The organism is Paenibacillus sp. UNC217MF, assembly GCF_000686865.1.
GTDB lineage: Bacteria > Bacillota > Bacilli > Paenibacillales > Paenibacillaceae > Paenibacillus_B > Paenibacillus_B suaedae.
The window spans coordinates 126,068-183,738 of the sequence record NZ_KK366031.1 but is presented as its reverse complement, the minus strand read 5'-3'; the positions used below and the strand labels follow the sequence as shown (position 1 = coordinate 183,738).

Annotated in this window: 51 protein-coding genes, 2 tRNA genes and 1 other RNA gene (1 of these 54 cut by a window edge); 19 read left to right on the top strand and 35 right to left on the bottom strand. The window is 46.9% G+C overall.

Annotation, left to right across the window (positions count from 1 at the left end; translation table 11 throughout):
- The first annotated feature begins 234 nt into the window (after window positions 1-234).
- A complete protein-coding gene (locus BP95_RS0129225) occupies window positions 235-471 on the top strand; it encodes a DUF6953 family protein (RefSeq protein ID WP_021253185.1) in 237 nt (78 codons plus the stop codon).
- Window positions 472-533: 62 nt separating this feature from the next.
- Here the strand turns inward: BP95_RS0129225 and BP95_RS0129220 are convergent, their stop codons facing one another.
- Complete coding sequence (locus BP95_RS0129220) at window positions 534-1,559, bottom strand: hypothetical protein (RefSeq protein WP_028533878.1); 1,026 nt, start codon at window positions 1,557-1,559, stop codon at window positions 534-536.
- A gap of 746 nt (window positions 1,560-2,305) precedes the next feature.
- Window positions 2,306-3,754: an amidase gene (locus tag BP95_RS0129215; RefSeq protein ID WP_028533877.1), complete on the bottom strand. Its 1,449-nt coding sequence runs from the start codon at window positions 3,752-3,754 to the stop codon at window positions 2,306-2,308.
- Between the two features lie 154 nt (window positions 3,755-3,908).
- Between BP95_RS0129215 and BP95_RS31675 the strand changes: the two genes are divergently transcribed.
- Window positions 3,909-5,177 (top strand): MerR family transcriptional regulator, encoded by a 1,269-nt coding sequence (locus tag BP95_RS31675; RefSeq protein WP_051614225.1) that lies wholly within the window; start codon window positions 3,909-3,911, stop codon window positions 5,175-5,177.
- A 367-nt stretch (window positions 5,178-5,544) separates the two neighbouring features.
- On the top strand, window positions 5,545-6,408 hold the full coding sequence (locus tag BP95_RS0129205; protein ID WP_028533876.1) for an EamA family transporter: 864 nt from the start codon (window positions 5,545-5,547) through the stop codon (window positions 6,406-6,408).
- 311 nt (window positions 6,409-6,719) lie between these two features.
- On the opposite strand, the gene BP95_RS0129200 is transcribed toward BP95_RS0129205, so the two are convergent.
- The 4 genes from BP95_RS0129200 to BP95_RS0129185 all read right to left on the bottom strand — a co-directional run bounded on the left by BP95_RS0129200 (window position 6,720) and on the right by BP95_RS0129185 (window position 7,958).
- Window positions 6,720-6,806: transfer RNA gene (locus tag BP95_RS0129200), tRNA-Leu, on the bottom strand.
- A gap of 259 nt (window positions 6,807-7,065) precedes the next feature.
- Window positions 7,066-7,152 (bottom strand) — tRNA-Leu (locus tag BP95_RS0129195).
- Between the two features lie 183 nt (window positions 7,153-7,335).
- Window positions 7,336-7,551 carry a hypothetical protein gene (locus BP95_RS0129190; RefSeq protein ID WP_072729734.1) on the bottom strand — a complete coding sequence of 72 codons (216 nt, stop codon included), beginning with the start codon at window positions 7,549-7,551 and terminating at the stop codon, window positions 7,336-7,338.
- 80 nt (window positions 7,552-7,631) lie between these two features.
- Window positions 7,632-7,958 (bottom strand): hypothetical protein, encoded by a 327-nt coding sequence (locus BP95_RS0129185; protein WP_021253191.1) that lies wholly within the window; start codon window positions 7,956-7,958, stop codon window positions 7,632-7,634.
- Between the two features lie 259 nt (window positions 7,959-8,217).
- On the opposite strand from BP95_RS0129185, the gene BP95_RS0129180 reads away from it, so the two are divergent.
- Complete coding sequence (locus tag BP95_RS0129180) at window positions 8,218-8,865, top strand: hypothetical protein (RefSeq protein ID WP_021253192.1); 648 nt, start codon at window positions 8,218-8,220, stop codon at window positions 8,863-8,865.
- 41 nt (window positions 8,866-8,906) lie between these two features.
- Here BP95_RS0129180 and BP95_RS0129175 read toward each other — a convergent pair whose 3' ends face one another.
- Window positions 8,907-9,521 (bottom strand): DedA family protein, encoded by a 615-nt coding sequence (locus BP95_RS0129175; RefSeq protein ID WP_021253193.1) that lies wholly within the window; start codon window positions 9,519-9,521, stop codon window positions 8,907-8,909.
- Between the two features lie 123 nt (window positions 9,522-9,644).
- On the opposite strand from BP95_RS0129175, the gene BP95_RS31670 reads away from it, so the two are divergent.
- On the top strand, window positions 9,645-10,778 hold the full coding sequence (locus BP95_RS31670; RefSeq protein WP_021253194.1) for a YkvI family membrane protein: 1,134 nt from the start codon (window positions 9,645-9,647) through the stop codon (window positions 10,776-10,778).
- 44 nt (window positions 10,779-10,822) lie between these two features.
- On the opposite strand, the gene BP95_RS0129165 is transcribed toward BP95_RS31670, so the two are convergent.
- Genes BP95_RS0129165 through BP95_RS0129155 form a run of 3 tightly spaced genes read right to left on the bottom strand, consistent with a single transcriptional unit; the run spans window position 10,823 to window position 16,702 of the window.
- Entirely contained in the window at window positions 10,823-14,167 is a 3,345-nt protein-coding gene (locus tag BP95_RS0129165; protein WP_028533875.1) for an AAA family ATPase, read from the bottom strand.
- On the bottom strand, window positions 14,164-15,564 hold the full coding sequence (locus BP95_RS0129160) for a metallophosphoesterase family protein (RefSeq protein WP_028533874.1): 1,401 nt from the start codon (window positions 15,562-15,564) through the stop codon (window positions 14,164-14,166). Before BP95_RS0129160 ends, BP95_RS0129165 begins: the two co-directional genes overlap by 4 nt.
- A 4-nt stretch (window positions 15,565-15,568) precedes the next feature.
- The gene (locus BP95_RS0129155; protein ID WP_021253197.1) at window positions 15,569-16,702 is read right to left on the bottom strand and encodes a glycosyltransferase family 4 protein; all 1,134 of its coding nucleotides are present in this window, start codon (window positions 16,700-16,702) and stop codon (window positions 15,569-15,571) included.
- A gap of 100 nt (window positions 16,703-16,802) precedes the next feature.
- Between BP95_RS0129155 and BP95_RS0129150 the strand changes: the two genes are divergently transcribed.
- Complete coding sequence (locus BP95_RS0129150; protein WP_021253198.1) at window positions 16,803-17,969, top strand: GGDEF domain-containing protein; 1,167 nt, start codon at window positions 16,803-16,805, stop codon at window positions 17,967-17,969.
- A gap of 73 nt (window positions 17,970-18,042) precedes the next feature.
- Here BP95_RS0129150 and BP95_RS0129145 read toward each other — a convergent pair whose 3' ends face one another.
- Together BP95_RS0129145 and BP95_RS0129140 are read right to left on the bottom strand one after the other, a co-directional pair.
- Window positions 18,043-18,804, bottom strand: a complete 762-nt coding sequence (locus BP95_RS0129145) for an ABC transporter permease (protein WP_028533873.1) — start codon at window positions 18,802-18,804, stop codon at window positions 18,043-18,045.
- Window positions 18,801-19,730: an ABC transporter ATP-binding protein gene (locus BP95_RS0129140; RefSeq protein WP_028533872.1), complete on the bottom strand. Its 930-nt coding sequence runs from the start codon at window positions 19,728-19,730 to the stop codon at window positions 18,801-18,803. The genes BP95_RS0129145 and BP95_RS0129140 overlap by 4 nt, the downstream gene beginning before the upstream one ends.
- A gap of 327 nt (window positions 19,731-20,057) precedes the next feature.
- On the opposite strand from BP95_RS0129140, the gene BP95_RS0129135 reads away from it, so the two are divergent.
- Window positions 20,058-21,473 carry an RsmB/NOP family class I SAM-dependent RNA methyltransferase gene (locus tag BP95_RS0129135; RefSeq protein WP_028533871.1) on the top strand — a complete coding sequence of 472 codons (1,416 nt, stop codon included), beginning with the start codon at window positions 20,058-20,060 and terminating at the stop codon, window positions 21,471-21,473.
- 197 nt (window positions 21,474-21,670) lie between these two features.
- Here the strand turns inward: BP95_RS0129135 and BP95_RS31665 are convergent, their stop codons facing one another.
- The 3 genes from BP95_RS31665 to BP95_RS0129120 form a co-directional block, all read right to left on the bottom strand.
- A complete protein-coding gene (locus BP95_RS31665; protein WP_051614224.1) occupies window positions 21,671-22,531 on the bottom strand; it encodes a cyclase family protein in 861 nt (286 codons plus the stop codon).
- Between the two features lie 42 nt (window positions 22,532-22,573).
- Complete coding sequence (locus BP95_RS0129125) at window positions 22,574-23,371, bottom strand: Cof-type HAD-IIB family hydrolase (RefSeq protein WP_021253202.1); 798 nt, start codon at window positions 23,369-23,371, stop codon at window positions 22,574-22,576.
- Window positions 23,372-23,485: 114 nt separating this feature from the next.
- Window positions 23,486-24,232, bottom strand: coding sequence for a pseudouridine synthase (locus BP95_RS0129120; RefSeq protein ID WP_036590710.1), 747 nt, complete (start codon window positions 24,230-24,232; stop codon window positions 23,486-23,488).
- Between the two features lie 299 nt (window positions 24,233-24,531).
- Here BP95_RS0129120 and BP95_RS31660 point away from each other — a divergent pair, with 299 nt between their 5' ends.
- From BP95_RS31660 to BP95_RS0129105, 3 genes are all read left to right on the top strand, one after another.
- Window positions 24,532-25,287 (top strand): ABC transporter ATP-binding protein, encoded by a 756-nt coding sequence (locus tag BP95_RS31660; protein WP_051614223.1) that lies wholly within the window; start codon window positions 24,532-24,534, stop codon window positions 25,285-25,287.
- Window positions 25,284-26,672, top strand: coding sequence for an ABC transporter permease (locus tag BP95_RS0129110; RefSeq protein WP_028533869.1), 1,389 nt, complete (start codon window positions 25,284-25,286; stop codon window positions 26,670-26,672). Before BP95_RS31660 ends, BP95_RS0129110 begins: the two co-directional genes overlap by 4 nt.
- A 71-nt stretch (window positions 26,673-26,743) precedes the next feature.
- On the top strand, window positions 26,744-27,829 hold the full coding sequence (locus tag BP95_RS0129105) for an efflux RND transporter periplasmic adaptor subunit (RefSeq protein WP_414813093.1): 1,086 nt from the start codon (window positions 26,744-26,746) through the stop codon (window positions 27,827-27,829).
- Window positions 27,830-27,951: 122 nt separating this feature from the next.
- On the opposite strand, the gene BP95_RS0129100 is transcribed toward BP95_RS0129105, so the two are convergent.
- Window positions 27,952-29,298, bottom strand: a complete 1,347-nt coding sequence (locus tag BP95_RS0129100; RefSeq protein WP_021253207.1) for a hemolysin family protein — start codon at window positions 29,296-29,298, stop codon at window positions 27,952-27,954.
- A 290-nt stretch (window positions 29,299-29,588) separates the two neighbouring features.
- Between BP95_RS0129100 and BP95_RS0129095 the strand changes: the two genes are divergently transcribed.
- Entirely contained in the window at window positions 29,589-29,969 is a 381-nt protein-coding gene (locus BP95_RS0129095; protein ID WP_139170672.1) for a hypothetical protein, read from the top strand.
- Window positions 29,970-30,077: 108 nt separating this feature from the next.
- On the opposite strand, the gene BP95_RS0129090 is transcribed toward BP95_RS0129095, so the two are convergent.
- From BP95_RS0129090 to BP95_RS0129080, 3 genes are all read right to left on the bottom strand, one after another.
- Entirely contained in the window at window positions 30,078-30,500 is a 423-nt protein-coding gene (locus BP95_RS0129090) for a DUF309 domain-containing protein (protein ID WP_021253209.1), read from the bottom strand.
- Window positions 30,497-31,306, bottom strand: a complete 810-nt coding sequence (locus BP95_RS0129085) for a GTP diphosphokinase (protein WP_021253210.1) — start codon at window positions 31,304-31,306, stop codon at window positions 30,497-30,499. The genes BP95_RS0129090 and BP95_RS0129085 overlap by 4 nt, the downstream gene beginning before the upstream one ends.
- 68 nt (window positions 31,307-31,374) lie before the next feature.
- Window positions 31,375-32,469 carry a quinone-dependent dihydroorotate dehydrogenase gene (locus BP95_RS0129080; protein WP_028533868.1) on the bottom strand — a complete coding sequence of 365 codons (1,095 nt, stop codon included), beginning with the start codon at window positions 32,467-32,469 and terminating at the stop codon, window positions 31,375-31,377.
- A gap of 269 nt (window positions 32,470-32,738) precedes the next feature.
- Here BP95_RS0129080 and BP95_RS33675 point away from each other — a divergent pair, with 269 nt between their 5' ends.
- A complete protein-coding gene (locus tag BP95_RS33675) occupies window positions 32,739-32,876 on the top strand; it encodes a hypothetical protein (RefSeq protein WP_175460785.1) in 138 nt (45 codons plus the stop codon).
- Between the two features lie 99 nt (window positions 32,877-32,975).
- Here BP95_RS33675 and BP95_RS0129070 read toward each other — a convergent pair whose 3' ends face one another.
- The 6 genes from BP95_RS0129070 to BP95_RS0129045 form a co-directional block, all read right to left on the bottom strand.
- Window positions 32,976-34,427 (bottom strand): L,D-transpeptidase, encoded by a 1,452-nt coding sequence (locus BP95_RS0129070; RefSeq protein ID WP_028533867.1) that lies wholly within the window; start codon window positions 34,425-34,427, stop codon window positions 32,976-32,978.
- Window positions 34,428-34,449: 22 nt separating this feature from the next.
- A complete protein-coding gene (locus BP95_RS0129065) occupies window positions 34,450-36,162 on the bottom strand; it encodes a stalk domain-containing protein (protein ID WP_028533866.1) in 1,713 nt (570 codons plus the stop codon).
- 21 nt (window positions 36,163-36,183) lie between these two features.
- Complete coding sequence (locus BP95_RS31655) at window positions 36,184-38,253, bottom strand: FecR family protein (RefSeq protein ID WP_197035323.1); 2,070 nt, start codon at window positions 38,251-38,253, stop codon at window positions 36,184-36,186.
- Window positions 38,254-38,345: 92 nt separating this feature from the next.
- Window positions 38,346-40,202 (bottom strand): CHASE2 domain-containing protein, encoded by a 1,857-nt coding sequence (locus tag BP95_RS0129055; RefSeq protein ID WP_021253215.1) that lies wholly within the window; start codon window positions 40,200-40,202, stop codon window positions 38,346-38,348.
- 263 nt (window positions 40,203-40,465) lie between these two features.
- Complete coding sequence (locus BP95_RS0129050; RefSeq protein WP_021253216.1) at window positions 40,466-40,699, bottom strand: ferredoxin; 234 nt, start codon at window positions 40,697-40,699, stop codon at window positions 40,466-40,468.
- A gap of 115 nt (window positions 40,700-40,814) precedes the next feature.
- Window positions 40,815-42,122: a DNA polymerase IV gene (locus tag BP95_RS0129045; RefSeq protein ID WP_021253217.1), complete on the bottom strand. Its 1,308-nt coding sequence runs from the start codon at window positions 42,120-42,122 to the stop codon at window positions 40,815-40,817.
- Between the two features lie 289 nt (window positions 42,123-42,411).
- On the opposite strand from BP95_RS0129045, the gene cimA reads away from it, so the two are divergent.
- On the top strand, window positions 42,412-44,025 hold the full coding sequence (gene cimA / locus BP95_RS0129040; RefSeq protein ID WP_028533865.1) for a citramalate synthase: 1,614 nt from the start codon (window positions 42,412-42,414) through the stop codon (window positions 44,023-44,025).
- Between the two features lie 82 nt (window positions 44,026-44,107).
- On the opposite strand, the gene BP95_RS0129035 is transcribed toward cimA, so the two are convergent.
- Window positions 44,108-44,656: a TlpA family protein disulfide reductase gene (locus tag BP95_RS0129035; RefSeq protein ID WP_028533864.1), complete on the bottom strand. Its 549-nt coding sequence runs from the start codon at window positions 44,654-44,656 to the stop codon at window positions 44,108-44,110.
- A gap of 171 nt (window positions 44,657-44,827) precedes the next feature.
- On the opposite strand from BP95_RS0129035, the gene BP95_RS0129025 reads away from it, so the two are divergent.
- The 3 genes from BP95_RS0129025 (at window position 44,828) to BP95_RS0129015 (ending at window position 47,440) form a co-directional block, all read left to right on the top strand.
- The gene (locus BP95_RS0129025; protein WP_028533863.1) at window positions 44,828-46,036 is read left to right on the top strand and encodes an MFS transporter; all 1,209 of its coding nucleotides are present in this window, start codon (window positions 44,828-44,830) and stop codon (window positions 46,034-46,036) included.
- Between the two features lie 220 nt (window positions 46,037-46,256).
- Window positions 46,257-46,709: a helix-turn-helix domain-containing protein gene (locus BP95_RS0129020; RefSeq protein WP_021253221.1), complete on the top strand. Its 453-nt coding sequence runs from the start codon at window positions 46,257-46,259 to the stop codon at window positions 46,707-46,709.
- A gap of 47 nt (window positions 46,710-46,756) precedes the next feature.
- Window positions 46,757-47,440, top strand: a complete 684-nt coding sequence (locus BP95_RS0129015; protein ID WP_021253222.1) for a zinc metallopeptidase — start codon at window positions 46,757-46,759, stop codon at window positions 47,438-47,440.
- 94 nt (window positions 47,441-47,534) lie between these two features.
- Here BP95_RS0129015 and BP95_RS0129010 read toward each other — a convergent pair whose 3' ends face one another.
- Entirely contained in the window at window positions 47,535-48,479 is a 945-nt protein-coding gene (locus BP95_RS0129010) for a glutamate biosynthesis transcriptional regulator GltC (RefSeq protein ID WP_021253223.1), read from the bottom strand.
- Window positions 48,480-48,596: 117 nt separating this feature from the next.
- Window positions 48,597-49,190, bottom strand: coding sequence for a rhomboid family intramembrane serine protease (locus BP95_RS0129005; RefSeq protein WP_021253224.1), 594 nt, complete (start codon window positions 49,188-49,190; stop codon window positions 48,597-48,599).
- A gap of 201 nt (window positions 49,191-49,391) precedes the next feature.
- Between BP95_RS0129005 and tpx the strand changes: the two genes are divergently transcribed.
- The gene (gene tpx / locus BP95_RS0129000; RefSeq protein WP_021253225.1) at window positions 49,392-49,910 is read left to right on the top strand and encodes a thiol peroxidase; all 519 of its coding nucleotides are present in this window, start codon (window positions 49,392-49,394) and stop codon (window positions 49,908-49,910) included.
- 128 nt (window positions 49,911-50,038) lie between these two features.
- Here tpx and BP95_RS0128995 read toward each other — a convergent pair whose 3' ends face one another.
- From BP95_RS0128995 to BP95_RS31650, 3 genes are all read right to left on the bottom strand, one after another.
- The gene (locus BP95_RS0128995; RefSeq protein ID WP_005546086.1) at window positions 50,039-50,431 is read right to left on the bottom strand and encodes a DUF1499 domain-containing protein; all 393 of its coding nucleotides are present in this window, start codon (window positions 50,429-50,431) and stop codon (window positions 50,039-50,041) included.
- Between the two features lie 146 nt (window positions 50,432-50,577).
- Window positions 50,578-50,760: non-coding RNA, 6S RNA (gene ssrS, locus BP95_RS32835), on the bottom strand.
- 166 nt (window positions 50,761-50,926) lie between these two features.
- Window positions 50,927-51,748, bottom strand: coding sequence for a YesL family protein (locus BP95_RS31650; protein ID WP_051614221.1), 822 nt, complete (start codon window positions 51,746-51,748; stop codon window positions 50,927-50,929).
- Window positions 51,749-51,918: 170 nt separating this feature from the next.
- On the opposite strand from BP95_RS31650, the gene BP95_RS32830 reads away from it, so the two are divergent.
- Complete coding sequence (locus tag BP95_RS32830) at window positions 51,919-52,032, top strand: sporulation protein YjcZ (RefSeq protein ID WP_081676828.1); 114 nt, start codon at window positions 51,919-51,921, stop codon at window positions 52,030-52,032.
- Between the two features lie 119 nt (window positions 52,033-52,151).
- Here BP95_RS32830 and BP95_RS0128985 read toward each other — a convergent pair whose 3' ends face one another.
- Window positions 52,152-53,738, bottom strand: a complete 1,587-nt coding sequence (locus BP95_RS0128985; protein WP_021253227.1) for a degradosome RNA helicase CshA — start codon at window positions 53,736-53,738, stop codon at window positions 52,152-52,154.
- A gap of 295 nt (window positions 53,739-54,033) precedes the next feature.
- On the opposite strand from BP95_RS0128985, the gene BP95_RS0128980 reads away from it, so the two are divergent.
- On the top strand, window positions 54,034-54,837 hold the full coding sequence (locus tag BP95_RS0128980; protein ID WP_036590722.1) for a YitT family protein: 804 nt from the start codon (window positions 54,034-54,036) through the stop codon (window positions 54,835-54,837).
- 172 nt (window positions 54,838-55,009) lie between these two features.
- Here the strand turns inward: BP95_RS0128980 and BP95_RS0128975 are convergent, their stop codons facing one another.
- The 3 genes in view from BP95_RS0128975 to BP95_RS0128965 are tightly spaced (at most 19 nt apart) and all read right to left on the bottom strand, a layout consistent with a single transcriptional unit that may run on beyond the window.
- A complete protein-coding gene (locus BP95_RS0128975) occupies window positions 55,010-55,954 on the bottom strand; it encodes an ABC transporter ATP-binding protein (protein ID WP_028533861.1) in 945 nt (314 codons plus the stop codon).
- 13 nt (window positions 55,955-55,967) lie between these two features.
- Complete coding sequence (locus BP95_RS0128970; protein ID WP_021253230.1) at window positions 55,968-57,017, bottom strand: ABC transporter ATP-binding protein; 1,050 nt, start codon at window positions 57,015-57,017, stop codon at window positions 55,968-55,970.
- Between the two features lie 19 nt (window positions 57,018-57,036).
- A protein-coding gene (locus tag BP95_RS0128965) for an ABC transporter permease (protein ID WP_021253231.1) crosses the window boundary here: on the bottom strand, window positions 57,037-57,671 show its 3' portion. Its footprint extends 505 nt past the window's final position; only the last 635 of its 1,140 coding nucleotides appear in the window; the start codon falls outside the window, past its right edge — the gene reads right to left on this strand; its stop codon occupies window positions 57,037-57,039.

Sequence of the window (57,671 nt, the reverse complement as noted above, 5' to 3'; positions counted from 1 at the left end):
TATGATTATTTAAGAAGTAGATTCTACTCAACTGTGTGCTCCATTTATTTTTTATCACAGTAAAGCAACTATGCACTCAAGCATATAAGCGTTAAATGACAAAAGATCTTCACATTTACATAGCAGGATTGGGTAGGATCTTGTAGTAATATAAAGATACGGGATCAGACTTTAGGACGGAGAAGCCCAAAACTGTCAGCCGTGAATATAGGAATTATGAAGGGAGCAAGTAAAATGAACGAACAACACGTTGCACTGTGGTTGTACAACAAGATTAAAAGAGATATCGTCGTAAACTTGGCTGATGCAGTTCAAAGCATTGAAGAAACATTCGGCAATCGTTTCACTTTTGCCTTTGACAATGGGATGAAAGCAGTCAACAAAACAGTTGCTATGGAATTTGGAAAATTGAACAAGGATGGAAAGATCGAATGGAATCCTTCAGAATATAAATGGGTTTTTAAAATGTAAATAGCATCTATAGAAAATGACGAGCCGCTGGCCATTAAGCCAAGCGGCTCTTTTGTATTACATCATTCCGACGACATTCCGATTCTCGACAATAGAACCTCCGCTTGGGTATATCCAGCAGGCATACTGAGATATATGCCATAATCATAGTAGGAAGCATCATAGCTTTGAACCGATTTTGTCGTTCCATCAGCCTTCATTCCCTTAACACCCAAGATATGCGCATTCCTCTTGTTCCAGGTTGAATTCGGATAAAATACGTCAGCTGCTTGATTTTGATTTAAACTAACGGTTATGGCTTGAGTTAGCGGGACATCATAACCGTGGACTTTTGCGTTCCCGCTGCTCGTTATTTGCACAAGATATTCCCAATTTTCGATCTGAGCAGATTTCCCACCTGGCAATTTCATGACGACCACTTCCGCTTTGTCCATGTTCGCCTTGTTGGAATCCGGGTTGAACGAGCCATCAGCCTTATCATTGTAGTGGATTGGTGCTGCCAAGCCATAGAAGAGGCCGCTCTGTTCCCCAATATCTTTGTTCCACAGCCCATGTTGAACATTCCAACACATTCCGTTATAGGCAAACACATAATCTTGAATAGGACGCTGCGGGACTAAGCTTCCACCGCTGAATTTACCCAGTGAAAGCCTACTGAGCGGGGATATGCCTGAGCCGTCAATTTCAATGCCTGATCCTCCGATCGTCACTCCCCCATATGAGTCACACATAAACAGATTGTTCCATCCCAGCATGATTCCGAACTCACGCCAGCTTCCATCCGGTTGCAGAGCCCCGATATCTTCACCGGTTTGGTCACGTGCAGGCTCCCCTACACTGTATGCCTTTTTCCCGTTAGCCTTCCATAAATTCATTCCCTGATTGTCTAAATCTCCGATGTTTTCTTCACCTGGATACGTGCCACAAGCCTGCATTTGCCAACCGAAGCTAAAATTGTCGACATTGATCCGCTTGAATCGCTTGGCGGTCTCATCGTAGCGTGCGTTAATAAGCAGCCACAACTCATGTACTTCGACTCCGTTGCGAATCGTATGGATCGTGGCTGTATTAAAAAATGGATCCTGCATTCGCATCCCCTCCTAAACCATAGTATCGATTGAGGTGGCCGATTGTTACGGATGCTTATTATTGAATACCCTTGTTTGTCTTGCATTCGATTAAAAGGATACATGTGGAAGATGTCGAAATTATATTGAAGAACAGGAGGAAGCTTGATGGCAAGTATAACAACTGCAACAACTCAATCTAATATCGTAAAAACCAATCACAACTTAAAAATTAAACCGTAGCAGCATAACAACGAAGCGGGTTAGGATAGCAAAAACAAGCCTTGTATTGAACGGGTTTAACATTTTATGTTAAGCAAGAAAGGCCAGGCTAGGAAAATTAGTTTTTTCCAAGCCTAGCCTTTTCTAATACATTAACGCTTATCTTACTTATTTGGGACTGTCTTTCCTTGCCCCCCACTTGGATCATTTGGCTGATCAACATACCGAGGAGGCGTTTTGTAACACCTCGTGCGATTCCAGACTATGCAAGCCCTTCCGATTCTCTTCCTCAGTTATGATGAGTTTGAGTCGTTTGCCCCTCCAGTTTCATTAAGTTCTCCGAGTACACATCTCTATTTCATAGAATCATTTGCATTGCATATACTTCTGCTAATCTATCCACATCTGTTTTATTCCGCATATGCTCTCCTTTTTGTGATTTTCCATCCCTATCATAAGGAACGTAATAATAAAACTACATGCTATCGCTATCTTTAAACTAAGTCGACCTGGGCTTCTGTTCGTCTGATTAGAAAATGAGTCGCTTATTGGCTGCTAGCTGCATGAATGACGGGACGCTTATGATTCCATGGTCGGGCGGCTTCCAATTGGGCGGAGAGCCGCAGCAGTGTAGCTTCGTCGGCGAATCGCCCAGCAAATTGCATCCCGATCGGCAGACCGTCCGCGCTCCAACCGAGCGGAAGTGATACAGCAGGCTGGCCTGTCGTATTAAAGAGACTAGTGAACGGAGCACGGGTGAATACTTGTTCTGTCCAGCTTCTTAGATCGATATCCGGATTGTTGGCATTCAGCTCGCCCAACGGAAAAGGCACAGACGCGATCGTTGGGGAAAGCAGCACGTCGTACTGTTCAAAGAAACGACCGACGGATCGAGACGCTTGCGCACTGATATCGAGGGCATTAAGCAGATCATGGGCGGTTAAGGTAGCGCCGTATTGGTAAGCTTTCAGTATCGTTGCTTCCAGATTATGTTCCGAGGGCTTCCTATTCAGGGCCTTCGCAAGCCGCTCAATTCCATGATACGTGTTGGCCGCCCATATGTGCATCGTCGCTACAAACAATGCTTCATAATCCACTTCTGGCAATACCTCCACTAATTCATGCCCTAGTTCCTCACATAAGCCGACGGTCTCATGCAAGACACGCAAGCATTCCGCATCAACGGGGGTGCCTGAAAACGGCTTGCCCGTCCAGGCTATCCGCAGTCTCCCCGGCTCCTCAGCAAGTTCTGCTGAGAAGGGACGGTTCGGCCGTTCGGCCCAAGCATAAGCCCCCGGGTCTGGCCCCGCAACCGCATCCAGCAGTGCAGCCGTATCACGCACCGTCTTGGTCACGGCAAATTGTATACCGAGTCCGCTCAGTACTTCTCCGTTGTCAGGACCGTTGGGTGTTCGTCCACGCGTCGGCTTCAAGCCGACCAGACCGCTGCAAGCCGCAGGAATGCGGATAGAGCCGCCACCGTCATTGGCATGTGCAATTGGCACAATACCTGCCGCGACCGCCGCAGCAGAGCCGCCGCTTGAGCCGCCTGGACTCCTATCCGGATTCCAAGGGTTTCTCGTCGGCCCATACAGAACCGCTTCCGTTGTTACATTGAAGCCAAATTCGGGCGCTGTGGTGGATCCGAGTGTTACCAGACCTGCCTGTCGGAACCGCCTCATCATCTCGGAGTCGTAAGGGTAAATCATTCCTTCCCCCAGTCGGCTCCCGCTATTTAGAGGCACTCCAGCCGCATGCAAAGTTGAATCCTTGACCAAGAATGGAATTCCAGTAAATGGGCCATTCGGCAAAGCAGACTTGCTTTCTTTTTCTGCTAGCTCCTGCATCGAGACGGCCATCACATTTAGTTGCGGATTCAGCAGCCGGATAGCTTCGCAAGCTAATGCCGTCAGTTCCTCTGGCGTAACTTCGCCGCGCTTGACCAGCTCAGCAAGCCCCAGACCGTCATAACTAGCATATTCGGATAACTTCATTACATCTCACCTCTTTCTTCGTTATACGCTTATCTTAAGAGATGGAGCGTACTTGAGATCAAGCCTGCAATACATCTCATTTTCCAAAAAAATCTGGAGTGCTCCCGCAATTTTAGTTTATTATTAGATTAAGGAAAATATGGGAGGTACTTACATGAAGATTGGGGCATTCGCCAAGCGTTTTGACGTGTCCGTAGATACGGTACGCTACTACATTGAAATCGAGCTGCTGCTTCCGGATAAAAAAGCAAGCGCCCAATATGAATTTACTCCTTCATGCGTTGAGGATATGGCCTTTATCAGTGAAATGAAGCAGTTTCATTTTACACTTCAGGAAATCCGCCAAATGCTTTTGAGGAAGCGAATCTCTGATTTTACCGTCTTCGAAGACATTCGCTGGCATTATCTACGTATGATGAACGAAAAGAAACAGCGGCTAATGAAGGATAAAGAGCAACTGGAAAACGCTCTTCATCAGCTTGAAAATAAATTAATCACTTTACAGGACGAGCCTAGGACTGAAGCAGAGACCGGAGTGCCTTACTCCTTTTTGCCCCTGCTTTACTGCCCCTCCTGCCGCATTCCACTGCAAATACGAAACGCCTTCCTTCAGGGAAAATATATGCTTAGCGCACGATTACACTGCTCCTGCTCTTATCGGGCGGAAATCAAGGATGGCATTCTGCTTACCTCGGATAAAGAAAACGCTCGTTCCGCATATACCTATGGCTATGAGCACGAGCGTTTTCAATTGCTTTCATCTGCTTTTATCAACTTGACGGAAAAGGGCAACCAATGGTTGGCCGACCGACTTAGAAGCGAACCTGCCAAGCATCAGCTGATCGTGGAAGCCAACGCTGATGTGTACACGGTTCTACCTAGGTACATCTCATCTCTCCCACCGGAGACGATGTACATCTTTTGCGGTACGTCGAGCGAACTGCTGATCAGGCTTAAAGAGAAGCTTTCACAGAACCATACTGATTTGCAGGCGCTTTATATCGTGAGCAGTGATTGGCAGCTTCCTCTAGCTCCCGTTACCGTTGATTTGATCGTCGACAGCTTTTCGTTCAACGACTTTTCGTTGCACAATCGGATCTTCCCGCTTCTCCCGATGCTGACTTATCTCAAGCCGGGCGCCCGTGTGCTGGGGCACTATTTGTATTATCAGCCCCCCGCCGCTTCACTTTCGCGAATTTGTCATCTGTTTCCGCAAGCTCATGAGCGAACCTATCATCCAGATTATTTGGATGAAAACTTCTCCCGTGTCGGCATGAAAATAACAGCGCGCGAACAGCTTGGTTACACAAAGGAACCAGGAAACTATCTACGCTATCATGTCCATAACGAAAAGCTTCATCTGTTGGCTTACTTGGCTGAGCATCGTGGCAGCGGTGATCGTCCAAATCTTTTTGTGCAGTGATGTGGATGACGGATTCCTAACCTCTTTCCAATTCCCTGTTCTTCCACTATAATGATAATCATTATCAATTATAGATAGAATCAATAAAACTACCATCCCTGAAATCTGGGATTTAATATACGGAAAACGGAGAAGTTAGAGGCTTGAGGAGAACAAATACATATGAGCATCCAGCCGCAGAGAGCTTATCTGGGATTTGTTATCAAGATTCAGCATCGCATGACTGGGAAATCGTGAGAGTATCGATAGGCTAGCTGAAGAAATATAGTAAAATGAAGGATATGCTGTCTTCCCTAAACGAAGATGATCATAAGTTCCCTGTTACCTGGGTACATAGTGTTTTACATAGAGTTTGGAGGATACCTACATGTGGATGATTTATGCTTTTGGTGCGGCGCTATTTGCAGGTTTAACTTCTATTCTTGCTAAAATCGGAATTCAGCGTACGGATTCCAATCTAGCTACCGCCCTTAGAACCGGAATTGTTGTCATTTTTGCGTGGACTATCGTGTTTGCAGGGAACTTACATACGAACCTGTTCGACATCAGCTCGCAGTCTCTCTTCTATCTCGTATTATCAGGACTGACGACCGGTGCTTCTTGGATCTTCTATTTCAGAGCGCTGCAGCTAGGCAATGTGAATGTCGTCGTTCCCATTGATAAATCAAGCACGATTATGACAATGCTTTTTGCAATTATCTTACTGGGGGAACCAGTTACCTTACTGAAAATCATCAGTATGGCGTTGATTGGAATTGGAACGTATATGATGATACAAAGAAAACAAGATGCTAGACAATCCTCTGACAAAAGCGGGAATTGGGTTTGGTATGCCGTACTATCCGCTCTTTTTGCAGCAATCACAGCAATCCTAGGCAAAGTCGGCATTGAAGATGTTGATTCCAATCTAGGCACCGCCATCCGAACAATCGTTGTACTGATCATGGCGTGGTTGATTGTATTCGCAACTAAGAAACAGGGCGGCATCAAAGAAATCGACAAAAAGAGTTGGATTTTCCTTGCCTTATCGGGTTTGGCCACCGGCATGTCCTGGCTGCTCTACTTCAAGGCACTGCAAGAAGGGCCCGCAAGTATCGTAGTCCCTATCGATAAATTAAGCATACTCGTGACGATTATCTTCGCTTACATTGTGTTTAAGGAAAAATTGTCTATGAAAGCTTTTGTCGGTCTCCTCCTGCTTGTTGGCGGAACCTTTATGCTTCTGTTATAACTACCACTTTCTGCGCACATGGTTAATTTGAATAATGGTAAGATGATTCAAGACTCCGGCTGTTTTTAGCCTGGAGTCTTTTCTCCTGTATCTAACTAGATATTGGATGACTGTCGACCTTGTACTAACGATCTCACTCGGATAGCCAAGATCGTGACTTCACCTATAATGGGGACACAAAAAAGGCCCGTAAATCATCATGCATCCGATTTACGAGCCTGTTCAAAGCTGCTATGATAAAACATCTTATCGAAGAATTACAGACAAATAAAAAAATCCTTAATGACGTAAGGATTCTGCTAATTAGAGTATGGTGCGGTCAAGAGGACTCGAACCTCCACGATATTGCTACCACTAGAACCTGAATCTAGCGCGTCTGCCAATTCCGCCATGACCGCATATAAGATGTTGCGTTTGAAACCGATAATAATTCGGAATCAGTAATCATTACTATACACGGTTGGAACCATTGTGTCAAGCACCGTCATAGCAAAAATGAAACGATTGTGATTAACGCATACAATCTGATGGGAAATTGATGATTATTAAAGGGTGAAACGTAAAAAAAACCCGCTGCCGAAAATCATCGACGACGGGTTATTAGATCATGTAAATATAAAAAAACCTCATAAGCATGAGGATTCACTGATGAAAGTATGGTGCGGTCGAGAGGACTCGAACCTCCACGATATTGCTACCACTAGAACCTGAATCTAGCGCGTCTGCCAATTCCGCCACGACCGCATATTTGATTACTTCCGATTGAGTCGCTAAGTTGCTTTCCTGGCGACAAGGAATATAATATCACGTCATTATAGGATCGTCAACACTTTTATAAACTTTTTGCAATGATATCTTCTTATTTCTGCTGCAAGGCAGCTGGCAGGTTTCCCTCCCCGCTGCCATGCAGTATTCCAGTATATCCGATCAAGTCTCAGGGACTGTTCTTGGCTCATCTGCAGGTTGAATCATATAGCTGCGACTCAGCTTCACAACACGCCGATTTCGCTTGCGAATCATGACATACTCATCATCCCATGCAACCACGAATCCTCGAACATCGTTCATCTCCAGTATGTCCCTAATGACTCTGACAAATGTTCCTTCCACTCGATAACGATCAAGCTCCGCTTCCTCCATCATCATGTACTTCACACCTCCGCTATGTACAACATGCAAGGCCTGCCATCATCAGCAGGCCCCACACATACGCATGCTTCATCTCAATAGCCCACATGTTCCTTCGTATCGTTCGTTTCAAACCAATAGTCCAATACCTTGGCAGACATGACACGCTTGTTAATATACGCAACTTGTTGCGCGGTAAATTTCCCTGTCCAGCCCACCTGCATCTGATCGCACAGCTTTACGATCGTCAGCAATTCTGACCAAGCGACATACCTTTTGTACCAGAAAAATTGAGGGTGTTCGATCATATACGGGTACAAATCATCGAATTCCGTGTGTTTGCATGCTAGTGCCCGTTCAAAATGGTTTTTAGCCTCCGTCACTTTTTCTTCCAAAAAGCGAGCCGTTCGTTCATCCACCATCTGCGTTGCCCCCTCTCACCATCTTATCTTTTATTATATGTCAAAGTGGTGAATGGAGAAAAGCAGACAATTCTTTTCATCAACTGAAACTAAATGGAGCTTTGAAGCGTCTAACTATATAAGAGGGTTATTTTTGCTTATTTTTTATTATTTACTGTTGATAACTAGTTCATAACGTCCAAATTGGAAATTGATTCAAATTCCGTATATAGGGTAATATGTTCTAGGCCCGTCGCGAGGCGGTAGAGGAGGATTTACGATGTGGCGATCTACTCGGCAACGCAGTATAACCATTGTACTGGCCGCAGTCATGATGACGTGGCTGCTTCAAGGATGCACCTCACAGGAGCACAGCATCCCCCCAATTGAAACGGATACACCTTATTCGCACCAGAAAGATTCTCAGGTGAAGCCAGATGAACGCAAGCCTGTAGGGAAACAAAACGAGAAAACCGAAATTGCATCACCAAAGAGCCAATCCTCTCATAACGGTGATTCTACATATACGGATCAAGCTTTTGATCGTGCACACCCTCAATTGAAAGGCATTGTGCTTGCTTCGAACAATGCCGCAGTTAAGGAGCTATGGGGAGAACCTGAGGAGCATTATGTCATGGATGATACCGATCCAATTGACGTGTATCAATACGAAGGCTTCTCTTACGGATGCAAGCAGGATGGGCGAGTCATATTTGTTGAAGTATCTGGTGAGGATACCTCGACAGGAATCCAGGGCTTAACAATTGGAGACAGTGAAGCTACCGCCTCCAAGGTGCTCGGACGTCCAGATCATGATACAGATTATGTGTGGAGCTATGAATTAAAGAACTGCTTGTTGAGACTTGATCTGGATCCGACGACAAACAAGATCCAAGCAGTTAAGCTATTTTCCAACGAGCGCGTATAATGGACTCTATAATAAATGAAACGCCTTGATTCCACGTGGAGTCAAGGCGTTTTATTGGTTCGCATCCGATAACGAATAATAAAGTATGTGATAGTGCCTCCTACCGCAAGCACTACAAGACCACCAAACAGAATCGGGTTCCCCTTCGAGTGAAGCCATCGCACCGCATCACGCCAATGATTTCCCACAATATGTCCAATCGTTAGAAATGTAGCCACCCACAATAATGCACCTGATCCAGCCGCAAAAAGATAAGTTGTCCATTTCATTCTGGACATCCCCGCCAAATAACAAGTCAAATGACGAAGTCCCGGCACGAAATAGCCGAACACAATACTCCAACTTCCATATTTCTGAAACCAGCGCTCTGTTCGTTCAACTCGCTTCGGCGTCAACTTCAACTTCTTCCCGTACCGATCCAGCAAGGGCTTCCCCACCCGACGACCGACTATATAACTGATGAACATCCCGGTCATACTCCCCGCAAGACAGACAGCGAAGGCAAGTGTGTATTGAAATGGGCCATTTACAGTCAAGCTGCCTACAAAGACCATCAGCGTCTCATCCGGTACAGGGATGCCGATGATGCCTAGCGCAAGCAACATAAATAAAGCTATGTATCCATAATTGGACAGCGCCCACATGACTGTCTGCACCGTAAGCCCCCCTCCCGTAATTCGATATCTATTTTATCATAACCATGCAGTCATGTCCGAACCTACTTGCTCATATTTTATAGTAATGCGTACAAGCCTGGCTGGCAAGGAGGCGTCTTAACGTTGAGAAAAGCAGTGTTAGTTATGCAAATTGCATTCACGTATATTGGAACCGTCGTGGGGGCAGGGTTTGCGACCGGACAAGAAATATTGCAATTTTTCACAGCTTATGGGTGGTGGGCTCCCTTTACCATCGCATTGTCGACAGTGCTGTTCATCTGGCTGGGCACGAAGCTGATGCTCCTGTCTCATGACATCAAGGCTCGATCCTATGAGGACATTAATCGCATGCTGTTCGGAGATCGGATTGGCGGAGCAGTCAGTCTATTCACGATGGTCATTATTATTTGCGTCAATAGTGTAATGCTGGCAGGAGCAGGATCCGTGTTCGTGGAGTATCTGCATTTGAACTACCAGATTGGTCTGCTGCTTACATTGGTTGGTTCCTATTGGTTCGTTAGCCGAGGAATGGGCGCCATCTTGAAGCTGAACTCCATCGTCGCACCTACAATGCTTACGTTTACCTTGTTCATTATCATTCATACCATCCAAATGCCAAATGCTGCGCAAGCACTAACGCTGAGCACGGACAAGGCCTTCTATGCAGCATGGAGTGCGCCGCTCTTGTATGGCGCCTTTAATTTAGCAATGGCGCAAGCTGTTCTCGTCCCGCTTGGAGCTTCGATGCCGAACAAAAAAGTGATTCAACTTGGGGGCATTATCGGAGGCGTACTAATTGGATTAATGCTGCTTTCCGGACATTTTGCGTTGGCTGTGTACATGCCTGGTATTACGCAATTCGATATTCCCATGGGTCATATTGCATCCGGACTTGGCGTATTCATTCAATTGATTTATGTCATGCTTATTTTTTCCGAGATCTTTACAACCTACGTTGCCGATGTGTATGGGATTACCCTGCAGATGCATCAACGTACAGGAATTCATCCGAAGCTCCTTATTATCATGATCATGCTATTTTGCTTTCTGTTCAGTCAATTCGGCTTCAAGCCGCTGGTATCTCACTTGTATCCAATATTTGGAGTGTTCAGCCTTGCATGGATATACCTGCTAATTCGTTCATCTGGACAGCGTCCGACTCATACTCATCGTCCGCCGACCGACGCTCCATTTCCTGCAGCGCTGCCACTGCAGCCTGCACGTCAGAAGCATCCAACTTCTCCGCCTGAGAGCTAACAACAGTGAACCTTATATCTAGGTGCAAATAAGGCGCAGTCCCTCTACTGAAGGGAACCGCGCCTATGCTTAAGAGCTATATGCAATCGTTGCATTTCAATCAACCGCACTTCTTCCGGCAATTCACGCTTTATCAAATCAACGACATGAGGATGGCAAGTCGTCATCATGACATGATGCGAATCGGAGAGCGCAATAAGCGCCTTCGCTGCCAATCCTAGCCGTTCCTGATCGAAGTTGACTAGAATATCATCCAGCACGAATGGCACGGATGCCCGGTTCGTTAGCGCTTCTGCAAGCGCAAATCGAATAGCCAGATATACCTGCTCTGCAGTTCCTCTACTGAAATGGTGACTCCATACTACCTGACCATCCGGCCTTGCCAGCGCGATCGTCTTCTCACCGAAGGGAATCAGCACGCGAGTATATCGCCCAGCACTCATCTGCTCCATATAATGGGCAGCACGTTTCAGTACAGCAGGCTGCTTCTCCTCCTCATACAATCTGCGAGTACGTTGCAAGAGTGTCTTGGCAAGCGCCAGAACTGCATAACGGGACGCTTGCTCGTCCAGCTTCGATTCCTGCAGCGCAATTTCCTGATGATGGGAAGCCCCCTCCACCTCTTGCTTCAACCTCTCCCGCTCCTGCTCCAATCTTCCCTTGCGTCCTTCCAGCTCTCGAATCCGTGTATCCAGCTGTTCCATTTGACGTGCGATGGAAATGCATCGCTGCTCGAGCTCACGTCCATCATACTGAATCAGCAGTTCCTCCATTGGTCGAAATGCCGTGCGTTCTCCTCCGCGATACAGCACTGCTTCCAGCTCCCGAACCTGCCGCTCCAGCTCAAGCTTATAGTTGTACGCATCAGCACAATGCAGCAATTCAAAACCAGTGTTCACACCGGCTTCCAGGAGAAGCTTATTCATCGTCTCCTGCATCTGACTGGCATGAATGTGCTTCTCCTTCCACTCATCATCTAAGGAACTGCTGTGAAGCATCAATTGCTGATATTCCTGCTCGACAGCCTGTTCACGCTCGATTCGCTCCAGCAGACGGAATAATCCACCTATCATTGATCCAGACAGAAGCTCCACTCCATCATCATGAGCAGCGGCTCCGTAATGGAACACAGCTTCAGTTCCTTCTTCCCCCAAACCTGCGTCATTCGCCTTCATCGCTTGTTGAGATCGAGTTGTGATCAGATGCTGTGCGGTATGCAGCAAGCTGTTGCAATCCTGCTCGAACAATTCCAGCTGGCCAAGCAGGCGCGCATGCTTCACAGCCGCGCGATGGCGCTGCTGCTCCACTTCTTCGGCTTGTTCCCACCTTCTGCAATGTTCCTTTACACCCGCAGGGGTGAGTCGTTCTGGAAGATTCTCTTGATCGAGCCATGCATGCCAATCGCGTAGACGCCCTTCTTCTTTCTTATGCGCAGCATCCAGTTCCGCTGTAAGCAGTCGACAGCGTCGTTCAGTCACAATCACCGTCTCATACAGAGAACGACAGCGTTCTTGTACATGTAATCGTTCACGATGCCAGGCTCCAACCTCTTGTGCAGTCCTTCTTAGTTCATCGATGCCAGCATCGGGTATACTGCGTGCTGTGCTAGAGAGATAGGGCTGCAATAATTGACGGAGCGCCTCAGCATGCACACGGATTGCATGTTCCAATCCATCTTGCGCACTCTCGCTACGCGCCATCACATCCGCTTTGTCTGAAGAATGCGGTGGAGATTGTGAAGATACATATGCCATTACAACGGTAGCTGCTAGGCCTACCAAGGCAATGACGAGAGCCATTAGCCATTGCTGTGCCATCCACCCGAGCCCGGCAGCCAGCAGCACTACACCTAATCCAAATCCATAGATAATGCGGGAGTGCGCAAACTTCTGCGGACGCGGTGCATTGCGGTTCCTTCGAGAATAGGATTCGTTATGTACTCGTTCCGGTGTAGGAACATGCTCCTTGCCATCACTCGAAGCATTCCACACCCGCATCGCATCTGCTAATGATTGCTCTGCGCGTGCGATATCTGCTGCGCTTCCCTCGTTTGGGGCAAAGCCACTGCCATTCACTCCAGCCGTCTCACAGCGTTCGAGCTGCATCTTGGCATCGTCGTACTCTTTGGCCGCAAGCTGTGCCTCACGGACTGCATGTTCCATCCCGGCTTCTGATTGCGCGATTGCGAGACGACACGCATCCGCACGTCTCTCTGCCAACTGCGCCTGCTCCAAGTATAAGGAAGTTTTGCTCGCCAGCAGCATCTCCGGTGTCCATGATGAATCTGTCTGACGAGAGAGCCGCCATAATTCAGCTTCGGCAGCATTGCATTCCACTTCTGCCTCTCCCGCTGCTTCTCGCCAATGTTGGACGGTATCCGTCAACTGCGCAAGCCGGCGTGTCTCCGACTCCAGATCTAGAAGCTGTTTGAACGGCTCCTTCCCTTTCTTACGGTCAGCTGCTGCTTGCCGCTTCTCTTCGATTCCTCTACAAGCAGCTTCCGTATCAGCAAGCTTCCGATCAAGCTCCCGCCACTGGGCAGCAAGCTCAGGCAGCCTTATTGACAGATCTGTCGGCTGTTCATCCAGCTCTTGCTTGGCGGCTATATAGCGAATCCACGTATCGGCCACGTCGCTTGCGCGTTCAGCCTTAGCCAGTTCCTCCCGTTGTACAATCCGCTGCTCTACACACTGATTCAGTTCTAGCTCTATTCGAGTCAACTGATCTTCTAACTCACTTAGCTTTCCCGCATGACGATGCGCTTCTCGCTGAACTCGTTCTAGCTTGTCCATCGTATGAAGGGTCTGGTTGATCAACTGATTGCGGCCCCTCGGCCGAAACAGTCCATCCATCGATTGCTGCAGCCAACGCTCCGCCTCAGTTATCCCTCTGCCGCCATACAGCCCTGTATCATATAAATAGGCCCCAACCTCGTCATCCTGTAGCGTTTGCAGCTCCTGCAGCTCATCGAGTGTTATGCCAAATAAGCGGCAGAAGAGTCCCGCATTCAATCCCCCTAACAGTTCATCCTCCAATTGAGATTGGCTGATATCTATCAGAACTCCTGTTGCAGACACCTTACGGATACTCGTATGGAGCGAACCATCCCGCTCCCACCGCTCAATCGTCCATTCGGCACCACTTCGATCGAGCACGCTCATCCGTCCCCCATATATAGCCCCTTCGATCGGCACATATCGGGTATGACTGCTTCTCCGCTTCGGCAATCCATACAGCATGTCCCGAATAAAATAGGTAATCGTACTCTTCCCTGCCTCATTAGGTCCATAGAGCAGCGTAATCCCCATATTCGAACCGCGTTCCGCAAGCGGGATTACCGCATCACGGAATCCTCCATACCCCATAAGGTGAATCTGTAATATTTTCATGGACGCTTCACCCCGCTCTGGAGCCACTCAACGGCTAACAGCATCGCTTCTCGCACCCATTCCTCCTGTGTCTCGCTGGATTGGGAGGCAAGCCAATTCCGCAAGCGTGGCTGCTGCAGAAGTGTCTGCAATGCTTCCTGAATCAACGCTTCTCTAGCTGTATCATGCTGTTGTGCCTGACTCGCTATTCGGATCAAGTCTCCTGGGAAGCTATCAGTCGCCTCCCACTGCTCAATATCAATATCAGGTGTACAGCTGATGCGAAGTGCGATTGGCCACAGAATCCCTGACACCTCTTCATAAGAAGCATGGTCAAGCTCTTGTGCTTGCCATGCTTCCCTCCATTGTTCGGTGAAGGATTCCTGCTGCAGCGAGGCATACAAGGGCGTTCGTCCGGTCAGTTCCACACGAATCAGCGTTAATCGCTCCCCCTCTTCACCTTTCCAAGCTGCCATCTTCTCATCAAGCAGCTGCATGATAGATTGAAGTGAACTTATCCCACTAACATCGATCTGCTCCTGACGCCAGCGAACCGTGTCCAATGTTTCGAATTGCAGGTTGACATCACCAAGCTCATTCACATTAACCAGGTAGCAGCCTTTCGCACCTGTTTCTTTTACATGCCTGCCTTGTGTATTGCCGGGATATACAATATAAGGAGACTCGTGCAGCACTTCTCTCTTATGAATATGGCCTAGCGCCCAATAATCATATCCCTTTTCCACAAGCTCTCTCTTGGAGCATGGTGCGTAGGGATCGTGTTCTGCACTTCCATCAACCGTTCCATGAAGCAGACCGATGCGGAACAGTTCATTAGCTGCAACTGACTGTTGACTCCTATGAGTGTTCTCCTCTACTCTATCTGCATGCACCGTACAATCCTCATCCGGGGAAAGGCCATTCCTCGCTTGCACAGCATTCCTTTCAGGACGGCTGGGATACATCGCTGCCAAATTCTCGTATACTGCCATGTCTCCATAAGACATGCCGCATATAACCGCTACCGGCGAGGCATTCTTATTCGGAACAATAACGGCTTGTGGTTTATCCGTGGGGAAAACGGTCACATTGCTTGGCCACTCCCACTTCACCTCGCGATGAAGTGGATCGTGATTCCCATGAATGATATACACGGGAATCTGCTTATCCTGAAGCTGCTCCATCCCCCGCTGAAGCCTCCACTGCGCCTTAAGCGAGCGATCTCTGCCATCGTATAAATCACCGCTAATGACAACAAAGTCTACCTTCGCACGAATTGCTAACCGTACGAGATTGTCCCAGGCAGCGAACGTTGATTCCTGAACTTCTCCCTTCAGCTTATCCGGCAGAACTTGTAGACCGCGGAAGGGGCTATCAACATGCAAATCCGCCGCATGTAGAAAACGAAACGGAATCAATGCCTCACCCCCGCTTCAATTGATAATGTAAATATTTGCGCTTCAATTCATTCACGATACGTGTTAGCGAATAGGTTTGCTTCGCCTTTGCCCACGCAGCCCGCGCAAGTTCATAGCGGAATGATCCATCCATCATCGCTCTCTCCAGCGCATTACAGAGCGCAGTCGGATCATCAGGCGGTACAAGCAGTCCATTCACCCCGTCTTCAATCTGCTCTGCTATCCCGCCAACATTCGTTCCAATAAGAGAAAGCCAGCATAGCGCCGCCTCAGCGAATACAGAACCGAATGCTTCTGCCCGCGACGGTAATACGAAAATATCGAAGAACGGCATAAACTCCTCGGGATGAAGCATATAGCCGTAAAATATCGTCTCATCATATATAGACAGCTCCTGTGCGAGCTGCTCTAGATCCTCCCGAATCGGCCCATCGCCGATAATATGAAGTACATAAGCATGACCCCGCCGCTTTAGCTCTGCACATGCCTGCAGCAGTACATCGAGCCCTTTGGCAGGAACTAAGCGGCACATCGTGATGAGTTGAGGCACCGCATTATCATGGGCGATCGGTTTGAATCGCTTCTCATCAAATCCATTCGGCAGAACCTCTATTCGATCCGCATCATGAACATAAGCCCTCAGATACGTCCGGAAAGAAGCGGACACCGTCATCATCTCATCCACTTGAGACTCCAACTCACGGTATAAGGATGTTAGAAATTGATGCTCCGGTCCATTGGGTTCAATCTTTCCATTTAAGATGAGCTCTTGTTCAAAGCTAGAGTGAACGGTCATAATTACAGGTGTATCCGGGTACAACTGCTTCATTACAAGTCCTACAATGGGATGATGTGCATGTATCAGATCATAGCGATTCGTAAGTCGCAGCTTCGACCACCAGACATAGTCGCGATACGTTTGAACATATTTCTGCACAATCGAACTATCCCCGTACTGCTTCCAATCGAAAGTATGAAAATGGACTTCTTCCTGCCCTTTGCCCCGTATTCGCTTCGGCAGCGAAAAGATCTCCATCTCCCAGTGGGGCGATTGAAATCGATCAAGTATATATGGAATCATGGAGGATACCCCTCCAGGCTGTTCAGGCGGAAAAAACAATGCTTGCAAAATATTCATGCGAGCGCCTCCTTCTTGTTCGCGCTTTTCGCCATTCAACCTTTATGATATATTAGAACATATGTTTCAGTAAAGAACCTTCCCAATGGAGCTGTCATTCATGACTCATTTGGCTAATTCCCTTTCTGAAGTGAACAATGTGATGGGATCAGTGTCTTCCTGTATCCTTTACATTACATTTATTATGATTCTGATGGCGATTCGTCTTTATATCCGTCAGCGATCACCAGCATATATTTTGCTCGTTATCTCCTTATTCCTTATGGCGGCGGAACGTCTGATTGATGTGATTCGTCTGCCATTGCTGGAGTGGAACCCTCATATTTATAACTGGTTTGTCGGTGGCGCGACCTTGCAAGCGTTTTCCTTTGTTCTCGTGAACATGGCGATATACCGGCTCTACAAGAGGCCTACTCGAGGATATCGTGTTCGCTTCTCAGCAATGCTGCTGGTCATCCCAATTGCGACGATGCTGTCTATTCCTTTTGACACGAACATCACACCTACCATCGCTAACGCATGGCCACTGCTTCTATATCTTATGTTCGCAACGCTGTTTTGTTATGTGTGGGTAGCACCCAGAATCGGACAGCGTATCACTTATATATGCAGCTTAGCAGCTTACTTTGCCACGATTTTGCTTACATCTATGAATGCCTTGCTGTTTACATACAATAACAATCAGCTGTTCCTGTTGGAACGGCTACTCCCACTCGCCTATTACTCCCTATTGTTCTTCATCTTGTTCGAGCGCGTGGTCGAACTGCTTCATATGACTTATCGCACTTCTATTACGGATGGGTTGACAGGTCTATTCAATCGAAGACATATTATGAAAGTGATGCAGCAATATATCCGCAACGAGTACAAAATTTCATTTATTTTTTGCGATATCGACAATTTCAAGAAAGTCAACGATACATATGGTCATGATCAAGCAGACGAAATCTTGAAGCAAGTGTCTCTGATTATTCGGGAAGAGGTGGAGGACTATGGCGTACCTGGCCGATTCGGAGGCGAGGAACTAGTGGCGCTGATTACGCATCGCAATGCCCGTACCGAGCAAATCGCTGAGTCAATCCGGCATCGCGTAGAACAGGAGACAACGGTAACCCTTAGCATCGGTCATAGTACGCTGCGCAAATATATGACTTCAGATGATATTGTACGAGAAGCGGATCAGGCGATGTACTATTCCAAAACTCATGGCAAAAATCTAGTCACAAATTATCTCCATATCCAGAAAGCCTCGGGCAATATGTCCTAACAATAAACAACGCCTTCTCCTGCATCTCCATGCAAGGGAAGGCGTTGTCCGTTGTTCCAGATTGAGCGCTATTCTATTGTACGTCTCTTTTGTTGAAAATGATGAGGGACAAGCCAAGAAGCACGATCATATACACGGCAAAAATCGTAACACTGAAACCGAAGCTCGCTTCTTTAAATGGAAGATTGTCTCCACCGTTGAAATACGGCTGCCAGTTCAAATTCGGGAAAATTAAATACTTGTACCACGGCTTGCCAGAGAAGAAGTATATCCCCGCTCCAACGACTGACTTCATCACAATCGGCACGGTAATTGCCAGACCCAAGCTGCGTGTCAGCACAGCTGCTGTCATCGCAAGCAGTGCATAGAACAGTACATCTGGAATTTGGAAGACGATATCTTTCAATATGGACGCCAGTGTAACATCTGCTGACATGAAGCTGAAGAAGATCATTCCGATCACAACACTGCAAATGACCGTGAATACATACACCGACAACAAGATGAGTACTACAGTAACCATCTTAGAGGTAAGTACCGTTGTGCGGCTTGCCGGTCTTATCAACAACTGCTTAATCGTTCCATCTCGATACTCGTCGGTAACGATTTGTGCAGCGACGACCATGATAAAGATGCCAATGAGGGAACTGAACAAGAAGTTGACGTCGCTCACAAAAGCCATATATGGATATGGATCACTTTTGAAAATAAAGAACCGCATTGCAGCAGCTACAATTAACGTAATAACCGCGATAAACGCGTAAAAATAAGGCACTTGGCGCTTGCTGTTCGCCTTCATCCATTCATTTTGCACAAGGGATACGAAGTATCTCATTCAATACGTCCCCCTTTCGTCATGGACAAGAACGTCTCCTCTAATGTAGGCGCCACTGTGCGCACCTCATAAATGAGAACACCCGCTTGAACGAACTTCTGTACGGCTGTAGGAACCTCGTCATGCATCAGTTCAACTTTAACTGCACTGTCATCCTCTACACTTGCCTTCCAAGCTGTAGATGCCAGCACTTCCATCGCTTTCGCGGCATCGTCGACCACGAAGCGAATTGCCATTGCTTGTGATTGTTCGCCCTCTTCATTCGGATCAAGCGATCGTTCCCCGACAAACTTACCGTTCTGAATGATGAGCACTCGATCACACATGAGTTCAATCTCAGACAATAAGTGACTGGATACGAGAATCGAGATATTTTCCTTCTTCGCGAGATGGCGCAAATAATCACGCAGTTCACGTATACCGGCTGGATCTAGACCATTCGTAGGTTCATCCAATATCAAAATGGATGGGTTATGAAGCAGAGCCTGCGCAACACCCAGCCTTTGGCGCATCCCTAGGGAGTACGTCTTAACTTTCTTGTCCAGCGCATTTTCCAAATCTACCAGCTTCACAATTTCCTTAATGCGCTCCTCCGTAATCGGCTTCCCGCTCATACGTACGAAGTGCTGCAAATTTTTGCGTCCGGTCATAAATTTGTAAAGCTCTGGGTTTTCGACAATCGCGCCAACATGAGCCATCGCCTTCGCGCGGTCGGTTCGAATATTATGCCCCTCTATTACAATATTTCCAGAAGTCATCGACATCAGGCCGACCATCATCCGGATCGTCGTCGTCTTCCCTGCTCCGTTCGGGCCAAGGAATCCATATACTTCACCGCGACGTACACTGAATGACAAATCATCGATAATCGTTTTTCCTTTTATCTTTTTCGTGACGTTTTGTAGTTCAACAACGACATCATTCACCATTCATCCGCTCCTTTCTCCTGTCTTACCTGGTTGTTCTCGTAGATGCGTATCTCTAGCTTCCCCTAGTCAAATTGTATCCATGAGTTGATCTTTCCAACCCCGAATCCTACCACATACTCCATACGTACAAGCTTACTATGACGTTTCGCAAAAGTGTCTTACATTATTGTAACCTGTACCTCCAATCACTACTAGAAAATCACAATGATGAATAAGAGATTTCATGCGGTTATTCCCTAAAGATTCAACGTTGCATCGAAGGCCAGCAGTCCGGTAAACTATACAATGCTGATTACTTATACCCATTCGGAAAGGAGCTGTAACATGTCCCTAGAAAAAACAAACTACTCATTACCTCAAGCTTATATTGAGCAGATGAAGCAGATGCTCCCTAAGGATGGGGATGCATTTTTGCAAAGCTATACAGAGCCGCGAACCTTCGGACTGCGTGCCAATCCCGTGAAGTGGCTGACACATCCTGACGCTCGCTCGCGCTCAGAGAAGCTATTCCAGCTGCGCCCCGTGCCTTGGTGCGAAGAAGGATACTATTACGAAGAGAGCTCGCGTCCTGGCAAGCACCCGTATCATGCAGCAGGCTTCTATTATATTCAAGAGCCCTCTGCAATGTCTGCAGTAAGCCTGCTTGATCCACAGCCAGGCGAATTCATCTTGGATTTGGCCGCTGCGCCTGGAGGGAAATCTACCCACATTGCAGGACGGATGCGAGGTGAAGGTGTCCTCATCTCCAATGAGATTCATCCACAGCGCGCCAAAATATTAGCCGAAAATATTGAGCGAATGGGGATCCCCAACACGATCGTCACCCAATCCGATCCACATGCGTTAGCCGCTAAGTTCCCGCAAGCCTTCGATCGGATTATGCTCGATGCCCCATGCTCGGGTGAAGGCATGTTTCGTAAAGATAACGATGCTATCAAGGAGTGGTCTCCTGAGCATGTTGCCATGTGCGCAGCACGGCAATGGGATATTATTCAGGCAGCAGTTACGATGTTGAAGCCCGGCGGGACGATTGCCTATTCCACCTGCACTTTCAACCATCAGGAAAATGAAGGGATCATTGAAAAATGGCTTCAGCATTACGACCAGTTCAAGTTGATTCGCATGGAGCGAATTTGGCCTCATCACTCTGAAGGAGAAGGACATTTTGTAGCCGTGTTGCAGCTACAGGAGGGCGACTCGGAATCAATTGCTTCCACTAGCTCTACTAGCCGTCGCGGCAAGACTGCCCGCAAGGGAGGTGGAACCCGCTCCAACGAAGCGCAGACGGCATTTACACAGTTTGAGGCTTGGATGAAAGAGTTCCTACCTGGGATTCACTTGCCGCAAGGAATGCCCTTGCTGTTCGGGGAAGAACTCTATTGGCTGCCGCAGGGCAATGAATCAGCTGTTCAAGCACTACGAAGTGGAGAGACACTCCAAGGGCTCCGCATCCCTCGTGCCGGTCTGCATCTCGCTCATATACGCAAGAATCGTATTGAGCCCGCCCATGCACTCGCGATGTTCTGCAGTTCTTCAGAGTTAGCTGCTCAATCCATCTCATATGATGTGGAAGATCCGGCCGTGGAAGCCTATTTGCGAGGTGAAGCTCTGCTTCTTGAAGGAGAAAATGCGAATCTGAAGGGATGGACACTTGTCGCAATAGACGGATTGCCAATTGGCTTCGGCAAAGCATCAGGCGGCCAGTTAAAGAATCATTATCCAAAAGGATTGCGCAAATAAAGTAGACTACCTTACAAGAACAGCTTCATGCAAATAAAAAAACCACTGATCTTGCACAATAGAATGCTCCTGAGAGAAGCTTCGATTGTGCAAGGACAGTGGTTCACATGAGTGAATCATTGCATGGGTACTCGCACGGAACCAATTCCAGCATAGCTCCAGTACAATTTCCTCTAGTGTATATCAACATTCCTCGCTTACCCGATTCCAATTGGGTGAATGATGGAGCCGGTAGCTCCCTTCAACTTAAGCGGTGTTACGATAATGACGAACTCGTATACTTCTTCCCTTGCAAGCTGCTCCATATGTAAGCATTCCATAATCGGAACACCTTGATCTACTAATAAGTAGCTGTGAACTTCATGCGTCGGTGAAGGAAGAACTTCATAGGCGATCGTGTCAGCTCCTACTGCTATGGCCCCCTGTTCAACCAGGTACTGTGCTCCTTCTAGATTGACACCGGCATGTCTTTTTAAGAACCGTTGATTGTCCCTCTTCCAATATCGAGCAAACCCCGTTCGTGTCAAGACACAGGTTCCCGGCGTAACCGCTACTCCCTGCTTCGCCTCACACAGTCTAATATCATCAGCTGTAATCGCATAACTGTCATCCAGCACCTCTACACCCAATGCTCTTGGTATGTCCAATAGAACAGCTCGAGCGATGATAGGAGGCATTTGATCGATGCTCAACTTCGATATTCCTTCATGATTCTCCGCATCGGATACCGTCTCTCCACCGTAGAAGTAACGTTCATCACCAATTCTCTTGCTGAAGTGACAGAGGGCATCGATATGCGTCCCTGTATGCTGACCCATCATCGTAAATTCAGAAGCGAACCCTGCCGCTCCTCGCAATCTGCCTTCTGAATCAGAGTGCCTAATGTAGGGCATGTTCCGAAACGGTGCATGTCCATCAAACACTGGTATTCCAGTCTCCAACACATGCTGGAGACTGTAGACCTTGCCGCTCTTGATCAGAGCAAGCAATTCAGGTGTGAACTGCGGCTCTGGCAGCCTGCCATACGGCTTGGCCGAATGATGAAGTTGTTCGTTCATGCTCAGTACCGCCTCCCCCAATTCAACATTGGCTGGGTGCAGCTATTTACAATACTTAAGCAAAGTTGCCGCCACTCCATCCTCGTTGTTCGACAGTGTGACTTCCTGTGCAGCAGCCTTTACTTCAAGAGGAGAATTGTCCATAGCCACGCCCAAGCCAGCGAATTGAATCATCGTCATATCATTATAATAGTTGCCGATAGCCAATACCTGCTCACGAGGTACGCCGCGCATAGCAGCAAGCTGCTTGAGTGCATTTCCCTTCGTTGCATCCTTGTGCATAATATCGATAAAGTAGTCTCCTGAGCGAATAAAGTTGTGCTCATGTGTCCATTGATTCAATTCATGTTCCACTCGATCCATCTCATCCTTTTGCCCGCTCATCGTCAGCTTCACAGGAGCATCAGTCAAGCCCGTCCAACCTGGGAACTGCTTCGGCTCAATCAGGAATTGACGGTATAGATCCAGCATCTCCGGGGTCAACTCGTTCAGCTTGTCCACATAGAGATCAAAAGCTGTATTGATATCGAAGTGAACTCCGTTCTCACGGCAATATTGAATATAAGGCTCCAAGCCAGCGCTCGGGATATCGAAGCGGTGGAGCACTCTGCGCCCTTCTGAAGCAATGGTAGCTGCACCATTATGGGTAATGACAACACCCTCTAGTCCGATTTGCTCTAAATAAGGAAGCGTACTGATCGGACTTCTTCCCGTACACAGCACAATCTCCATACCTTGTGCCGCAGCCTTGCGAATCGCCTCCGCATTCGCGCTGGACAGCGTATGATCGTCATGAAGCAGAGTTCCATCCATATCTAAAGCCACGATGCGATAATTCATCACTGATTTCTCCCTCTCATCTCTATCTTCTGTATCGTATGAACAGTATGATATTCGTAAGTGTAAAGCAGTCCTAGCCAGTTGTTGCTATGGTTAGTATTGCTGATATTGTTGCTATTGCTGCTGTCGTTGGAGCAAGGTAAGCTCTTCTTCCGTACACTCTCTCCACTGACCGAGCTTAAGAGCCGAATCCAATTCCAGTTCGCCCATTCGAATTCGCTTCAAATAAATGACTTGCTTGCCGACTGACTCGAACATTCGTTTCACCTGATGAAACTTTCCTTCTGTAATCGTCAGTTCGATGAAGGAGTGTACGGTTCCATCGGATTGCTCCTCATGGCCACGTATGACAAGATGAGCTGGCTTCGTCACATATCCATCATCCAGCTCTACTCCTTGTTGAAATGCTTCTCCATCCTTGCTGTCAACCCGTCCTCTAACGGTAGCCACATAGGTCTTCGGGACGTGCTTCTTCGGAGACAGCAGTTCATGCGCCAGCTTGCCGTCATTTGTAAGCAGCAGCAAGCCCTCTGTATCTTTGTCCAGCCGGCCTACTGGGAAAGGCTCGAAGTGCCGCAGCTCTTCAGGGAGCAGATCAATCACCGTCCGTTCCCGTATATCTTCCGTAGCAGATATTACGCCTTGCGGCTTATTCAACATAATATATACAAATTCACGATAGCGAATCTGTTCGCCATCCAGCAGCACTTCATCTGCATCGGGATCCACCTGCAAGCCGCTGTCCTTAATTACCCGTCCATTGACTTGAATTAGGCCAATCTTCGCCCATTTTTTAATCTCTGAGCGACTGCCGCAGCCCATATGCCCTAATAGTTTGTCCAGCCTTATCTTTTTTGCCACCGCATGCTCACCTCCATGCTGCACGGTGTGCTTGTGTTCATTCTTCGCTCCTATCTTCTCGTATTGCATTGTGCACAAGCTATTCTGAGCCGTGCTCTTACAGCATACCATGCCAGCTGCGCATATCACAACGAATCGACATCTCATCGATTTAGGTGACAGCATTCTCCCTCCCCCTTACAATATTGTCACAATGCAGTCAAGAGAGAAACTTTCCCTTATAATCATCGTATGGAACACTGTTATGCGCTGGATCGATACATATTTAATCGAAGAAGTAGATAGAAAGGAGGAGCCGAATGTTACGTGTCGAAGGCCTATCACACTCATTTAAGAACGGCCCCGAAACCACCCAAGTACTGCATTCCATCAATTTCGAAGTGAAGCGCGGCGAGATGGTTGCACTGCTCGGCAGCTCAGGTTCTGGTAAGTCAACATTGCTTAACTTAATGGCAGGCTTAATGAAGCCAACTGAAGGAAGCATCTATATTGCAGATCAGGACATTGTGAAACTTAACGAGAACTCACTCGCTGAATTTCGACGCAAGCACATCGGATTCATTTTTCAAGCGTATGAGCTAATAGCCAATTTAACTGTACGTGAAAATGTAGAGCTCCCGCTTATTTTTCAAGGAATTCGTCCATCGGAGCGGAAACAAAAATCGCTGCGCCTGCTTGAACAAGTCGGTATTCCTGACAAGGCTGAGCTGTTCCCTTCCCAATTGTCTGGTGGACAGCAGCAGCGTGTCAGTATTGCACGCTCTCTTATTACCGAGCCATCGGTTATTTTTGCGGACGAGCCTACCGGTAATTTGGATACACGTACAGAAGAAGAAATCATTGCAATCCTGAAAAACTTGAACGAAACCGTCGACACCACCTTCATCATCGTTACCCACGAAATGGAAGTGGCTGAACAAACGAAGCGGATTATTACGTTGAAGGACGGCGTACTGATCGAAGATGGATCGCGCACACGCGTGAGTTCGATAACAGCAGAAGAAGCTGTTCCGGAGGAAAAAATCCTTCAGCCCGTTGGAGGTGAGCAGTCGTGAGAGTACGAGACTACCTCCATCTTTCATGGGATCAGTTGAAGAGACGGAAGGTCGTAACCGGATTATGTGCAGCGGGAATATCAATTGGCTGTGCCGCTATTATTATTGCGATGAGTGTCGGAGAATCTGCACAGACGTTTGCAGAGAAACAGTTGAACACGTACTTGAAAATGGACGAGATTACGGTAACACCAAATACCGGGGTCAGCCAAGGTGGAAATCAAGGAAAAAACAGCGGACAGCAGGCAAAAGGTGCGGATGACGAGAGTATTGAGCGCGGAAAGATTACAGCCCAGAAAATTGAGGTCATTCGCAACATCCCTCATGTCAAGGCTGTTGCGCCATTCCAGCAATTCGGCTATTTGGAAATGTATACGATGGATGATCGTCGGACTGGAATTGAGGTATTTGCGACAGAGCTCAATTCGTTAACTGAATTTGACAATAAGTTTATGCAGGGATCCCCTTCAGACCTTGATGGTACCGTCGTATTGAGCTATGGAGCCACTCTCGGACTTATTGACCAAGAGACGATGGATAACCTGATGGAGCAATTGTCGAACAATCCGTACGACGACTCCTTGATGGAGCAGTATAACAACCTAAACCGTATTCCTACAGCGATGTATCAACGTCAACTTCGGCTCAAGACGATGCTGATGAACGGGGATAGCAAGACCTATATGAGCTCCCCGCTTCGCGTGTCTGCTGTATTGAAGAAGCCAAACGGTGTAAGTGAGAATCAGGTAGCTTACGATAAGAAGCTGTACGTATCTCTTGAAACCGGAAAAATGCTGATGCAGGAGTTGCACATGAATGACGGCAGTACAGAACAAGGTACATACAACAATGTCATCGTAAAAGTAGACGACCAAGCAAATGTAGAACAAGTTGAGAAGCAAATTAAAAAGTTAACGTTAAACACGCAAACAAACCTCCATCAAAAGGATCGACTGCAGGAGAACTTCGCAATCGTCAAGACGATTGCACTTGGAATCGGCATTTTCGTTCTGTTCATCGCCTCAATCTCGATTGTGGTGGCAATGACAATGTCCACGTATCAACGCCGCCGCCAAATCGGCATTATGAAGGTGCTCGGTGCGAATCTAAGACAGATTCGCAACATGTTCATCATTGAGGCGGCACTGCTCGGATTGGTTGGTGGATTGATTGGCGTTATGCTGTCCTACTGGATCGTATGGGGCATTAACGGGGTTACAGCAAGTACAATGTCCGAGAGTACGGGGGATGCGATTATCTTCATCTCCTACTCTAATATTCCGATCGGAATTACATTTGCAATCGTAACAGGCATTCTGTCGGGCATTTATCCAGCCGTCAGCGCCTCTCGTACCGATGCTCTTACCGCAATTAAGCGCGACTAACAGCCATCATTTTTGCGTTGTCTGTAGAGCTGTTCCACATAGAGGAGGACATTTACCAAATGAAATCGAAAATAAAACCGATATTGAAATGGGCAATTATCATACTTATTTTAGGCGGCATCAGCTTTGGATTGTATCGTTTCGCTAACCCACCACAACCAGAGCTTCCGATGGACAATGCGGGTGCGATCACCTTCCCGGTTACGAAGGAAACACTTGTGAATCATATTGAAGTAAAGGGTAAATCCACATATGAAAAGGAAACGATCGTGTATGCGCCATTCGGTGCAGAAGTGAAGCAATGGGCTGTAAAGGATGGGCAGCAGGTGAAGAAGGGCGAAACTATCTTCCGTCTCGATCCAAGTGTACTGTTGAATGAAATTGCACAAGCTGAAGCTGTAATTCAAAAGCAGAAGCTTGAAACGCAGCTCGCACAATATCAATCCGCGCTAAGCGAAGAAGATCAAGCGCTCCCTTCCACGGAAGCCGAAGTGAAGAAGAAATTCGTCGAGAAAGAAACGGCGAAGCTTCAGCAAGAGCTGAACAATGTAACCATTGATATTCAACGAAAGGAAATCGCTCAGAAGCAGAAGAAGGTAGATGTAGCCAATTATATCGCACCTTCGCCAGGGATTTTCCTATACGATGATCCGAACAAAATTCCACAAGCACTGAAAGAGAATGAACGTGTCGGCAAAATCGTAGAACTGAAGAAATTGCAGCTCGTTACGCTAGTTGGCGAACAGGATGTATTCCGCATTAAGCCTGACATGGCCGTTGAAGTAAAAATGAACGCCATGAAGAACGTCAAGATTAAAGGGAAAGTGCTGAAAGTGTCCAAATTCGCAAAGGCGGTATCCGAGGAACAACGCAATAACAATCAGCCCGCTCAATTTGAAGTCATCATCGGACTCGATGCCAATGAGAACCTGATTGCCGGTCTCAGCCTTACTGGACAAATTGAGACACAACGGAAAGAAAATGCGATCGTTGTGCCAACTGTTGCCGTTATGCGGGAAAAAGAGAGCGTCTTTGTTAATATCGATAAAGGCAATGGCCAAATCGAACGAAAAGAGATAAAAGTTGGTCTCGAAACAAGTGAGAAAACAGAGGTATTGGAAGGATTGAAGGAAGGCGATACGGTCGTGCTGCAATAATCGATGCCAATAAACCTACAAGTTTGTAATTCACAATGAGATCATTCAATATGAGTTCGATAAAATAAAGGAAGCACCCTGCAGAACCGCAAAGAAAGGTTCCGAAGGGTGCTTCTTCTCTATTACAGTGAAGATTGCTCCGCTTGCACATCTTCTTGTTCAAATAACTGATTCCATTGTCCTGATGCGATCTGGACTTTGCGGATTCGATGCTTCTCTCTCTCCAGCACAGTGAATTGAATACCGTTCCATTCGAGCTTAGAGCCCTTCTTGCAATCCGGCATCCGATCGTACAGCCATCCTCCGATAGTATCGATATCCTCGTGCTCAAGCTCAGTGGAGAGCAAGCTATTTACATCCGTAAGCAGCACTTTCCCATCAAATATATAGGTATGCTCATCCAATTGTTCAATTTCAGGGCGTTCTTCCTTGTCAAATTCATCACGGATATCGCCAACGATTTCTTCCAATATATCTTCAATCGTGATCATACCGGATGTTCCACCATATTCATCAATTAGGATCGCCATATGCGTGCTTTCTTTCTGCATTCGCTTAAGGAGCTGATTGATCGGAGTAGACTCCGAAACGGTGAGAACGGGCAGCATGATGTCAGATAGCTTCTTATTAGCCGCTTCATCATATTGCAGGAACAACTGCTTCGTGTTGATCATGCCCACAATGAAATCCTTGCTTCCACGAATAATCGGGTATCGGGTATACTGTTCCCGCTTCATGACTGGAATGCTCTCCTCTACAGGCAGTTCCTCCTGCAAGCAAATCATGTCCGTTCGCGGAACCATAATTTCCTTGGCCAGCAATTCGTCAAATGCAAATATGCGGCTCACATAACCGAATTCCGTTTTATTGATTTTACCGCTTTCATAGCTTTCATTCAGAATTATCTGCAGCTCTTCTTCAGAGTGGGCCTCTTCTTGCTCTTTCGCAGGCTTCAGACCGAACATGCGGATAAATCCATTCGCAGAACTGTTCAACAACCAAATGAACGGGTACATCACTTTGTGGAACCAAATGATCGGTCTAGCGAACAACAAGCTGATCTTCTCCGACTTCTGGATCGCAAGCGTCTTCGGCGCAAGCTCACCAACCACAACATGTAGAAATGTAATGACGATGAATGCAATCAAAAAGGAAAGGATCGAAGCAGCTTGCTGTGGAACAGACAACCACTCAAATACCGGATGAAGCACCTTCTCAATCGAAGGTTCACCGAGCCAACCAAGTCCAAGCGCCGTAATCGTAATTCCCAGCTGGCAGGCGGACAGATATCCATCCAGATTGCTCGTCACTTGCTTGACCGCAAGTGCATTCTTGCGCCCTTCCAGAACCAGTTGATCTACACGGCTGGATCGGATTTTAATAATTGCAAACTCTGTGGCTACAAAAAAGCCGGTAAGGATAATCAGTATTGCTACTAGAATAAAGCTGATACTCGGGGGCAAATCCATTATTTGTCTCCTTTATGAACCAAAATATGAAGCTTATTTCCACATATTATACAGGTTAGCAGAACGGAAAACAAAAGTCTCTACAGTCGGAAATCGACTTCTATCGTTATTGTTATTCCAGTCCTCCAGTAAAATAACATCGGCACGCTTCATTACACGAGCGCATGCTCTCCTGTAAGCTGTAGAGCCAATTTTACATGAAAGTCTCGCATACGGTGTATCCATACAAGCCAGCACATGCAGTTTCACATATATTAATTTTGCAGACCGGCAAGATGGGGGGTGAAGAGATGACGATCTTGTTTAACAGAACGCTGATATTCAACGATTTGGATGAATTGCTTTTAGGCAGAAACACATTTCAACTCGTGCTTCAAAATGGCATTAGTCAAAGTTTATGCGACCTCCACATTCAAACTAAAAATAGCCTTGGAATTCCGCCTATGCTTGCATCATTAAAGATTCAAACAACATTCGAAGCTAAACAATTGGTTCTGACTCCGCCTGTAATATCACTTGATTTGGATTTAACAACGTTCTTTAACACCCACCAATGTATTCCAGTGGGTGGTACCTTCTTATTGACATTGACATTCACCAGAACGTTTTTGCCGGAAGATACACTGCTCATTGGCCCGACGAATTCTCAAGGCATTATTGTTATTGGTTAATTCGTAACGGGATCCGTTTATGTAGAGAAGAACACCATTTAAGGCCTTGCCCCAAAATGGTGTTCTTCTCTTCTTCTAACATCAATATGTCACGATATTCAACTTGTCTTATTCATGTAAGGAAGGCAGCTCGCAGCACTCAATAAGCGCACCGAGCTCCTTATCCACGATTCGAATCGTAAGATCTTGAAATGGAGGCAAACTCGCATCGCAATTGCACAATTTGTCCAAAGTCTCTTCAGAATCGTTACGAAGCTGCTGCAAGTCGATCCCCAATATGATATCTGGATAGGCATCCAGCTTCTGAAGCGCTGCGGTCAGCAGCTTAATCGCTCCAGGACGATTGCCATTCTGGAAATGATGCAGCCCCACTGCTACCTGAAGCAGCCCTTGAAGAAGCGGCTTGCGCCCCTCTTCAAGCCATAACTCTTCCATGACATCATGGCATTGATAATAATCCCGTTCTTCATTGAACAGCTTGATGAACTGAATATACAGCCTGTCATAAGGGAGAGCCGACTCGGTATTCATAGCTGAATATTTCCGTTCTTCTTCGCTCTCTCCAGTGCATTCGTGATCTCTTCCTCTAATTGCTTCAACTCTGTAATATCATCCTTCTCCCATACTTCATTGAAGCGGTTCTGGAATTGAATCGCCTCAGAAATACGGTGGGAATAATACAACTCTTGGATAAAGGACAAGCATTTCTGTACAATCTTCGACTTGTCCTCGAAGCTCTGCTGCGCTACGAGAATTTCCTGACGGATGCTGGACATTTCGTTGTCTAGTACGAACGCCGCCTCAGCCGCTGTCTTCAGACGCAGACGAACCTCCTCAGGCAAGCTGTCCTTATATTTATAATTCAATGAATGTTCAATCGTTGCCCAGAAATTCATGGCCAATGTACGGATTTGGATCTCTCCCAAAATCATTTTCTGGCCGAGCGCCGTTTGAACCGGATATTCGATAATCATATGGAAGCTGCGATAGCCGCTTTCCTTATAATTGGTAATGTAGTCCTTTTCATATACGACCTTCATGTCTTGTCGATTCCGAATCAATTGAGCCACGCGATGAATATCATCGACGAACTGGCACATAATTCGAATCCCAGCGATATCTTCAATTCCCTGCTCCAATTGATTAAGAGGCACCTCGAGGCGCTTTGCTTTCTCAAGGATGCTAGAAATTCTCTTCACCCGACCCGTTACGAACTCGATAGGTGAATATTCTTCTCGCTTCTTTAATTCAGTTCGCAACGTTTTGAACTTGACCTTCAGCTCTTCGACGGCCTGTGCATAAGGCAGCAAAAAATTTCCCCAATCTCTTCCGTCCATTTGTACGCCTCCTGTCCATTCCAACCATTCGTTCAGTGAACCTATGCCGTTTCACTATACGACCATTCTTATCGATGATCAGCCCCGATAGCTTCTGAGATATGCTTGAATCCGTCCTGCTTCATCAGTCGCTTCAAGCCCGAAGCTAGCTCACGGTTAATTCCTGGCCCCTTGTAAATGAGTCCCGTATATATTTCCACCAGACTGGCTCCGGCACGTATTTTCCGGTACGCATCTTCGGCAGTGAATACGCCACCCGACCCTACGATTGGGATGGCCCCCTTGGTCATTCGATAGATTTGCGATACGACCTCTGTCGAGCGTTCCGTCAACGGCTTACCGCTCAATCCCCCGTTCTCCAATCGATGGACATGGGTTGCCCCCATCCGTGACAAGGTAGTATTGGTGGCAATTATTCCTGACACTCCACTCTGCACAATCGTCTCGGTCATACTCTCCAATTCACTATCAGATACGTCCGGTGCAATTTTGACGAGAATGGATTTGCTCTGACCATGTGCAGCATTCTGACGATTCATCTCATCAACAACCAGACTGAGCAGTGCCTTCAGCTCATCGCCATGCTGCAGATTCCGCAAGTCAGGCGTGTTCGGCGAGCTGATATTGACGACGAACAAATCCGCAACATTATACATCGTTTGTATGCACTTCAAGTAGTCTTCATGCGCCTTATCATTTGGTGTTGCTTTATTTTTACCGATATTGACCCATACCGGAATTGGTCGATCCTTAATCGCAGCCAATCGCTCGCGCATTGCTTCTGTTCCTTCATTATTGAAGCCCATTCGATTGATTAACGCTTCATCGGGAGGAAGCCGGAACATACGTGGTTTCTCATTGCCAGGCTGTCCCTTCGGCGTGACAGTGCCCACTTCCATAAATCCGAAGCCAATGGATGAGAATCCGCGGACGGCCTCCGCATTTTTATCAAGTCCTGCTGCTAGTCCAATTGGACTGTGGAATGTGAGACCGAACAAAGAGGTCGTCAGGGCCGGATCTGCCTTCACACCATACATCCCACGCATCATGGCAAGTGCACCTGGCACCTTCGTCGCTTTCGCCATGCCACCTATAACCAGGTGATGAGCTTTTTCAGGATCTAATTTGAAAAATACCGGTTTAGCTATGTTGCGATATAACAAAGGTTCCACTCCGTTCATTGTGCCATACATGTAAGCCATGGTTACTGACAACATCGTATAGTTACCGTACCACGCAAGTCTTATTCTCTCAATCACAAGACAATGCGTTGGAGAATTCTTGGCGGGCATAAAAAGGCTCCATGTCCTAGTTTAAAGGTTTCTCGTGCAAAAGAAAAGTACATATGTCAACCAACCTTGACTGGTCAAACCTTACGAAAACGATTACAATAGGCATATAGAAGCTAGAATCGTAAGAAAGGTGATGACCTATGGCAGTGAAACGCAAATCCCCATCTATGCCAGCCAAGCATACTGAAGAAGTAAACAAGAAGGCAATCTATTGGATCGGCGGGGCTATCTTGCTATTTGTCATAATTGTCTCAACGCTGCTTATTGCGAATGGATGAACATGTAATCATAGTTATTTATGGGAAAGAGCCGGATTCCAAGTTATACTTGTGAATTCCGGCTCTTCTTTTTCTTCACAGGTGCGCAAGGATGTTCGATTACAGCCAGCGATATTTCTTGTTCGGATTGTCCTGATGTGGGCTCAATTTGAGCCGGTAGCGGCCCTCCTTATCCGGTACAAGCAGTTCATCGGGCAATATATCAGAGCCGATTACGACCTCTGTCCCCATCGGCACCATATCGAATAATTCTTCAACATCTTCCTTCCCCATCCGTACACAGCCAAGCGACTTATCTCTCCCAATGCTCTCCGGCTCGTTCGTGCCATGGATCGCATATAAGGTATCCGATAAGGTCATTCCCCTGCTGCCAAAATCTCCAGTAGATGACCCGTTTGGATCGACTACCTTTTCAGAAATCCGGAAGGTCCCTAACGGGGTTCGTTTGCCGCCGAGGCCAACTTTATAGTTTCTAACCATTATATTCCCGCTTACAACCGCAAGCCTATGTCGCTTCTTATCTACCAGAATACGCAGGGGCTCTCTGAACGGATCTAACTCATCGCTCCATATCTGATTCAGCGCCTGCTGCTTAGCCTTTTTCGAGGCTGCCTGCTTGGCGTTCTTCATCCGAGCTATAAATGAAGCAGATACTTCTTCATATGCACTTGCAATCTGCGGCGTAATACCGGACACGATATTGTTCGGGTATTTGCCTGCTAGAGCAGCCAATTGCTTCGGCGGTTGATCCTTCGTATGCAAGGCCGCCGTCAGTGCTGACTTCGCCACTAGCCGGTCTACACTCCTAGACATCCATTGCTGAACAAAGGATTGTGCCTGGGAGCGCTCTGCCTCACATTTGCACTGCTTGCCCTGCAGCGGAGTAATCACGATCCGTCTGCCATCCGAATCGGATGTCAATCGATTGTCGGCACGCAAGGGCGGCTCCCACATCCACCAATTCTGCTGAACACGAATATTCAGCAAATAGTGAACATGACCAGTTCCAGAGGCGAAATGCTCTGTATGCCTCAGGGCTTGACCGAAGGCTGCATTGTCATGTTCAGGAACAAGAATGCCTATCTGAGTAGAGAGAGCAGGGGTACCAACTAGGTGATGATTCCCGGCTCTCGAAGAAGACGTATCATCACCCGCTGCTTCTATTCCCTCATCAGTAATGGCTGGGTGCAATCGGGAAGGCGCATTCACCTCTCCCGCAATCGAGCCGAGTAGAAGGAATACCAAAATTGCTGCCTCCACCCGGTTTCTCACCTTCCGCGGCGAGGACGACACGGTCTGCTGCATTTGCGTTTGCGCCAGCAGTTCCTCTATTTGTTCAGAAGGATGTGGTACATTCTCGAATGCATGATAAATATCCCCCGCTTGCTTAAAGCAGTATTTCGCCTTGCCTTGTTCGCCATTTCGCTCATACTGTTTCCCGAGCAAGTACCAGGCCATCCGATTATCTGGATGCGCCTCAATATATTCTTTCATGTAAGCTTGGTCTTTCTTCGATCCGAGTGGATGATTTCCATCTGATGAAGACGTCAATCACATTCCTCCCTTCAGCAACTTACTTAGCTGTAATTCGCTGTGGCGGCAAATACGAGCCTGTTGCCGCATAGCGCAGGAAGATTCGGTCTCTTACTACAACTGCTCGAGCTTCTGCAACCCACTGTACATCGAAGCCGAATTGTTCAGCTACGAATCGGACAGGTACTAGAATCCTGCCATTTTGGATAAATGGAGCTGCTGGCAGCTTCGAGACGGATGATGTGCCATTGTCTGTCACATTGACTTGACTGCTCCCCGGACGCAGATCGAAACTGCTATCTCCAAGCTGAAGAATCACACGCTTGTCTGCACGCCATACCGTCTTATACCCCAAGGTTTCAGATAGAATCCTCAGAGGCAAGTAGGTTCTATCATCTTTAATCATCGGCGCTGTATCCGAGTCCAGACGCAAGCGATTATAGACAAGCTGTACCTGGGATGCCCGCGACTGCCCCGAAGATCCCATAATTCCCTCTGGGAGTTCATAACGGCGAATGAGACGAATTGCATTGTTAAACGCATCCGTCACAGCGATTGACCCGTTCGCAAGTACAGCAACTGCTGTTGGCTCGTGTAGCTTGGCGTACGAGGTAATCCCGTCTACGTCGCCGCTCTTGCCAGCTTGTCCGCTTAGTGTAACGACCTCTCCCTTATATATATATCGGACAACATGGTTCCATCTATCAGCGACTACAATCCCATTTTCCTCCGTAATTGCAATTCCTGAAGGATTGTTGAATAACGATCCTGTAGCAGCGCCGTCGCGATATCCACCAGATGCATACAACACTTGCTGGACGTTCGGTGCTGTATAAGCTGCAGTTGAGCTGCTCCCAGCAATGGTGGATACATTCCCCTGCTTCAAATCAATCACACGAATACGCTGATTTCCAGTATCCGCAACGGCTAACTTGCCATCACGCATCATTGCAATCCCACTTGGTTCATTGAACTTTGCCTCAGCGAGCTTGCCATCCTTATAATCTCCAGCTCCAGTTACAGCTCCGGGGGAATATTCGACGATTCGAGAAGAACGGGCCGTCAATGTCGTGACCGTACCATTGGCATCAATCCGTCGAATGACATGATTTAATGCATCAGCCACATAGATAGACCCGTCATCCGCTACTGCAATTGCACGCGGCGAATAAAAGCGCGCCTGCCCCGCTTCGCCATCCTTCCATCCAGGAATGCCATCGCCGGCTACAGTTGATACATTCCCATTTCGATCAATTTTACGAATAATATGATTGCCTGCATCAGCTACGTACAGATTCCCCTTCTTATCCGCTGCCATTCCAATCGGCTGATCGAATTGAGCTTGAACATCGTTCCCGTCTTTCCATCCCTTCGTATTCCTCATGCCTATTGTCGCCAATATCCGCCCATTTACGTCCAGTCGTCGGATGACCTGATTGCGTGTGTCTGCAACAACAACCGATTTCCCTTCGGATACAATTCCAGAAGGGAATTGCAGGCTCTCTTCTTGTTTTTTGGCCAGCGCGCTGCCTGATAAGTAAACCGTTTCGTACCAATGTGATGCAGTCTTCCATGCGCCCATCTCGATCGCTGGGGAAGTAAAGCGTTCAAATGCTTGCGTCTGATCAGAATTCTTGTTCAACGATGAGGCTGCTGCATAAACCTCGGCAGATGATGCCACCGATGCAGTACTCGCTATCAGCATAAAGGTGACGGCAAGGCGGAATTTCCCCGTTACTAGTCCTACTTTCATCTCCACTATCTCCTTCAATCTTTACGGAGTAACCTTAATCTCAAGTGGTTTCTCCATTTTATTGACTTGCAGCAGCGCACCTTTCTCATCATAGAAACGAACATTGGATAGTTCCAATGTAACTGGGTCTTTGCTGCCATCCTTTTTATAAGGCAGCTTAATGAGCGTGTCGTCACTGCTTAGCGTCACATGTCCAGTTTTAGTCATCATAATACGGTACGTAATGAGGTTGCCTGCCGTCACTACCGAATCCACACTATTGCTCGACTGATAATCTCCAGGGAGGTGTGCAATTCGAAATTTGCCCCCGCCATCACGATATGTATCCGGTTGACTCAGCAATTGAGCTTTGTCTATCTCAGCTCCAGCTACCTTGATTGTAAATTGCAGTGTTGCCGCTGGAATCGGTGATGTAAGTCGCTTCAGTACTGCCGACACAACGAAATCCTCATTTGGCTTGACTTGATCTACATTGGCAGCCAGTTCGAGAACATGCTCCTGTGGTTTTGGATCTGGTTTTGGATCTGGTTTTGGATCTGGTTTTGGATCTGGTTTTGGATCTGGGCCTGGGTCTGGCTTCGGATCCGGTTTTGGATCTGGCTTCGGATCTGGTTTGGTTGGGTCCGGCTTACTTGGATCTGGCGTATTCGGATTAGGATTCATTTTTCCACCCTGGGTATCGCCTTTATTTTTGTCCGCTTCCTGGCAAACTCGGTTTTCGTACGCATTCTGGCATACTTCCAAGCGGGCATTTTTCAGATTTTCTTTAAATTGCTGTTTTGCATGCTCCGAACCAAGAGAGTCCTCGTAGTTCTTTTCTATTTTGGCCAGCTCTTCAAACTCCGCAGCCATCCGCTGCTCTTCAAGCGAGTGATTGCTTCCTTCCTTAGGAAGAGACACATTGTCTTGGAGCACTCCCAGCTTAACCTGTTCTTCAACATGCTTACGTATAAGAGACTGCTGCTGACCTTCCTCCTTTGTCAACATGAGCTTGGCTGTTTTCCATGGCAGTCCAGTCCGATTTGCCTCCTGTTCGGTCAGCTTGCCATGTTCAACCGCAGTACGGACCACATATGCAATAAAATCACTCACATTATGGGCTGCTCGAGTCTCAAACAGAATCGATTCACTCTTGCCGCTGTTCAAAATATCACCGATCATCTGAATGGATCCAATCGGCAGAATCCCACCGTATTTGCCCTGCAGCAAGCCATACGATCGAAGTGCATCACAAGAGCGCAACTGCTTTTGTACTGCTTCACACTTTTCCGCTAACCAATGAGTCCTCATCGCTTTATTCTCATCTTCTGCATCTGACGCACCCGCAATCATCGCCTGAACAATGGCCATGTCCCATTGATCCAGCAATGTTATCGCATCCGCATATCCATATTTCATTCCAATGCCCTGCTCAGATTCCGAGAACGCCGCAGTCTGTGCCGGAAATACATCATGATGGCCTATCGTTACGACCTTGCTTCTGCCGAATGTTGAATCCAGCTTCGCCCCTTGCCGATTGTTAAGAGAACCAGCATCGCTGCTTATCTTGATTGGGTACTCGGTACGTACCGTACCGGCTGTAACATACAACTGGGTCAGTCCATTGAACGGATGCACTTTAACCCCAAATTGTGTTCCGCGCACCGCCATAACAGTCGTCGGCGTCTCAAGGACGAACCGATCATCGATTCCCGCAATCGACTTTACCTTGGCAAATACAGAGCCAGCCCATACACCGATGCGTGTTTTTACACCGCCGTCCTTTTTTAGTTCTGTAAAACTAACATCTGCACTCGCCCCGATGGTCAGCTCATCATCTTTATCCCCACCGGCCAATTGAATAACAATGCGTGATTTATCTCCCGTGAGAAGACGATCACCTTGATTAATGCTCATCTTCTTGAACACTTGGATCGCCTTGTCCCCTCCTGCCTTCGTTACGTATACACTGCCCTTCCATTCCTTCACAACACCTACTCGTACAGCTTTGGCAGGAGCCTCTGCACCGTACACGGTTCCCCATGATCCAGTTCCAAATAGAGTGAAAAATACAACCATACAGGCGAGGCTGCTTTGCAACAAGCGATTCATTTGCATTCCTCCATGCTCTCCTTACATCACATATAATTCAGGTGTCAGACAACGTCAGCATGAACATACTGACGGGTCCCCTTCGTTCTGACTCATTCTCGTTCTGATAACACTTCATATGCCATTACTTCTTCGGACTTCCCCTTTAATTGGAGGGGTCCAATCTTTGCCAGGTCGAAGCGATTGCATATTCGCACGTACGTACCTTCCCCAACCACGATTTGCCCTGGTAAAGCCCTTGATTCTAAGCGTGAAGCCACATTGACGCTATCTCCAATCGCCGTGTAGTCCAAGCGTAGCTTCTCTGAACCAACATTGCCCACAATCGCTTCCCCACTCTGAATGCCAATGCCGATCCCAAATCGATCACTAAGCTCAATACCTTCCGCTAGCCGTGCACGCAATTCCTCAGCACAGCGCTGAAGCTCTAATGCGGCACGCACTGCATGATCCGCATGATTATCAAGGTGATATGGAGCTCCGAAGATCGCCATAACGCCATCACCCATAAATTTATCTAATGTCCCATTGTGCTTAAATATCGTGTCAGCGCACAGATGCAAATATTGATTCAAGAGCTGAAGCGTTGACTCTGGTGCCAATCGTTCTGACAATGGGGTAAATCCTCTAACATCAATGAACATCACTGTAATATCCGTGCGTACCCCACCTGCCTTAACAGGCTCATGTGATTCCAACAGCTTCGTTACTACGGAGGGTGATACATATCTGCCGAATAGATCTTCAACATGCTGTCTTGCTCTCCGTTCCTCCCGACCACGGTAAGCGACAATGAGAATATAAGAAGCCCCCATTCCACACAATTCGGTAAAGTAAGGAATGAAGACAGAGCCGCTCTCGTAAATCCCAATCCATATGAGCGTAAATAGCAAGACGATGCCTATAGTAGCTGCTGCCCCTCGAATTCCCCGAATTCGCGATGCACTCCAGACTACGGCACCAATGCCAATGAACAAGGCAAGAACGTTCCATGCGATTGGCGCTTCCTTATAGAAGCGGCCTTCTACCAGGGATTGAACCATATTCGCGTGAATCTCAACACCATACAATGTCATGGATCGACTAAGCGGTGTCATATGCCGGTCGCTCAAAGACGCAGCATATGGACCTATCAGCACGACAGAATCCTTATAATAAGAAGGATCAACCGTGCCATTCCATACATCAGCGAATGACTGACGGTCATATCCGTCCACGTCCTCCTCACTGCTTCCATATATAGAAGAGAAATAATCAAAAGCAGCTTGCCCACGATCATCAGTTGGAATTCGCTTTGCTCCTCTATACCATGTTCCACTTGTCTCATCCCATGAAATCTGTTCATTTTCCGGCAGCAGCTGATTCGCCGCTAAAATATCAATCGAGGGAATCATACTTCCCCGCTCATCCGGAATGCCAAGACAGATTTTGCGGATAACACCATCTCCATCAGGCAGTACATTCACATGTCCAAGCTGACTTTCACCAATTTGAATGGAGGATGGAGGCCGTTCCACACTTTCCGCCCGGAGAGAATCCGCATGTTCCTGTAAGGGAAGAAGGGATACTTGCACGGGCAAATAAATGGTTGGATATGTATTCAATTGCTCAGATAAGGTTCGGTCGTCCCTCTCATTCTGGGAAGGATCTAGCATAAGTATATCGATGATGACCGCCCTAGCTCCAGCCTTCATCAACTTCGCGCTTAATTCAGCATAATGGGATCGTGGCCATGGGAAAGAGCCCATCTGTGCCAAGGAAGGCTCATCAATCGTAATCATCTTAATTCGATCATCTGGTTGGCGTTCTTCAATACTCTTCGTACGCAAGGCATCACGAAATGCCTGCTCTGCCATATGAAACACGCCGCCTGTCCCATTACTGTACCCATATACCGTAACCATCGTCAGTATCATAACAACCAATGACGGGACGGCAAATTTTTTCATTTCGATATCACCTGCTTCATTTGAAGGCATGAACCCATATATTGAGAATTACAGTTTGATATACTCTGCTATATTTAATCTATCATATTGTATGAGCGTATACGATGATATGGGCAATTTCAAGTTGAATTTTGTCGAATTTTGCGAATTTTTGCTTTGACGCAGTAATTAGATGGGGTGAGCAGATATAATAAAATCCCCGCGGGAGGCGCGGGGATCGTGTAGGTATTCTCTCTCTATGTGAGTATACAGCTTGCAGTAGGTTAGTTAAATGGTGCGTCCGCAATCTTAATAGAATCTGTTGGGCAGCCATCTGCAGCATCTTGCAGATCGTCGAACAGATCGTCAGGGATAGCGGTTACCCCTTGGTTGTTATCACCTTCATAAATAACTTCTGCGATACCTTCATCGTCGTAGTCGTAAATGTCAGGTGCAGTAGCTCCACATGCGCCACAAGCGATGCATGTGTCTTTATCAACCCAAGTATATTTTGCCATTGGTTAGTTCCCTCCTGTAATGTTACAGATCTTCTTGGTTCCTCCGTTATCAATATAATACAAACAAGCTTGGAATTCAAACGATTTCCAACTTTTTTAAATGATTTGGAAATTATTATTCGTCGCCTGATTCATGCAGCGTATCCGTCTGGAGTGAAGTCCCTCGTACACGATGGTTGCGAAGCAATGAGGATGGATCATCCCCTATCATTCCTAACGTAACAATCGCATTCTCTCCATATTTATCTCGAATCCGATCCATCGTCTCTATCAATTGCTCCCGCTTCGGCTGCCGCTCGAAGTCGAACAGATCCAACTGAACGGCTGCCTCTTGCTTCGGTACTAGATTTTGACCCGTAATCCCCAGCAGTCGAATAGGGCTGCCTGAAGTCCAATGTCGTTCATAGAGCTTCCATGCTTCATCCAACAAGATGTCCGCATCATCTGTCGGCCCTTGAAGCGTGCTCGACCTCGTAATCGTCTTCATTTCCGGATTACGAATCGTAAGCTGCACCGTTTGCGCCATCAACTTCTGCTTCCTGATCCGACGAGCAACTTGATCAGCCAAGTTCAGCAGAACCCTTCTTACTTCTTCCTTCGATTCCACATCCCTAGGCAAAGTGGTCGTATGACCGATCGATTTGCTCTGTTCGCGTTCCGCCTTCACCTGCCCGTCATCCAAACCATGTGCCGCCTGCTTCATCCAATGTCCCTGTATGCCAAATAAAGAAACAAGTCTCCCCTCATCAGCATGGGCAAGCTCTCCGATGGTTCGTATTCCTGCCCGTGACAGCTTATCTGCAGTCTTCCGCCCAATGCCGAACAACTCCCCGCATGGCCTGTGCCACAATTGCTGAGGTACATCTCGGATTCGAAGGATCGTTATGCCGTTTGGCTTCTTCATATCAGAGGCCATCTTCGCCAGCAGCTTATTAGGCGCGACACCTATAGAGCAAGGCAAACTTAATTCTTCCCGGATTCGTGTCTGAAGTTCATTCGCGATATCGAGCGGTGTTCCGAATATTTTGGATCCAGTAATATCCATATAACACTCATCAATCGATACCACTTCCACCAGTGGGGTATAGCTGCGTGCAATGTCTATAAAGGCTCTCGAGTACTTCCGATATAAATAAAAATCTGGACGAATGACAATCAAGTGAGGACATAGCCGCATCGCCTGCTTTACATGCATTCCTGTTCGAATACCAAGCTTACGGGCTGCATAAGAACAAGTAACAATGATCCCCTTGCGCAATTCCATACTTCCTGCAACTGCTGTTGGCTTCCCCAGATACTTCTCCGGCTCCTCTGCGGCATGTACAGAGCAATAGAAGGCATTCATATCGAGATGCAGAATGACGCGACCCTTGGTCGGATAATATTGTTGTATGTTATCACGCGAGGTTTCGTTCTCGTTCATACACTGTCCTCCTTCCTAACATATTAATGATACCTCTCATCCATAATTTAATTGTAAAATATATACAGATTCGTTAATCGATCAATTCATCTATTCGAACAATTGTTCTTCCTAATTCTTAAGCTTACCGATATCTCTGATCGGTTGCAAGCCTCATTCAAGACTCCCGTTGGAAAAAAAACAGTGATTCATTTATGAAAATACGTCTATACAAGCAAAAAAGCAGTGCTATAATAGGGAAATAGTTATTTCCATATTCATCCTTGCAAAACTGAAGGAGGTTCCGAGAATGTCGAAAGTCATTTCTATTTTTGACACTACACTTCGCGACGGCACCCAAGGCGAAGGGATTAGCTTGTCTGCAGACGATAAGATCAAGATCGCGCGCAAACTTGATGCGCTTGGCGTCACATACATTGAAGGCGGCATTCCAGGCAGCAATGGCAAGGATATAGAATTTTTCAAACGAGTAGCGGCATATTCATGGAATGCGAAGCTAACAGCATTCGGCAGCACTCGCCGCAAAGACTCAATGGCCGAACAGGATTCGAACCTTAATCGGATAATCGAAGCGAACGTTCCTGCCGCAACGCTTGTCGGGAAGTCATGGGACTTCCACGTACACACTGCGCTGCAAACTACGCTGGATGAGAACCTAGCTATGATCTATGATTCCATCGCCTATCTGAAGCGAGCAGGGCTTGAAGTCATGTTGGATGCTGAGCACTTCTTCGACGGATACAAGAACAATACAGAATATGCGCTTGCTGTACTACGCAAGGCGCAAGAAGCCGGAGTTGATTGGGTCGTTATGTGCGATACGAATGGCGGAACGCTTCCTGGCGAGATCGGCAGTATTATTCGTGACGTACACAATCACGTCCAAGTGAAGCTCGGCATTCATACTCATAATGATTGTGAGCTTGCTGTAGCGAACACACTTGCTGCGGTAGAGGCGGGTGTTACCCAAGTGCAGGGCACCATTAACGGATATGGCGAGAGATGCGGCAATGCCAATTTGTGCTCGATCATCCCAACACTTCAATTGAAGATGGGCTATTCTTGTATTGACGCAGAGCAACTACAATCGTTGACACCTGCTGCACGCTATATCAGCGAAATTGCCAACGTCACGATGCCTGTGAATCAGCCTTATGTCGGCAATGCAGCCTTCGCCCACAAGGGTGGAATCCACGTGTCCGCGATTATGAAGGATGCCCGTACCTACGAGCATATCGTGCCTGAGCTGGTTGGCAACAAGCAGCGAATTCTCGTCTCAGAACTAGCAGGGCAGAGCAATGTACTATCCAAAGCACAACAATTGGGCTATGAGCTTGACCCTACGAAGCCTGAAACGAGGGCCATTATGGAGAAAATCAAGGAGCTTGAGCATCAGGGATATCAATTCGAAGGTGCTGACGCTTCGTTGGAGCTGTTGTTGCGCCAGGCTACAGGTCAAGCCGAAGATCCATTTACATTCGAATCTTTCAAAATACTAGTTGAAAAATCTTCATTACGCTCCGTTGTATCGGAAGCGATTGTGAAGCTGCAAATTGATGACGAGTCGATCTACATGGCTGCAGAAGGCAACGGTCCTGTGAACGCTCTCGACAGCGCATTGCGCAAAGCACTGAGCCGTCACTACCCTTCCATCGCCGACATGCACCTCACCGATTACAAGGTAAGGGTGCTCGATGAGAATAATACGACGGCTGCCAAGGTACGCGTGCTTATCGAATCAACAGACTCGCGCAATACGTGGAGTACGGTTGGCGTCTCCAGCAACGTCATCGAAGCGAGCTGGGAAGCACTTATTGACAGTATTCGTTATGCACTCATCGGTCAAGAGAAAGTCGCTACATCCGCTGAACGAAAAGAACAAGTCGGACTCGTCAATCACTAATAAAATGCGATATATCCGGAATACGAAAACAGCCATAACCACTTTAACGAAGAGGTTACGGCTGTTTTCATTTTTCGTTTTTCTATTCCTCTATGACTTGTTGAATCGCTTTTTCTAATTCAGCTGGAGGTCTTATGCCATCGTAACGCTGCCGGATTACCCCATTCTTATCCAGCAATACATTGGTAGGAAATCCAATTCCGTTATACGCCTTGAAAGCTTTCCCCGCGGTATCCAAGAGCACTGGATTCGTGAATCCAAAGGCAGACACGAATTCTTTGGCTCCTTCCTCCGTATCATGAGCGGTCACATTGATCGATACCATCAACAGCTTATCCTTGTATTTATCATGCAGCTTCACTAAATCAGGTGCCTCTGCCTTGCATGGATCGCACCATGAAGCCCAGAAGTTTACAAAAATCGGCTTATCCTGCTTGCCACCAACTGTAATCGGATTCTGACCGCCAAGCACATCCAGTGATATGGACGGTGCTAACTGCCCTACTTGTCCGCCAATCTTAGTCGGTGTGTCATTCATGGAAGCGGTAGTGTCTGACTTATCGTAATTGTTCCATATCGCGATTCCAATGAGCGCAACACTCACTACAAGCAATATTAGACTTTTTTTCATTCTTGATTCTCCTTGTTCGCGTCTTGTTCCGTGTTCATATTGTACCCTTTTTCCAGCAAAAATACGATTCCCCACAATAGCTTTCTGAGCAAACTTACGTATGCCAACCTAATTATGCGGGCACAGTAACGAATAATTGAAATATGACTACTCGCGAAGGAAAGATGATATATGGCATCTCAACAATCAAGGCCATTATGGATTGAATATGCAGCGTTAGCAACTGTCCCGCTTGTTATGGTATTGGGCAATTCCATGCTCGTGCCCATTCTGCCCGAGGTGAAGCGCAATCTCGGATTAACTTCCCTGCAGACAAGCTTCATCATCACCTTGTTCTCACTGTCTGCCGCCATTATTATCCCGGTCGCTGGATACTTATCCGATCGCTATGGCCGCAAGAAGATTATCATACCTGGTCTTCTCATCTATGGGATTGCCGGGGTGTTCACCGGCCTTGGCGCGTTGTGGAACTCCTATCCACTGCTCATTAGTTCACGAGCAGTTCAAGGCTTGGGTGCAGCAGGAACTGCACCTATCGCCATGGCCCTCGTAGGGGATTTGTATAAGGATGCCGAAGAGAGCAAAGCCATGGGCTTAATTGAAGCATCGAACGGAGCTGGCAAAGTTATTAGTCCGATTCTTGGCGCTGCGCTTGCTCTCTGGACATGGACCGCTCCTTTTTTTGCATTCCCATGTTTTTGCGCGCTCTCGCTTGTGGCCATTATCTGGCTCATTAAAGAGCCCAAACGCCAAAAGGAGCCAACCCCACTCAAAACTTATTTGCATAATGTCGGCTCCATATTTAAGAAAATGGGACGATGGCTCATCCCCGCATTTTTTGCAGGGTCGCTCGCCTTATTCATTTTGTTTGGCATTTTGATTTATCTATCCGATATATTAGAGGAAAAGCCGTATTCCATCCAAGGCGTTGTGAAGGGTCTTGTACTGGCAATCCCTTTGCTTGGCATCGTAACGACTGCATTTATCACAGGCAGCGTAATCAAGAAGAACGGCATACTTATCCGGCGAATGATGATCATCGGGCTTGTTCTTATGTCTCTGTCATTGGGACTCACCATTATGTTCCATAAGCAGGTCTATTGGTTCATTGCGTTAATTACAATAAGTAGTATAGGTACTGGCATGCTGCTGCCTTGTCTCAATACGATGATTACGGGCAGCGTGGAGAAGGCTGAGCGCGGCATGATTACATCGCTATACAGCAGCCTGCGATTTTTCGGCGTAGCCCTGGGTCCTCCCCTGTTCACTTGGATGATGAGCAAGTCACTTCAGATCATTTTTATCTCGGTGACAGCTCTATCCATCATTGCCCTTGTACTCGTCTGTCTCTTTATTAAGCCGGATGCGAAGGTTCAATGATCATTCCCATCATCCCCTAAATAAGATAAGCGAAGTCTCGGAGCGGACACCATTCTATGGCCGCTCCTTTCTGCCATTTCTCGCTAAGTTGAACCCTGCTTCAGGAAAGAATGTAAATTGTCATATTAATGCCATGTTCAAACAGAAATTTTAGAACCATAACGTTTGACTGTATGGTTTGCAATCTTGTATCATAGAATGAATAAGTGAGGTGATGACGATGGGGGCTACTAACAAGTTAATACGAATCGGAGAGCTGGCACGCGCCGCGAATGTAAGTCAACGAACGATTGACTATTACACGACGATAGGCCTGATTGAACCGGTGAAGCGCACAAATACAAACTATCGTCTGTACAGTCATGAAACGATTGAACGAATCGAACGTATTAATCAATTAAAACAAGAAAAGTATAGTCTCGATGAAATCAAGCTTTACTTCTCGCAATTGAACAGCGTGACTGCAGAACGTGAATTGGAAGAACGACTTACCGAATTGCAAATCCATTTGCAAAAGCTCGAACGTGAAGCAAAAGAGCTCAGCCCAATGCTGGATAAGCTCAAACCAACACAAGCGCAGTCATTGTTCAATCGTCTCGCAGCTCAAAGCGCGGCTTGTGTAGAGGTACTGCTCACATTGATCGATAAGGGCAACAATCACTTTATGATGTAAGTTAGATTGCTGCTTGACCGTACTCTTGATGTTTAGGAGGTTTGTACATGCTATTTTTTCACCCGATGGATTTCTTGATTCTAATCGCTTTTGGGCTCTCAATTTGGGCGCAGTTCCGCGTTAAAGGAACCTTTCAACGCTTTGCTCAAGTAAGAGCAATGAGTGGTCTAACTGGTTACGAGGCAGCGCGCCGCATGCTGGACGCGAATGGCCTGCATGATGTTCCAATCGAGCCGATTCAAGGTGCGCTTACTGACCATTACGACCCGATTAACCGTGTTGTACGTTTGTCCGAACCCGTATATTATGAGAACTCAATCTCTGCAATCTCAGTAGCATGCCATGAAATCGGCCATGCGATTCAGCACCAGCAGTCCTATCCGATGCTTGTTCTGCGCCATCGCATGTTCCCATTAGTTAATTTCTCATCTGGTATTGCGCCTTTCATGTTGATCGCAGGCTTCCTCTTCCAATGGAGCAATTTGATTCTGTTAGGGATTATTTTCTTCTCTGCAGCGGTATTGTTCCAGCTTGTTACCTTGCCAGTTGAGTTCGATGCAAGCAGACGTGCACGCGATCTGATGATCGCTGAAGGATTCGTAACGAACGAAGAAGAGCGTGGCGTAGCGAAGGTTCTTAACGCAGCGGCATTAACCTACGTTGCAGCAGCTGCCATTTCTGTACTGGAACTATTGAAGTACATTATGATCTTTACAAATCGCAACGACTAATCTCGAACGTGAGCCATTGATCCAAGAATCGAAGAGCCCCATTCCTATGCGGATACGCATGGAATGGGGCTCTTCTGTATCATGACAAGCCTATTTATGATGAGCTAGCAGAAGATGAAGCCGCCGCTGTTTTAGCTAGTTGCTGTAAGTCGTGCTGAGCAAAATATTGAAGTAAAAAGGCATGGAATGTATGCGCGACAAGAGGCAATTTCTCCCCTGATCGGCGTATGATGCCTATTGTTCTCGTTACTTCCGGCTTTACAACCCGAACTCTGGCAGGCTGAAGCTCAGAAGTATGTTGAAGCGCCATGTCCGGCAATAAACTCACTCCCATACCAGCAGCGACAAGTCCCCTTATGGTTTCAGTCTCCTCACCTTCGAAGCCAATACGCGGCGTAAAGCCCGCTTCGATGCAAGCATCCCATACAATGGGACGTAGGGAATACCCTGGACTAAACAGAACAAAAGTATCTTCTTTCAGCTGCGTCAATGTGATTTCTTGTTCATTCGACAACGGGTGATTTGGCGGCAAGATTGCAAACAATTCCTCGGTCAACACAATCTCTCCGGTTACATGCTCACACTCCTTCGGGAAAGGAGAAATGAACGCGAGATCCACTTCGCCGGATACGATATCCCGGATTAGTGACGGATACATGCCTTGCTTGAAACGAAACTTTACATTCGGATGACGCTTGCGGAATTCTGCTACGATGCTAGGAATGAGATGCACACCTAGACTATGGGGGAACCCAATCCGAACTTCCCCCAACTCTGGATCCATAAACTCTTGCACTTCTTGAATCGATCGCTCAAGATCCTTCAAGATTTCCTCCGCCCGCTTGCAGAACAATTGACCAACAGGTGTTAACTGAAGGTTCCGTCCCTTCTGAAGGAACAACTTAACGCCTAGTTCTTCCTCTAGTTGATGGATTTGCCGGCTGACGGCGGATTGCGCCACATGCAGTTCTTCAGCAGCTTGCGTGACATGCTCTTTTTGCGCCACTTTCACAAAGTAGTGCAATTGCCTAAGTTCCACGACTTCTCGCTCCGTTCTGTCAATTATGCTATTTCATCAATTTCATTTTCTACCTGCAATTCAAGAGGAGTGCATCACTACCCTCTAGACAAGAACTGTATGATATGCAAGCTCTGCTCACCGGATAAGCCTTAATACACCATACACGACAAATCCAGCGGCTAAGCCACCCAAATGGGCACTCCAGCTGATGCCTTGAATGACAAAGGATTGAACAATACCAATCCCTAATATTATAAGCAATGTTCGACGGGATGCCTCATCAAGTGTCTGACGCCGGAACAGGGCAATAAACAAATAGGCTCCGTAAATGCCGTATATTGCACCTGATGCTCCAACCGCAAGTGTCCCCCATTCCGATAGCCACAGTGCAGTCGCATTTCCTAGCAATCCACTTATGACATACAGGACGGCATACTTGAACGATCCCATCATCTGTTCGAGCGGCGGTGCAAAGACAAATAAGGCGAACATATTAAACAGCAAATGCTCAAACCCACCATGCAGGAACATGGCAGCGGCAATGCGCCATGTTTCCTTATTGAACGGCTCTACCTTCCAGATTGCCCCATGTCGAAATAGATTTTCACCATTTGTACCACCACTAGCCATCAGCACGATAAACATCACGATATTGGCGATGATAAGCAGCGTTGTAATCGGGTAGCTTTTGACATAGGTGCGCCAATTCTCGTACCGAATAAAAATCATCGAGTCTCTCCTCACTTTCACCTGCCAGTTCACATTCATAGGCGTACTTACCCCAACCATGTAATCGGCTACTCGGAATCATTCTCAATCGTGTAGCGAATTCATCACGAAGCGACATTGGACAACCTTATGTGCAAACCGTATAATGGACAATAGGTTTACCAATTATGTGCATGATATGTAAGAAGGAGGCTACCAACCATGTCCGCAGAACGTACAGGTGTGGCAACATTAAAAGGAAATCCTATCACATTGATCGGCCCTGAACTTAAAGTAGGCGATAAAGCGCCTGAATTCCAATTGAATAAATCGCTTGTTGATGTAGTTGGGCTTGAACAATTCGCTGGTAAAGTAAAATTGATCAGTGTAATCCCATCCATCGATACAGGTGTATGCGATGCGCAGACGCGCCGCTTTAACGAGGAAGCTTCCAAGCTTGGCGACAAAGCCGCAATTATTACCGTGAGTGTTGACCTCCCAATGGCACAAGCTCGCTGGTGTGGAGCTGCCGGTGTGGACAATGTAGTCATGCTGTCTGACTACAAGGACAACAACTTCGGCAAATCTTACGGTGTGCTGATTAAGGAATTACACCTAGATATGCGCTCCATCTTCGTAGTGGATGCCGATAATACGATCCGTTATGTTGAATATGTTAGCGAGATGACAGAGCACCCTAGTTATGAGCAAGCATTGGCTGCTGTCCAAGCGCTTCTGTAACACCGCGACACAAATCAACTAGAGTAAAAGCGAGAGAAGAGTGAAGGCTCCTCTCTCGCTTCATGATCCTATCAACGAGTATTCATATATCGCCCTACGGCGCCCGCTACTACCTTCACTTCCGCTCATTAGCTATTCATTTTGTAAGATGCCAACTTCTTGTCCAATATGGCATACAAATCAAGAATAACACGATAGTTAGCTCCAAAATCACCAAGTCCACCGCGAGACGCGGAATAGATATCTATTGCGGTCTTGTTTGGCCCTACGTTAATGACAGATACGGTTATATCCATCGTCCGCCCCGTCATTGTTCTCTTCTCTAGCGTAATCTCGCCTACAGAAGACACCTCATGCAACACTTTGTACCCTTGAATTTTCTTTAGCGTGGATGTAACTTCTCCCCAAGCTTTCTCTCGGGACATTTGATAATAATGCGTTTTCAATTTAGGGTCCTTTGCACGATCGCCGCTCGATTCAAAACTGCGAACGATACCGACCAGTACACGTTTGAGTGACAAGAGTGTGTTCCTCCTTTTTCTAGACAGCCGATGCTCACTTATCTATAGTGTAACATTGTTCGTAAGGATACGAAAGAGGATTTACATAGAAAAAGAAAACACCTCCTCCCATGAAGTCATTCACGAAAGAAGGTGATTCGTTAGAAAGAAAACCCGCCTATGCCGTTCAGCTCCTATGCTTCTGAACCCGCTCTCGCAGGTGGGTGCTCGCATAAGTACGTTTGACTTCCCTTCGGAGAGGGCTTGCCAGCGATACTTAGATGTTGAACTCCCTAGAAACAAACATTGGTTCAAAACAACGTAAGCCTACACGTACATCGCAGGATGTATTGTTTATTATACTGTGTTGTTCACGTATTGTAAACCTTGCGCCTTGCGTATTTCTTACCACTCAGTAGCGGATAAGCTCTTAAAAAGCTACCCAAACATTCTAGTTCATCCGTTAGGATCAACATCATATCACATTTCTTCAAAGCAATGCAAGTCCTAGTTCTCTTACTGCTTGTTAGTCGTGTTCCCCGCTTGTTCTCCATCCAATTGCGCAGCCTCTGATGTCTCGCCGTTCTCTGTATCAGCCGCTTCTTCACCTTCACCTTCCTGAGCAGCCACCATGCGCTGGTACTTGTCCTGAATCTTCGTGAAGGCGTTATTGAAGTTAAAGTAAGATAAGTATGCAATAAGTGAACCTGTGAAGAAGAACAATAGAACTGGCCATTTCGTCAAGCTAAAGTATAAAATGATGCAGCTCAATACAATCGTTACGATACTGCTAACAGGAGTGAAAATCGTTAACAGCACACTGTTCTTCATAATATGTGTTGTTTTTGCTTGTAAATGTGCAACCATCGAGAAGAAGTTAAACAGTGAAACGAACAGCAATATCAGCAAACCTAGCATTGCATACCCGATAAACTGCATAGACTTCAACTCAGTCATATACACGTAATAGTCGATATACATAATAACGAACAGCAGCGTGTAGAAGATACCGCCTACCATCGCCTGCTTATAATTATCTTTGTATGATTTGAAGAAGGTACGCAGGAGCTTTACGTCCGTGTCCCCCATGATCCACTTCCGCGCAACGGAGAACATCGCAGCTGTCGCTGGGAACAATGTAAACGGTGCCACAAGTCCCATCGCCCAATTCATCGTAATGGATTCATTGATAAAGTTCTGCTGATCAACCATCAGCTTCATGAATAAAAAAATAAAAAAAGGTGACGAACAGATAAGCCACAATATGTTCGTGACCGAAAAACGCATGATCCATTCTGAAATGCGGTAAAAGCCGCCCATAATCCCTCGAAATTCCAAAGGTCATTCCCCCTCATCATCCTGTCTCTACTACTATAATACAAATTGCTACCTTAGTGCCAGTGCCTATTTTGCATCCAATTAGGTTCGTGTCTACAGCGAGAAAAGGGATTCCGCATAGGATATTAAGTGAAAACACCAAACATCGCAGTGTTAAAGGAGGTTCCCGTATGGGGCAATTAGGTTTTGGAGGAAGCTGTGGCTGTGGTTTTGGTTTTACTTCCACAGGGGTGATTCTTGTCTTGTTTATTTTGTTAGTTATTATAAGTCGATCTTTTATATAATGAACTGTTGCAGCAATTCGGATTCACGCTAATCATCCTTGACATGCAAAAGAGACCGCTCCAACTGGGGCGGTCTCTATGATCAACGGAAGACATTCATCATTCGAATGTGCCTCGTCCTACTCGTCGCGCTTATTACGGTTCTCGTCGTTGTTAAAACGTCTTGGGCGGCGATCGCCACCACCACCATTGTTGTTGCGGTCGCGGGAATCGCTGCGGCCATAACGCTCGCCACGTCCGTCGCGGTTGTACCCGCCACGGTTGCCATCACGTCCACCATCGCGTCCTCCACGAGAGTCACGTCCGCCACCGGAACGACCATTGCGGTTGTAAGGTGCAGACATCTTGCGTCCACTAGAACGAAGGTCTGGCTTGCGACGCTTCGCACGGATTGGATCTTCAGGAGTTAAGTTGATAGAAACTTCCTTCTTATCACCTGTCAGCATCTTGAATGCAGCAGACAACAATTGTACGGAGTCGTATTGCTCCAGCAATTCAATAGCAATGCCTTTGTATTCATTTAGCTCGCCATCCTTGAGCACATCAAGAATGCGATCTGCAACAATGCGCTGCTTCCCTTCTATCGCTTCTGCAAGGCTAGGAATCGGCTTGCGCGGAATGCGATGACGAGTTACACGCTCGATGAAGTGCAAATGGTCAATTTCACGAGGCGTCACGAAAGACCATGCGCTGCCTTCTTTACCAGCACGGCCCGTACGTCCGATACGGTGTACATAAGATTCTGGATCTTGCGGCAAGTCAAAGTTAATTACATGTGTTACACCAGAAACGTCCAAACCACGTGCAGCTACGTCAGTCGCAACGAGAACATCAATGCTGCCGTCACGGAACTTGCGCATAACCGTATCACGTTGGTTTTGGGATAAATCGCCATGCAAACCATCTGCTGAATAACCACGCTTCTGCAATGCTTCAGACAATTCGTCTACACGACGCTTCGTACGGCCGAATACAATCGCAAGCTCCGGGGATTCCATATCGAGCAAGCGGCTCAATGCATCAAACTTCACACGTTCAGGAACTTCAATGTATGCTTGTTCAATGAGTGGAGCACTCACATGCTTAGGCATAACCGATACATGTTCTGGCTCGCGAAGGAATTGATTAGCAAGCTTTTGGATGTTCGGTGGCATCGTTGCGGAGAAAAGCATTGTCTGGCGTTGTTCAGGTACAAGGCTCAAGATGGAAGTGATATCTTCCATGAAGCCCATATCCAGCATTTCATCTGCTTCGTCCAATACAACTGTTGCAACATCATCGAGACGAATTGTCTTACGGTTGATGTGGTCAAGCAAACGACCTGGTGTACCGATAATAATTTGTGGGTGCTTTTTCAAAGCACGAATTTGTCGGCCAATATCTTGTCCGCCATAAATCGGCAATGAACGGACGCCTTTGAAACGAGTCAGTTTGCCGATTTCATCAGCAACTTGGATCGCCAATTCGCGCGTTGGTGTCATAATCAGAGCCTTTACACGTTCTTCAGTTGGGTCAATCTTCGAGATCAACGGGATACCGAAAGCCGCCGTCTTCCCCGTACCCGTCTGCGCTTGTCCGATAAGGTCTCGTCCGGTCATCGCTACAGGTATCGCTTTCTCTTGGATTGGAGTCGATTCTTCGAACCCTAATTCCGTTATCGCTTGAAGCACTTTCGGCTCCAAGCCAAATTCTGCAAATGTCTTCAAAATATTCATACTCCTTCATTGTGGACAATCCACAGCCTTATCTGTATTCTTAAGTAGCGCGACAATGGTGACGAATGGCACTTTCAGTCAACCGTCTTCTCATATACAATGCGGAGGGACACTCTTATTGTGTAGCGTGAACTCCGCGTCAAATTCATGTACATCGTTGGTAACTAAAGCCTACTCAAGAATATCCAGAATATTATAACACAAAAATATTGAAGAATACCAGATCCGAACTAACTAATACTACGTTTTGAGGTGACATTGCTTGAAACGAATTTTTGATTTCATCATGTTAATTGCCGGGGCAGCGCTCATCGCTGCATCATTTAATTTGTTCTTAATGCCCCACCATCTGCTTAGTGGCGGCGTATCTGGATTATCGCTCGTAACGAATTACTTGACTCATTGGAATCCGAGCATTTTATATTTCGCCTATAATTTACCGCTAATCATATGGGGCTGGTTCGTGCTTGGCAAACGCTTTATTGGATATAGTTTACTAAGTGTCGTCGCGACAACTTACTTCATATCCGTCTTCCCAGTTAAAGCTGTTGCCAACGAACCGCTTTTATCTGCTGTATTTGGGGGCACACTAGTAGGTATCGGAAGCGGGATATCCCTACGTGTAGGCGGCTCATCAGGTGGATTTGACATTATCGGTTCAATTGTAACCAGATATCGCGATTTCTCAATCTCGAACATTCTGGTTGGAATGAACGCGACTGTTATTGTAACCCATGGATATTTATCGAACGAGTGGGAACTGGCGCTTTACTCCATGGTCTCCATTTTTACGACCGGCAAAGTAATCGGCACCATCTATATTAACCACTACAAGGTAACGGTGTTCATTATTACGAGGAACAAGGAAGCACTTATTAACAAGCTGCTGGTCTTGCCGCATGGAGTTACCGTTATAAAAACCACAGGTGCATTTACCGATATTGAGAAAGACATGTTGATGACCGTTACTACACGTTATGAATTGACCGAATTAAAACGTGTTATTCGTGAAAATGACCCTAAAGCTTTTGTAAATATTGTGGAGACTGCTGGTGTCATCGGGAATTTCCGAAGGCCGAAAAATAGGTAAGCCGCTCGGTTGCCAGACGTACATATGAATCGTTGTCAGCGATATAAGAAAGCCCGTCCATTTACTTGGACGGGCTTTCTTATGCGAATAAAATTTATAATTACATCGGAATGACTCGGATGCTCTACGCTGGATGTGGACATACTATGCGAAAATGCGCATCGTTTATTGATTATAGAGTCATCTCTTGCTTATACTTCTCGACTTCAGATGGAGAAGCGAACACATAATGCCCCGGCTTTATTTCAACTAAGCTTGGACTCTCCACATCATAGTTATGAATACTCGGACTATAATATATGCGTTGGCGATTCCGCTCGTAGTGCGGATCTGGATGAGGAATGGCTGAGAGCAGGGATTTCGTATACGGGTGAATTGGTTGCCGATATAGATCATCAGCCTTGGCTAATTCCACAATCTTCCCATTATACATGACGCCAATCCGATCTGAGAAGTATTTAACGACAGACAGGTCATGGGCAATAAACAAAATGGTAAGCCCAAGCTTCTTCCGAAGCCGATTGAGCAAATTCAATACCTGCGCCTGAATCGATACATCAAGCGCAGATATCGGTTCATCCGCAATAACAAGATCGGGACTCGTAATTAAAGCTCTCGCAATTCCAATCCGCTGTCTCTGCCCTCCTGAGAATTCATGCGGATAACGACTCGCGTGTTCCCGGGTTAACCCAACGGTCTCCAAGATTTCATAGACCATATCCATGCTTTCCTGCTCACTACGGCAAAGCTTATTAATTTTCAAGCCCTCCGCAATTATTTCCTTCACGGTCATACGAGGATTCAGTGATGCGATTGGATCCTGAAAGATCATTTGCATGCCGCGCGTCACTTCTTTTTTAATTTCCTTGGTCAATGCCCCTGAAATGAGTGTTCCATTAAAATAAATTTCTCCATCCGTAGGCTCATACAGACGGATAATCGTTCTGCCCGTTGTCGTCTTGCCGCAGCCAGATTCACCTACAAGCCCAAACGTTTCGCCGCGATACACTGTAAAACTAATGTCATCGACCGCTTTGACCACTGTTTTTTTTCTACCAAAGCCGCTGCTGAAATATTGCTTTAAATGCTTAACTTCCAGCACCGGATCGCGAGTGATTACATTCGTCACCTTATCGCACCAGCCTTCCCGTTTGCTGCTCAATTCGTCTCTTCAATATATCCGGGAGCTCCACCTTCGGCGCATTCGGATGGAGAAGCCACGTCGCGGCGTAATGCGTGTCGCTTATTCTGTACATCGGCGGCTCTTCCTCGAAGTCAATATGCATCGCATATCGGTTGCGTGGAGCAAAAGCATCTCCTTTGGGCGGATGCAGCATATTGGGAGGCGTTCCTGGTATGACTAGCAATTCATCGGATGAGCTCGTGCCCAGATCAGGCATGGACACAAGCAAGCTCCAAGTATAAGGATGCTTCGGATTGTAGAAAATCTCGTCCACCGTTCCATGCTCGACGACTTTGCCCGCATACATCACGGCCACGCGATCCGCGACGTTAGCCACCACCCCAAGATCATGCGTAATGAATATGACGGACAACTGCCGTTCCTTCTGGATTTCCTTAATAAGATCGAGGATTTGCGCCTGAATCGTTACATCAAGCGCCGTCGTCGGCTCGTCACATATCAGTACCTCCGGATCGCATGCAAGAGCAATAGCAATGACGATACGCTGACGCATTCCGCCGGAGAACTGGAACGGATATTGATCGAATCGTTTCTCCGCATTCGGAATGCCTACAGCCTCCATCAGTTCCAGCGCCTTGGCTTTGGCATCCGCTTTGCTTAGCTGCTGTGAACGAAGCGCCTCCATAATCTGTTTGCCAATCTTCATTACCGGATTTAGAGACGAAAGAGGATCCTGAAAGATCATCGCGATTTTAGAGCCCCGGATTTCAGTATATTGCTTCTCTGTATACTTCGTCAGATCTTGTCCTCTATATATAATGCTGCCGCGTTCGATAACGGCATTTTTCGATAATATCCCGACAATGGCCTTGTTCGTCACCGATTTTCCCGAGCCGGACTCGCCTACGATTGCCAGCGTCTCGCCTTTATGCAATTCAAAATCGACCCCGCGCACGGCCTGGACCTTTCCTGCAAACGTTTTGAACGAGATTTGCAGATCATTTACTTGAAGAATCATATCGTTATGTGTCGTCATCCTAGCTCCCCCCGCGCTATTATTCTTGGCCTCTCAAAGTTGGATCGAATGCATCCCGCAAACCGTTGCCGAACATATTGAACGACAACATCAACATCGAAATTACAATTGCAGGAAATAGCGTCAAGTGAGGATGTTCGAGCAACACCTTCTGACCTTCCGAAAGCAAGACGCCGATGGAAGGATCAGGAGCAGCGATGCCGAGTCCTAAATATGAGAGGAAAGCTTCCGTAAAAATAGCACCTGGAATCGCGAGCGTCGCTTGTGTAATGATCGGGCCGATCGCATTTGGCATAATATGTCTGAAAATCAATAGACGATCACGCGCCCCCATCGTACGGGAAGCCAATACATATTCCTGACCTTTATATTTATAGAACTGCGCCCGAATCATGCGGCTCATGCCAATCCAGCCTGTAATCACCATCGCTAATATAATCGGCACTATACCTGCACCCATAAGCATAACAAACAGAATTACGACGACTAAGCTAGGGATTCCACTCAAAATCTCAATAATCCGCTGCATGATCATATCGACCGCTCCGCCATAATATCCGGAGATTGAACCATATGTAATGCCGATCAGCATATTAATGAGGACGGCTAAAAATCCGATTAAGAGCGATATCCGGGTACCTGTCCATAATCGTG

Coding starts and splice junctions, on each gene's coding strand:
- BP95_RS31665 (WP_051614224.1), bottom strand. CDS start 22,531: ATGAACGAACAACTTCATCATTCGGCCAAGCCGTATGGCAGGCTGCCA.
- BP95_RS0129135 (WP_028533871.1), top strand. CDS start 20,058: ATGTCCCTAGAAAAAACAAACTACTCATTACCTCAAGCTTATATTGAG.
- BP95_RS0129100 (WP_021253207.1), bottom strand. CDS start 29,298: ATGGATTTGCCCCCGAGTATCAGCTTTATTCTAGTAGCAATACTGATT.
- BP95_RS0129165 (WP_028533875.1), bottom strand. CDS start 14,167: ATGAAAATATTACAGATTCACCTTATGGGGTATGGAGGATTCCGTGAT.
- BP95_RS0129185 (WP_021253191.1), bottom strand. CDS start 7,958: ATGGTGGATGAACGAACGGCTCGCTTTTTGGAAGAAAAAGTGACGGAG.
- BP95_RS0129095 (WP_139170672.1), top strand. CDS start 29,589: ATGACGATCTTGTTTAACAGAACGCTGATATTCAACGATTTGGATGAA.
- BP95_RS31675 (WP_051614225.1), top strand. CDS start 3,909: ATGAAGATTGGGGCATTCGCCAAGCGTTTTGACGTGTCCGTAGATACG.
- BP95_RS0129085 (WP_021253210.1), bottom strand. CDS start 31,306: ATGGACGGAAGAGATTGGGGAAATTTTTTGCTGCCTTATGCACAGGCC.
- BP95_RS0129020 (WP_021253221.1), top strand. CDS start 46,257: ATGGGGGCTACTAACAAGTTAATACGAATCGGAGAGCTGGCACGCGCC.
- BP95_RS0129205 (WP_028533876.1), top strand. CDS start 5,545: ATGTGGATGATTTATGCTTTTGGTGCGGCGCTATTTGCAGGTTTAACT.
- BP95_RS0129065 (WP_028533866.1), bottom strand. CDS start 36,162: ATGAAAGTAGGACTAGTAACGGGGAAATTCCGCCTTGCCGTCACCTTT.
- tpx (WP_021253225.1), top strand. CDS start 49,392: ATGTCCGCAGAACGTACAGGTGTGGCAACATTAAAAGGAAATCCTATC.
- BP95_RS0129145 (WP_028533873.1), bottom strand. CDS start 18,804: ATGAGATACTTCGTATCCCTTGTGCAAAATGAATGGATGAAGGCGAAC.
- BP95_RS31655 (WP_197035323.1), bottom strand. CDS start 38,253: ATGAATCGCTTGTTGCAAAGCAGCCTCGCCTGTATGGTTGTATTTTTC.
- BP95_RS0129215 (WP_028533877.1), bottom strand. CDS start 3,754: ATGAAGTTATCCGAATATGCTAGTTATGACGGTCTGGGGCTTGCTGAG.
- BP95_RS0129220 (WP_028533878.1), bottom strand. CDS start 1,559: ATGCAGGATCCATTTTTTAATACAGCCACGATCCATACGATTCGCAAC.
- BP95_RS0129180 (WP_021253192.1), top strand. CDS start 8,218: ATGTGGCGATCTACTCGGCAACGCAGTATAACCATTGTACTGGCCGCA.
- BP95_RS0129225 (WP_021253185.1), top strand. CDS start 235: ATGAACGAACAACACGTTGCACTGTGGTTGTACAACAAGATTAAAAGA.
- BP95_RS31660 (WP_051614223.1), top strand. CDS start 24,532: ATGTTACGTGTCGAAGGCCTATCACACTCATTTAAGAACGGCCCCGAA.
- BP95_RS0129150 (WP_021253198.1), top strand. CDS start 16,803: ATGACTCATTTGGCTAATTCCCTTTCTGAAGTGAACAATGTGATGGGA.
- BP95_RS0129055 (WP_021253215.1), bottom strand. CDS start 40,202: ATGAAAAAATTTGCCGTCCCGTCATTGGTTGTTATGATACTGACGATG.
- BP95_RS0129045 (WP_021253217.1), bottom strand. CDS start 42,122: ATGAACGAGAACGAAACCTCGCGTGATAACATACAACAATATTATCCG.
- BP95_RS0129025 (WP_028533863.1), top strand. CDS start 44,828: ATGGCATCTCAACAATCAAGGCCATTATGGATTGAATATGCAGCGTTA.
- BP95_RS0129155 (WP_021253197.1), bottom strand. CDS start 16,702: ATGAATATTTTGCAAGCATTGTTTTTTCCGCCTGAACAGCCTGGAGGG.
- BP95_RS0129090 (WP_021253209.1), bottom strand. CDS start 30,500: ATGAATACCGAGTCGGCTCTCCCTTATGACAGGCTGTATATTCAGTTC.
- BP95_RS0128970 (WP_021253230.1), bottom strand. CDS start 57,017: ATGACGACACATAACGATATGATTCTTCAAGTAAATGATCTGCAAATC.
- cimA (WP_028533865.1), top strand. CDS start 42,412: ATGTCGAAAGTCATTTCTATTTTTGACACTACACTTCGCGACGGCACC.
- BP95_RS0128980 (WP_036590722.1), top strand. CDS start 54,034: ATGTTAATTGCCGGGGCAGCGCTCATCGCTGCATCATTTAATTTGTTC.
- BP95_RS0129035 (WP_028533864.1), bottom strand. CDS start 44,656: ATGAAAAAAAGTCTAATATTGCTTGTAGTGAGTGTTGCGCTCATTGGA.
- BP95_RS0129015 (WP_021253222.1), top strand. CDS start 46,757: ATGCTATTTTTTCACCCGATGGATTTCTTGATTCTAATCGCTTTTGGG.
- BP95_RS33675 (WP_175460785.1), top strand. CDS start 32,739: ATGGCAGTGAAACGCAAATCCCCATCTATGCCAGCCAAGCATACTGAA.
- BP95_RS0129005 (WP_021253224.1), bottom strand. CDS start 49,190: ATGATTTTTATTCGGTACGAGAATTGGCGCACCTATGTCAAAAGCTAC.
- BP95_RS0129050 (WP_021253216.1), bottom strand. CDS start 40,699: ATGGCAAAATATACTTGGGTTGATAAAGACACATGCATCGCTTGTGGC.
- BP95_RS32830 (WP_081676828.1), top strand. CDS start 51,919: ATGGGGCAATTAGGTTTTGGAGGAAGCTGTGGCTGTGGTTTTGGTTTT.
- BP95_RS0129125 (WP_021253202.1), bottom strand. CDS start 23,371: ATGAATTATCGCATCGTGGCTTTAGATATGGATGGAACTCTGCTTCAT.
- BP95_RS0129190 (WP_072729734.1), bottom strand. CDS start 7,551: ATGATGGAGGAAGCGGAGCTTGATCGTTATCGAGTGGAAGGAACATTT.